The organism is Chryseobacterium viscerum, assembly GCF_002899945.2.
In the GTDB taxonomy this organism is placed as follows: domain Bacteria; phylum Bacteroidota; class Bacteroidia; order Flavobacteriales; family Weeksellaceae; genus Chryseobacterium; species Chryseobacterium viscerum.
The window spans coordinates 114,298-171,968 of the sequence record NZ_PPEG02000005.1 but is presented as its reverse complement, the minus strand read 5'-3'; the positions used below and the strand labels follow the sequence as shown (position 1 = coordinate 171,968).

The window sequence follows — 57,671 nt, the reverse complement described above, 5'->3', positions numbered from 1 at the left end:
AGCCTCAACACCTAATGATGGTAGCTTTGAAATACAGATGCCTGCTGCACTACAGGGAAACATTAAGCTGAGAATTTCTGCGGTCGGAAATATATTTTATGCAGTTTCTCCTACTCTTGCTGTCGGAACTGCTCCTACTTCTTTAAATAATCCGCCAACGGGACTTGCTGCGTTTGAAAATGATATCTTAAAAACATCAGCAACTGTTTCATGGAATCATCTACCTGGAGCAACCTATTCTGTGAATTACAGAAAAGTGGGAACAACAAACTGGTCCAATGCTGTAAGCCCAATTAATTCAGTATTCCTGAATAATCTTGAGGATGAAACTCCTTATGAAGTTCGTGTTGCATCAGTGATTAATAATGTTGCCGGAGAATTCTCTCCTGCTTATAATTTTAAAACTAAAGGATTACGCACAGGATATGACTATTGTGTGATGACAACGGGAGGAAATACGCTCAATTCTGAAAATTTCAGCGGAATTTTGAGAGTAACTTTGGCTAATGTGGATTTAGCAGGTAACAATACTACTGTTCAGCATGCTTACAAAGACTATTCGGAAGATCCTACAAAGCTGATTCAGCTTACTCAGGGTGCCCAGTATAATCTGAACTATATTGTTTATGCCAACCGCGCAGGAGGAGCATATCAGGATTGGGTGCAGGTGTGGATTGACTACAACAGAAACGGAGTATTTGAAAATTCAGAAAGAATAGGTATTAACGGAGTAATTCCTGGTGCTAACGAAAGACATCAAGGCAGCTTTGCCTTTGCTGTTCCGGCTGCTGCCTATAATGGTGATAAAACTTTAAGAATGAGAATAGCCAGTGGTTTTTTCAATTCTTCAGCTGATGCTTGTGCAAGTCCTTTCGTAAATGTGAATGGAGGTGGTGTTTACTCGAGTGGTTCAGTATGGGATTTCTCTGTAAAGATCAATGCTGCACTTGGTGTTAAGGAATCTGTTCAGTCATCTTCTGATCTTGAAATCTATCCAAATCCTGCAGATACATTTGTAGAAGTAAAAAACCTGAAAGGCAAAGCTGATTACAAAATCTACAGTGCAGACGGAAGACTTGTTCAGGAAGGAAAACTGGACGGCCAGAGAATCAATGTTGCTTCATTGATTAAAGGAATGTATGTGATCACTGTAAGGGATGATAAGAATACTTACAATACGAAATTAATCAAGAAATAGTTAATACTGTAGGTTATTCATGATGCCTGCAGGTACTTTTTCTCAACATTTTTTAAAATAATACAGCCCAATCAATAACTCATAGTAAATCAAAAAAAATTTCTAACAAAGTAAATACATTTTCATTTAAAAATTTTTAATCTTGTACCTGCAGTATAGATTGGGTTTCCTGCAGGTGCTTTTATTAAAATAACAATTAAAAAAATACTATATGATAAAAAAACTACTTTTTCTGATATGTACTGGTTTTTCAGTCTTATCATTCTGTCAGTCCGATGAGGTCCTGTTTATCGGAAACAGTGTAACATATTTTAATGACATGCCGGAAATTTTCAAAAATATAGCGGCTTCAAAGGGGAAAAACCTGTCTGTAACAACACATACTCCCGGAGGAACCGGATTTGTGAATCATGTAAATGATCCTTCATTGTTTCAAAAGATAAGATCTAAAAACTATAAATATGTTATTATGCAGCCCGGCACTGGCGAATCTGCGGGTCATTCCTACCCTGTTTCAGTAACAGCTGAACGTGGCCGTAAAATCAGAGATTCTATTCGAAAATACAGTCCTTGTTCAAAAATATTTCTTTATGAAATTCCGTATGGAGTACCATCTGCGAATGAATACAACACGTATTTTGCTTTTCAGCAGAAAATTAAGGATTCCATTACAAAGATGTCTAATCTTATGCAGGTGGAAATGGTACCTGCCGGAGAATCTGCAAGACATTACTACAGTTCTTTTCAGGATCTGGCTCTTCACGGATCTTATAATGACATTCATCCGGGGCCTAAAGGAAGTTATCTTGTAGCGGCTTCAATGTATTCTGCGATTTTCCAGGATCATGTCTTTCCATCTCCTTTTTATAACGGACTGCCTCAAAACACTGCTGAAAATTTTCAGAATATTGCGGATCTTGTTTTTTTTAATAATCCTGCGCAATGGAACAGTAATTCATTTCATCTTCATTCGGATTTTATAGCTGGAATCAATGGAACAACTGTAAATTTTACCAATCATTCAGCAAATTATACTTCTATATCATGGAACTTTGGAGATGGCACCACCGATTCGACATTGAATCCGGTTCATCAATATACCTCTCCGGGAAACTATACGGTCTCACTTACTGTCAGCAAAAATTCCTGTGCAGAAACTTTCAGTAAAACAATTACTATTGGTTCTCTGGGAACTACGGATATTAATGTACAGCCTGAGCTTATATTTTACCCTAATCCTGTGAAAGATTTCTGTTACCTCAAAAGTAAAGAGAAAATGAAAGACATTATTGTTTATGATATGGCTCAAAGAAAGCTTTTCGACTGGAAAAACCTTCATGCTTATGATATAAAATTAGATTTTTCAACGTATGCTAAAGGCGCTTACATGATCAGTATTCTTTATGAAAACGATCTCAGGGAAAGCATTAAGATTATGGTTAAATAATTGCAAAAAGAGAACTCATCTGAGTTCTCTTTTTTATGGTATCATAATATGACCTGATTACAAAAGACTAGCCTGCAACAACTTCTTCTGCATATACCACACCTTCATAGCAGGCATTGTAAATCGCTTTCAACTCCTCCAAAACAGGCACTCTCGGGTTGAAACCTGTACAAGGGTCTGCTAAAGCATTGGCTGCGATATAATCAAGATTTTTATCCCAATCTTCCCTTGAGATTCCGAAATCTTTAATCGCTGATTGATTGTTGACTTCAGAACGTAAAGTCTCAATAGCCTGAGCCAATTCTTCGGTAGTTTCTTTGCCTATTACTCTTGCCAGATCAGGATAACGTTCTGTAGTCATAGCATTATAACGGATTACATTCGGAAGGAAAATCGCATTTGAAGCTCCATGAGGAATTCCATACAATGCTCCTACCTGATGAGAAAGAGAGTGAACAATACCCAGCCATGCATTGTTGAAGGCTAAACCAGCCATAAATGATGCATCATGCATATTCTGGCGAGCCTGGATATTATTGGGATTTTCTACTGCTTCTTTAAGGTTATCAAAAACAATCTCTAAACCACCTTTGGACAAAGCATCTGCGATATTGTTATCAATATTTGAAACATAAGCCTCTACACAATGTGTCAATGCATCAAGACCTGTATTGGAGGTTACATGGGCTGGCATTGAAGCACAAATTTCTCCATCAATAATAGCAATATCCGGTGTCAGTTCGTAAGAAACAACAGGATATTTTACTCCTTTCTCTCTATCAGTAATCACTGCTAATCCTGTAGTTTCAGTTCCTGTACCACTGGTAGAAGGAATGGCAATAAACTTAGCTTTATTTCTCAAAACCGGAACTGTGAAAGGTTTAATCAAAGCATCAAATTCTACCTCGGGATATTCGTAAAATACCCACATGATTTTTGCAGCATCAATTGCAGAACATCCCCCTAGCCCGATAATCCAATCAGGTTGAAAAGTATTCATTATTTCTGCACCTTTCAGGCATGTTGCCGATGAAGGGTCTTCCTCTACTCCTTCGAAAATCTGTGTTTCGATTCCTGCTTCATTAAGGTAAGCGATAGCTTTATCAAGGGTTCCGCTTTTTCTCATGGAACTTCCTCCTGTTACAATAACGGCTTTTTTCCCTTTGATATTTTTTAATTCATCAAGACTTCCCGCACCATGGAAGACTTCGCCTGCAATAAATAATTTGCTCATTTTTCTTATCTGATTTTAATGATACAAAATTAGACAAGCCTTCACAAACCCTGTTATACAAACGGGACTACACGTTATACATTTGCGCCAGTTCCTGCTGAAGTTCGGTGGGAGTTTCTTTGAGTTTTGCTTTTACAAATTTATTGAGGGCAGATGGGGAATTAAAACCAAGATCGAAAGCAATTTCCTTATGAGAAAGATCTGAAAACATCAGCTGGCGTTTAATTTCCGTTAAAATACGGTTATGTATAGCCTGAATAGCTGTCTCTCCACAATGCTTTTTGGTAATAGAGTTTAATTTTTTGGTGGTAATGGCCAATTTTTCTGCATAATACTGAACAGTTCGGTATTGTTTGTAATGCTCGTTCAACAGCTTTTTAAATTTTACATACATGGGTTGGTCTGCTGTTTTTTCATGCAAAACGGGATGCAGTCCGTGAATAGATTCAATAAGTCCCAAAAGAACAATTTTAATATAAAATCTGGCCTGTTCTTTCTTGATCAGTGTTGGCTGTTCGTAAATCTCTTTAATGATTGAAATGTTGTGTAAACTTTGTTCAAAGTCCTCATGTGAAAGCACCGTGCAATTGAGGTGTGTAGAAAGATTGACATTATAGGTACTCAGTTCATTTTTCAAAATATCAGAACAAAACAGTATTTCTTCAAACAGAATAATCTTCCCAATGAGATCTTCGCTGGAACCTGCAACAAAATGCACCTGTTCCGGAAATATCACAGAAATTTTTCCAGTTTTTATCCAATGAATTTTATCTTCAATACAAACCTGAAGTTTTCCCTGTTCTACAATAAAAATACAAAAATGGTCTTTTTTATGAGGTTTTGCATATTGATCCAAATGATCTTTATTCAAATCAAAAACCCGGAAAGACAGATTTTTATCTTCCTGTTTCTGAATATTCTTTTTAATCTCCAGTTTCTTCATAGCTCCTTTTACCATAGCAAATGTAGGATTAAAAAAAGTTATAATCCATTTATATCACAAATGAAAAGTATATCATTTCAGGATTTCAGTTTTAGATTATCTCAATGTAAGGTAGACTTCGAGGCATATATTATTAAAGAATAAGCCTTTGCCTCTGTGTTAAAAAAAATTATTTTTTTCAAATTTCATTCAATAAAAAAAGAAGCTCTCAAACAATATATTGAAAAAGAGCTCCTTATTAAGTTTTAATAATCTGCCTGTCCTATTTCAAGCTTACTTATTTTTCCTTCTTTATTAAAATGAAATTTAAAATACGCTTTAAAATCTCCATATTCATCACTGTGGAATGCTCCATATACAGAATTTCCATCATCCTCTACCTTATCTATGTTTACAAAGTTTTCAATAGTAATGGCATGGGTAGAAAATTCTTTCAGATTTCGCGGCTTCCCATCGTCCAGTAATAGGGCATCTTTAGCAAAAAAAGAAGTCCATTTTTTGATATCACTCGCTTGAAAAGCTTCAACAGCTTGTTTTACGGCCGTATTTTTAATTTTTGAAGTATCCATATTCTTTATTTTTCTGTGATGATGCTGATTTTGCTGTCCGCAAGCATGCAGGCTGCAGGTCATGATCAATATAAAGCTTAATGATTTAAAGATATTCATGGCATCATTTTATTGATTAGCACCTCCGTTCACCAGTAAATGCTGTCCATTCACAAACGAAGAAAGATCACTTGCAAAAAATTCCGCAATATTGGCGACATCTTCTACTTCTGCCAGTCTACCCATCGGGCAGCTATCAATTAATGATTTTCTTAATTCGGGATAGCTTCCTTCTTCCGCAAAGATTCCTGAATGATCTACAGCGAAAGGGATAATAGTATTCACCGTTACTCCACGGTGTCCTATTTCTTTTGACAGCACATCCACCAGATATCTCGGTGTCGTTTTACTGCCGCCATATACCGCCATGCCCTGAACGGGAAAAGCGGTAGTACTTGATGCCACATAGATAATACGTCCGTTATCTTCTATATTCAGAGCGGCCTGCTGCATCGTAAAATAAGCACCTTTGGTATTGATTGAAAACAATCTGTCAAACTGTTCTTCCGTGAACTCTGTTACAGGAGTTTCTACCATTTCAATACCCGCATTGGCAACGACAATGTCTATTTTCCCGAATGCTTTTCTGGCTTCATCAAAAAGATATCTGATCTCAGCTACTTTGCTTACATCTGCCTGTACAGAAATTACGTTCCCTCCCATCGCTTTGATGTTACTTTCCACCTCATCGGCAGAAGCTTTATCCCGTGAATAATTTAACACGATATCTGCACCCAAAGCGGCATAACGTTCTGCAATAGCTTTTCCTAAACCTCTTCCTGAGCCTGTAATAATGGCTACTTTATTTTGTAATGAATTCATTGTTTTTGATTTTTAAATTAAATAATAATGATATAAATAGTTGTTATTGAGCGGATGATTCCGGTAATTGTCTTTCATGGATCTTTTCAACGACCTTATTATTCAGCCAGGCAAATAAAAACCCTGAAATGATGGGGATCAGTAATTTTAATATAGGGAGTGGTTCCAGTGACGGATGAACTCCGAATAGAATAATTAACCCTAAAAACCATGCGGGTATGTTATTCAGCTTTTTAGTTCCTGCGAAGTAAGCTAATGATCCTATGTAAAAGAATACAGACAACGGAAATCCCAATGCTCCGATAAATTGTTCCAAAAATCCGGCGGTCACTTGTATCAGTATCGCCATCCCCATTCCCAGTACAATCTGTAAGAAGGCCCAAAGAGAGCTTTGCCACTTTTTACCGAAAATATAGAAACTTACCCAGGCTATGAACATCACCCAGGTGGGCCACTGCTGTGAAAAAGAAACGGTGACGGCAATGGCCCCGAAAAGACCGAATGCTGCGGCAATTGGTAAAGTTTTCATAATATATACGATTAATGATGTATTATGCCATAGCACCGTTCACTCCAATGGCTTGTCCACTGATCCATTTCGCATCATCCCCGGCAAGGAAAACTACGATTTTAGCAATATCAGTGGGCTCTCCCAAACGGTTAAATGCATTTAAGGAAGCCAGCCTGTCAATCACCTCCTGTGATTTACCGGTAGTAAAAAGTTCTGTATTGGTAGGTCCGGGAAGGATTGCATTGACGTTGATTCCTCTTCCCCCCACTTCTTTTGCAAATACGCGGGTCAATTGTTCTACAGCTGCTTTGGTTGCGACATAAGTTCCATAAGAAGGCATCATCAGTCTTGTCGTAGAAGATGAAAAGTTAATGATGCTTCCATTGTCGGCCAGCTTGGTAGCGGCCTCTCTTAAGGTATTGAATGTCCCTTTTACATTAATGTCGAATTGGCGTGAAAAGTCTTCATCAGTAGTATCTTTGATCAGCTTGGTAATCATAATACCGGCATTGTTTACGAGAACATCCAGTTTCCCATAATGGCTGATCGCCTGATCAAATAATTGTTGTACAGCCTCCGGATTGCTTACATCCGCCTGTAAGGCAATGGCCTCTCCTCCATTGGCTTTTATTGAGGCTACAACGTTTTCTGCAGAGTCTTTTCCGCCTGCATAGTTGACGATGATTTTTGCTCCTGCTGAAGCAAGTTGTTGTGCTACTTCAGCTCCGATTCCTCTTGACGCTCCGGTCACAAGGATCACTTTGTTGTTTAATGTGCTCATATTACTTTGTTGTATCAATGTTAATTTTGATAGGACAAAGTTGGCACATTACGCCCCCTGAGAACGTACAAGAATGATAGCAGGTGTTGCAAATATCTAAGATTGGTTGCCAAAATACTGTTTTCTGTATTCGGCAGGACTTATTGAAGTCTGTTTTTTGAAGTAATTGCTGAAATGAGGGGTTTCGAGAAAGCCTAAACGGGCTGCAATCTCTTTGATGCTGAGTTCCTCATTCTGAAGCATTACTTTGGCTTCAGTAGTCGCTTTGTCAGCAATCCATGAACTGATTGTTTTTCCTGTTTTACTGCTGATAACACTTGACAGATAATTGACATGCAAGGTCTGCAGATCAGCATAGTCCTGAACTCTTAGCTGAACATTGGTTTTTCCGTTGATCAGATCTCTGAAATGTTTTTCAACATTCAGTTTGAAAGTTTTAACGATCTGTGAACTGCGATTCCCTTCATAAATAGGATCATAATCCTGGAAAAAGTATTCTTTGATCTTTAACAGCAAGGCAATCACAAGAGCTCCGATAATCTTATTTTTATATAAAGAATGTCCTTTATACTCTTTGTGTATCAATGTATATAGTTCTTCTATCTGGCCGAATTGCTGCTGCGTCAAAACACGTGGAGATACAACTTCTGACAGAAGGAAAGAGAAATCCCGATAGACATCATCATGCACATATTCTTTCAAAAAGCTTTCTCCAAAAGTTATAAGGCACGTATGCTCCAGTTTTTCCCATTCGAAAATCCGGTAGTTTCCGGGGTTAGTAAAATATACGGTATCTGGGGTCACCTCAAACCGTTGGTCATCAATCGTATAATGTCCAAAAGCATTTTTTATAAACAAAAAGCTGAAGTAATTCGGACGGAAAGGTTCTGAACGGAAGGGTAAATCTTTAAACGTTTCTTCCAAATAATGAATGGTAAAGCCAGATTCCTTCTCCAGATAATCAATAGGAAGATCCAGCTGCTGATAGAGCTCGCGGAGTGTCCGAACATTCAGTTTATCGTTTGCCATTGCATTAATTTCAGGTAAATTTAAAAATTTAATTGAGGCTTCTTATCTTTTCTGTGCATATTCTTTTTCTTTTAAAATTATTTATCAGCCTGAAGCCTACTTCGCAGCTTTAAATCCTATTATGCTTGCCCTTAAAGATTAGGGAATCAATCATAAAAGAAAGCTTTTTAAGAAGGGTTTACAATAGATAATGTGGGTGAAATTCCTAAAATTTCTTCCTGCTGAGTGATATTCCATTAGGCTTAATCAAATCACTAAAATAAAATTAACTTATTGATTATATATAACTTACAACATCTACATTAAAAAAGTTGAAAAATATTTTGTTTTTATGACCAATCGGTCATATATTTGTACCCTAATTATGATTCATCATGGCAAAAGGGGAAGAAACCAGACAGTTCATTATAGAACAAGCCGCTCCAATTTTTAATACAAAAGGGATTGCAGCTACTTCTATGAGTGATATTATGGAGGCAACCAAATTGTCTAAAGGCAGTATGTATGTTCATTTTGAAAATAAGGAAGTTCTTGCCTGTGCAGCCGTTGAACATAACATGAAAATCTTAAGCGACAAGCTTCAAAGGACTTTGAGCGGACATAAAACTTCCAAAGAGCAATTATTGGCTTATATCGATTTCTTCAGTGATCCCAATCATCCACCGGTTGTTGGAGGGTGCCCTTTATTAAATTTTGGAACAGAGGCCGATGACACCAATCCTATCGTTAAAGAAAAAGTGAACCGTGCCATTAAACAAGGCCAGGATTTACTTTCTGGTATTATTGAAAAGGGAATTGCCAATAAAGAGTTCAAAGCAGACTGGAATCCGGCAGATTTTGCTACCGTTCTTTTTGCGATGCTTGAAGGAGGTCATTTAATGTCCAGAGTGTCTGGCAATAATGAGAGAATGGAGGTTGTTGGCAATAGTCTTAAAAAAATGATTGAAGAAAATAGCATGTAATTTTTTTTACCCTAAAAATGACCGATCGGTCATATGATAATAAAATTAAACTTTATAAAAAGTATACTCATAACAATTAATAAAAAACAAAACAATGTCAAAAACAGTTTTAATTACAGGAGCATCAAAAGGTTTTGGAAAAGCTTGGGCAGAAGCCTTTTTAGCAAAAGGTTACAACGTAGCAGCAACTGCCAGAAACGTAGAAACCCTTACTGATTTAAAAGATAAATATGGAGATTCTGTATTGGCTTTAACATTAGATGTCGACAAACGGGAAGAATCTTTAACTGTGGTTCAGAAAGTACATCAGCACTTTGGCAGCATTGATATCTTAATCAACAATGCAGGATATGCCTTAACAGGGGCTGTAGAGGAAACGAATGAGCAGGAAGCCAGAGCTCAGTTTGAAACCAATTTCTTTGGAACGCTATGGCTTACACAGGCTGTTCTTCCTATCATGAGAGATCAGAAAAGTGGTCATATCATTCAGGTTTCTTCCATTTTAGGATTGGCAACATTACCCACTATGGGACTTTATAATGCTTCTAAGTTCGCTCTTGAAGGATTAAGTGAAACTTTAGCTACGGAAGTGAAAGAATTTGGAATTCACGTGACTTTGGTAGAACCTAACGGCTATGCCTCCAATATCTGGCATACAGGAATTAACACCCAAAGTAATCCGGCATATGATGGCGTTAAAAAAGCCTTTGCAGAATCTGAAACCTCTTTTGGAAGTGTAGATGCTACAGCACCGGCCCTTATAAAATTGGTAGAAACGGAAAACCCACCATTGCGTTTATTGCTTGGAAAAGTAGCTCTTCCATTTGTAAAGCACAATTATGAACAGCGATTAAAACTTTGGGAAGAATGGAATGATGTATCTGTAGAAGCTCACGGATAGTCTTTCAAAGAAATACGATCATAAAATAAGCTCCGTTTTTGTATAAAACGGAGCTTATTTTATCTTTTTTTAAGAAGTTTTTTATTTTCTCAATTCACAGATCTCTTTTACCAATTTCGGATACATCTTCTGGAGATCGGCCCCTTCTTTTGGCTCTCTGTTCATCTGGCGGTCCATACTGTCATAATGATTATCAGGATACCGCTCATCCACCGCATCTCTTATTTCTGACTCATCATCGTTATCATGATTTTCGGAGTAAGCTTCATCTGAGACATACAGAAGTCCCTCCCCCCAGCAATCACCGATATTAAAGCTGTATTTTCCACTTACAAATGACTGGATATCTTTTGTAATGTCTTCAAAAAATTCTTTTCCTTTAAGGAGCAGCCAGCAGCGGAAATAAATAAATCCGTCATCAGAAAGGAAGCCATCAAAGACATAGGTTCCGTTTTCTGACTTGAAATCACCTTCAAGGATAAAGGAAAGTTCAGCAATTTCGGCGGTATACAGTTCGTTCAATTTTTCCTGAAGCGTCTTTTCAAAAAGTATAAGCCTTTCTTTTCCAAATTTAGCAAGATTGGCTGTTAGATTTTCCAGGTGTTCATCCATATCATATTCGCTCCAATGGGCTTTTTTATAGGTATTGGATTTTTCGATCGCTTCCCAGAAATAAATATCTGCTTTTTCATTTTCTGAAAGTTCTTTTTTCTGAGGAACCTCTTCGTTCTCCTGAATCTCGGTATATCCTTTTTTTATCTTTTGGCTGATGAGTTTTTCAGATTCCCGAATGCATTCTTTTTCGTCGGCAAATTCTTTACTGGTTTCACGTCCTTTGGTTCCGGTTTTCCCGAATGCTATTTTTTGTGTAGTTCCTGAATATTCAATATTCCAGAATTTATCAGAAAGTTCTTCCTGATTGATAAAATTTCGTTTCATAAAAGCTTATATAATGTGATAGGCAGCACAACGAAACTACAAAAAAAATGAGAAATGAACGGCTTTCCTTAGTATTTCTTTTTCACCTGATTCATCCTTATATCCCCTATCATTTTCCTGTTCACCATCTGGAATGTCTATTTCGATACGAAATATGACTACTTGAACAAATTACCTGTTTCCCAGGCACTTCTCAGAGCATAATTTTGTCTCATCAAAAAAGAAAAACAAATCTAAATCTAATACAACAAAAACAATGAAAACAACAATTTCCACCATCCTGTTAGCAGCCACTTTTACTCTAAGTACTCCTGCTATTTCCAAAGCGCAAAATAACAAGGAGACTTCCTTATCATCAAAATCTGATTCCAGTATCCGCGCTTTTCATATCAACATCCCGCAATCTCAGCTGGACGAACTGAAAAAACGAATCTCTGAAACCAGATTCCCGGATAAAGAAACCGTAAAAGATGCTTCCCAGGGAATTCAACTCGCACAGTTAAAAGAACTGATTACTTATTGGGGCAACGGATATGATTGGCGAAAAGTAGAAAATAAACTCAATGCTCTTCCCCAATTTGTAACAAAGATTGACGGTATTGATATTCAGTTTATCCATGTGCGTTCAAAAGAATCCAACGCCATGCCTGTCATCCTTACCCATGGCTGGCCAGGTTCTCCGCTAGAGTTCATCGATGCTATCGGTCCGCTGACTGATCCCATAAAGTATGGGGGAAAAGCAAGTGATGCATTTGATGTCATCATACCAGCTATTCCGGGGTATGGTTTTTCAGAAATCCCCACGGAATTGGGCTGGAATCCTGATCGCGTTGCCAAAGCCTGGGATGTGCTGATGAAAAGACTTGGCTACAAAAAATATGTTTCCGAAGGTGGTGACCACGGCTCTGTAATATCTGATGCATTGGCCAAACAGGCTCCTTCAGGTCTCCTGGGTATCCATCTTACTATGCCCGCCACTATTCCCTCCGATCTGGTAAAACCTATCAATGCCGGTGATCCAGCGCCAGCCGGACTTTCTGCTTCGGAACTGCAGGCTTATAACGCAATGAGTACTTTCTTTGGACGAAATGCAGCGTATGGAGGAATGATGGTAACACGCCCACAGACTACGGGTTATTTACTTTCTGATTCACCAGGTGCTTTAGCAGCATTTCTTTACGAAAAGATCGCGGAATGGAGTGAAAGCAACCTTCACCCTGAGAATGTAATAGGCCGTGATAAGATTCTGGATGATATTACCCTGTATTGGCTTACCAATACCGGTGCATCTTCTTCACGTTTCTATTGGGAAAATAATAAGAACAACTTCAGCTCTGAAGCACAAAAAACAAAAGATATAAAGGTTCCTGTAGCCATTTCAGTATTTCCTCATGAGATCTACCAAGCTCCGGAAAGCTGGTCAAAAAGTGCCTATCCTACATTATACTATTATCATAAGGCATCAAAAGGAGGACACTTTGCTGCATGGGAACAGCCACTGGTCTTTACAGAAGAGCTTAGAGCAGCATTCAAAGATCTAAGAAAAAAGCTTTAACAGTCATATTGTTCAATCTAACTCAATAATAAAAATATGGAATCAAACAGAATTCAAGAAGTAGAAAATACAACCGTAATAAATATTAGCAAAGTAATATATTCTGGGAATGTTGTCGTAACCGGGGGAAGAAATGGGGAAGCAAAAAGCAATGATGGTAAACTCAACATAGAACTGACATCCCCCGGCACGAAAGGAACCGGTACCAATCCGGAACAGTTATTGGCAGCGGGATGGTCGGCATGTTTTATTGGAGCCATGCATTTAGGGGCATCTAAAACCGGCGTTGTTCTTCCTCCAGATCTGGCGGTCAACACTTCCATAGATCTGGCTACCAATGACGAAGGATTTTTCCTGCAGGCCCATTTACAGATCCATTTACCGGGGCTGCCAATGGATGAAGCCAGAAAGGTTGTGGAAACAGCCCATGCAACATGCCCCTATTCAAAAGCTACCCGTGGTAATATCAATGTAAAGATAGATGTTGTGTTGTAGTTAGTACCGGAAATAGTCTTAGATGATTTTCTGGTTAATAAGTCTTCCTTGCTTTGGCAGGGAAGATTTTTTTATGATAGGAAAGGATTTTTATAATGAATACTCTCTCTTGGCATTGTAAAATTTATTAATTAGTTTCTCCTATTTCCATAAATATTTTTAACCTAAACCTTTTAAGCCGACTATCAATAAAAAAGATAAAACTGAAATATTATAAAGTATAATTTCAACATTTAACGCTTACATTTTTTCAAAACCCAAAAACTGCATCAATCATTATACAAATTTTTCAATTTAACTTATATAAACCTTTAAAAACAAACACAATACATATTATAAATGAAATTAATAATATGACTTAAAGCTATTGGTAAAATCTATTTTGTCAATAGAGAATACATTAATTTTACAAAAGAAAATAAAACACAATATTGAATATATTTTAGAATAAATTTCCAATATACATATAACACATATTAAATAAAATTTAGAAAATTATTTTATTGACTAAAAACTTAAAAAACACTTTATTCTTATTTTCTATTTTCTTTAAAACTAATATTCCATTAAGCTTTTTTAAACTAAGCATTGAATAGCAAAACCTACTATTATTATAAAATAAGGTGTATGATTATACATCTATAGGTAAGAAAAACCTTAATCCCTCATTTTTTACCCTGGCTCAAAACTATTTTGAATCAGAAATTATGGAGACAAATTTTGTCTCTTAAACAAACACGCACATTAATGAAATCCCTACAACAACAGCTTAAATCCATTTTACCCTTTTATAAAGGGGTTTGGATGCTGTTGTTTGTTTTTTTAATGATTCCAACACTCAACGCTCAGAGTTTTTATTATAAAGAAGGTACCCAAATTACAGTACTTGAAAATGCAACATTATATATTACCGATTCAGGAGTAGTGCAGAAGAACAGGTTAAGGAATTTTGAAGGGAACACTGTAGCCAAAAAACAAGTTTTAAAGGGAGTGAAGGGGTTCTCATTTAATAACAAAAAAAACAAATTCCTTTCCAAAAAAATAAAAAAGGAAGCAATAATAAAGCCTTCCAAAGAAATTATAAAAATTGAGCGTAAAGCTGAAACCGTCCAATTTGTAACATCTACTCCAGACAATTTCTTTTCTATCTACCAAAAAGGAAATGCCATTTCAGCATCTGTTACCGTTCATAGCTCCCTGAAGTATTCAATTGAAAATAAAACGCTTAAAATTTCTCACGAATATCTCAATACTGATGATAATAAGATCATCAACAATAGTTTTGTCTTTTTTAAAGACTATTATTTATTCCAATATAAAACCCGCCCTCCACCTTCTGAATGCATTTAAAAGAAGAATGTATTAGTATTTAATTTTAAAAAAATCAAGGTGAAAAAACACAATATATTAATGAGTATATTCCTGATAGCGAATATATTCATGCTCACAAAAGCCCAAAGTCCGGGCGGAATTATCCCTCAACTATGGTATAAAGCCGATGCAGGAATAACTTCTTCTGCAGGAACTGTAACTCAATGGAACAATAGCGTTCCTTCAACAACTTATAATCTTGCCCAGCAAGGAGCAGCAGGTACTACGCCAGCTTACAACACAAGCCAGATTAATTTCAATCCGTCATTAAGATTTGATGGTACAAATGACCGCCTGGCAGCTCCTAATGTTCCGTTAACTGCAACAACTACTGCAGCTGCCCCTTATGAGACATCACAATACATTGTGTATAGAAAATTAGGGACTACTTTCCTACCCCTGTATTCCCACTCTAACGGTTTTGGTGGAACGTGGAATGTTGGAGGAAATTCTGACGGAGGTATGCTTATCACTAACCGAAGCATGATTACCTCCACTCCAACTACAAATGAAGTCCGTCTACAATCAATGGACGGAACCTCCAATTCAGCGAATGTATATCTTAACGGACAACTTAAGAATTTTACATTTGGAAATAACAATAGTACGGCTACTGCTAGTCCTAGCACACAAAATTTCTGGGTAGGCGCTCAGGGAACTAATAATTTTGCTAATGCTGATATTGCAGAAATTGTAGTTTATAATACAAATAAAGGAACGGAACGTCCTCAAATAGAAAGCTATCTTGCATTGAAATACGGAATTACAAAATCCGGTGATTATGTTGCTTCTAACGGAACAGTGTATTGGCATATACCTACAAATAGCGGTTATAACAACAATATCACAGGTATTGCACGGGATGATAATTCTGCACTGAATCAAAAGCAATCCATGAGCATCAATCCGGGACAGCAGATTTTAATTGGATTAACGGGTATGGCCAATACCAATACAGCCAACACCGGTACATTAATCAACCTGCAATCTCTTGTCATTGGAGATAACGGATTAGCAAAAGCACCAACAGTTCCAATCTCAAGCATTTCAGGAGTTAATTATCTTTTTAGCTCTGTCTGGAAGGTTCAGAACACAGGTTCTGTAGGAACAGTACGAGTGATGTGGCCACAAGGATTAAGTAATTTAAAATTGGTTCAGAATAACTTAGATCCTACTTTTGCAACCGGGAATACCGTGACCGATATGTCAGCCAACACGCAAACCATCAACGGAGTTGTATATAATTATGCTGATGTCTCGCTCACCAACGGACAGTTTTTTACTTTGGCAGCGCTTGTACAGGCTCCGGGAGGAGTTACCACTGGCCTGAAATATTGGTACGATGCAGGTGTTACGGCTACTTTAACCAATTGGACAGACAGAGCCAGTGGGTTTACCGTGAACCAAAGCGAGGCTGGAACTGTTTTACTAACCGGTGGTGATGCCAATAGTAATTACAACCCTTTTTATACCTTCAATGCTACAGATGCTATACATTTTACAGGGGTTGTAGATCAAACTGTTTTAGGCAGATTACATACTACTTTTGCGGTAGGGGCAAAATCCGGAAATACCAATGGTATCTATAACCATATTTTCAGATTCGCCAATATTCCTACAAATGGAGCCGCGCACAGTTTTGGTTTGGGTATTGATAATACATTTAGCCCGATAGGAGATTATGTAACCCTGCATTATGTGGATGCAGCTGTACCTAATGTACAGAATACTTCCGTTTCTCCGGTTTTAAATAAAATGATTTTACTTGGAGCACAGGCAAGCTCAATAGTGAGTGGTAATAATAAACAGGTAGGCTATAATGGAAATTTCACTACATTTTCAGGAGCTATCAGTGACGGGAGTCTTTATCCTAATCTTCAGATTGGTGGTGGTGTATATGGCTTCGCAGGAAGAACACCCGAAATTGCCTATTATAATGTGAGCTTATCTACTCAGGACAGAGATAAAGTAGATTCTTATTTTGCCATAAAGTATGGTATCACATTAGTACAGCCTCAAAACTATATTAATTCTGACGCTGCTGTGGTCTGGAACTCTTCTACGAATACAGCATTTAATAATAATATTTTTGGTATTGGAAGAGATATTTTTGGTACTCTGGATCAAAAAATTTCCCACAGTATTAATGACAACAGTATCCTTACTGCATCAACGGTGAATGATTTCACCTCACCCAACTCTACAGTCACCAGAACTTCATTGGCTGACAAAGGATTCATGATGTTTGGTGATAATAATATCAATACAGGTACAACTCCGGTGAGCTGCCCGGCTTTGGAAAGCGGCACTGAAAGAATCAACAAAACCTGGCTGGTACAGGAAACCGGCACTGCAGATGCTGCTTATTTTCAGGTTGATTTATCTTCTTACAATATCAACAGTGAAATCGCTTTATATGTTGCTGATGACAGCGGATTTACAACCAACACCGCTTTTATGCCTGCTGTAAGTGTAAGCGGAGGAAAAGCAGTATTCTATTACAATTTCAAAAACGGACAGTATTTTACTGTAGTGGGTAAAGTAGGTCCTATTGCCTGCCAGACCTGTAATGGAGGAAAGCAGACGTTGCAGAATGCTCAGGCATGGTTTAACGGGGGAACAACGGGAATGAATAATAATACGTTAAGCAACGTTCCCTTAACTGGAGCAACGCCTGCCAGCGGTGCATTATCTGCTGACATCAGCGTTACTTATCCGTCAGGTGTGGAATGGATCCCTACTTTTTTCCCTAGAATGTTTGGTACATGGACTCAGCTATCAAGATATGATGATCTGAATGGGGCTGCAGGTAAGGTATCTTATACCGTAAATCTAAAAGATATCAACGGAAGTAAAGCTGCTAAAACAAGCTTCCAGGTTGCGGGTATCACTAAACTTGCCGGACAAGCTGCTATGGTAAAAATAATTGGTTACTGCGGAACCACTCAGGTGACTCCAAAACTTAATTATGCCTACAATTCTACCCCTGAGCTTAACGCTTTACTGAGAAGATACACCATTGACAATTCAACGGGTACAGCGATCGGAACGGAACCATTTTTAGATTTTCTCGATTATGCAACGGTGAATGTGGATTTTGAAAAACCGGTTGAAAAAATTGTAATAGAATGGACCATCAACAGAGATCAGGTATTCAGCAAGGTAGATTTTCTTTATATCAGTGATATGTCATTTGTATGTGTCAACCCTATTGAACCCAATGCGGATAACGTAAATGTTATTGCATCTTATATTGAAAGCCAGCTGCCAACGTGTGAGGAGGCCACATTAAAGCTCAATATTAAAAATAACAATTGTATCTCTAAAGCTATTAACATCAGCAATGTTTTGCCATCAGGATTACAGTATGTGGCAGACAGCTATGTAGGACTTGGAACGGAAACACCTGCTTATTCGGGACAGAACTTCTCATTGAATAATCTTACAGTGCCTTCAGGAAACTCTTACCTTTATATCAAAGTAAAACCTTCCGGTGCCGGCACGTATGCTACTTATTTCAATTATACGGTAAACGGAGGAATCAACAATCCTACCCCTTACAGAAGTGATGATGACAGCGGTGCTTCAGGATACCAGGATACCAGCATTACTTTTACAGCAAGCACTGTCATTACAAAACCAACAGTAACAAAATCGGTCAACAGATGTTTTGGGACTTCTTCAACAGAGCTGGAATACACAGTTAATATCACTAATAATGATGCAAACCCTATTACCAGTGTTGAATTCATGGATAACCTTGATGCTGCTCAATCTTATGTAGCCGGATCTTTGGTTCAGAATAATTTTACAGCTAATGGAACAGCCAGCTTCACAGGAGGACTCCTTTATATCTCAGGAATGAGCATAGCACCTGGACAAACCGCGGTAGTTAAATTTAAGGTCAACACCAATAACTCTGCTACAATGGCTTATACAGATACTAACGGAAGCAAATACCTCAACAATCAGGCTACTGTTTCTGTAGATCCTCAGTCTCAGTGCGGGGCAGCCAATTCCGTAGGTTCCAACCTGTTAAAAATCCTTGCGTGTACTTCCTGTACGAAAGACCCGAATACCTCTCCTGCCGATACGATTACAAAAATTGGGATTACAATCCAGACCAAACAGAACGGATGGCCGGAAAACATTCCTAATGGCGCAGTTGCACTGGAATCAAAAACCAAAGGATTTGTGATCACACGTACTCAAAGCTCAGCTATTGTAAATCCGGTAGAAGGTATGCTGATTTATGATACAACAGACAAGTGTATGAAGCTTTACAATGGAACTTCCTGGCATTGTGTGGTAAGAAGCTGTAATGAATAATAATACAAAAACCAATCAAAATGAAAAAAATAATCATAATAACAGCCGTTCTTTTCAGTTTCTTTGTTATAAAGGCACAGGTTGGCATGGGCAAAGCTTCTGTAGATGGAGATGCTATACTTGATTTTCCTTTATCCAACACAGGAATTATCCTTCCTATCGTGGAAGCCCTTCCAACTGGTTCGGCAGCTTCCAACGGAACATTTCTTCTGGATAAAACTGATATTACAGTGAAAATGCGTGAAAATGATGTTTGGGTTCCTCTGTCTGATGCAGGAACCCTTACAGGAACAATGCCCAATGCTTCTGCAGAAGCCGGAGGCGGAGTCATTATAGGGGCAGCCAGTTCTCCTGCACAAGGAGTTCTTGTCCTGGAATCAACGAATAAAGCTTTGGTATTACCAAAAGTAAATAATCCCGTAGCCAATACAAAAAGTCCTGTAGCAGGTACTTTATGCTATGATACGGTAAGTAAAACCATTGCTGTATTTGACGGTTTAAAGTGGAGTTTTTGGAAATAAAGACATATTAACAGTAATATTTAACAGTAAGGTCGGCATTCAGGTGCCGGCCTTTTTTATATTTTAAATATCAATTTCTTAAAATGAATGAATTGAATGCTGGAAAACGATTATTGATGGGCCAGATTATCGTTTCTCTCGTTTTTGATAGTCGTTATATATTCAGAAGGAGTGATCCCCTCAATTTGTTTAAAAACCCTGTTAAAAGTCGACTGATTTGAAAACCCGGATTCTGTATAAATATACATCAGGGTAACTTTACTGATATCATTTTCATAAAGCAGCTTCTTTACATTATCAATTCTGCAGATATTCAGGTAGTGATTAAAGTTTGAAAAGCCATTTACCTTAATCGATTTAGAAATATACAAATTATTAGATTTCAAAATGTTAGATAATTCTGAAATCGTAAAATCTACATTTTTAAAGTACCCTTTTTCTTCTACAATCATTTTTACATCATTAAAAAGGGCCAAATATTTTTCTATATTTTCATTTTCAGACAAAATGGTTCTGTCTTTTTCAATAGGTTCTACCGATGAAATAAAGCCTGCATCTTCAAGTGGATTATCTTTTTCATTATTCAAGTTATTTTCCCGGGAAAGCTTTACCTGCTTGAAAATATGTTCTTCTATTTCGGCTTTTCTTATTTTCTCATTATAATAAATTAAAATACTAATCACAGCAAGATTCACCAATCCTACAAACGTATCCGAGATCACAATTATTTTAACATTTTCAAGCTTAAAGTAATTAAAATCATATAGTTTGGTCAAAATACTGACGGCAATGATGATGAGAAAGGTGTAGATAGAATAGATGTAGATGTATTTTTTTCCAAGAAAAATATGGGCTCCAAGGGGGACGGGTAAGAGCCACATCGCCGTAGCAGCAGAATATTTCCAAAAATCCAGCATGACAAAACCTGCAAAAATAGGAGCGTAAGTCATGTAAAGATGAACGAGAAGTTTTATGTTATACGCCTTACGAATGATCATAAAAGTATAAAACATAAGAATGGCATATACAAATGTACATATTCCGAAAAATGAATCATTAATAACAAAATAAAATACCAAAGAATATCCCAGCAGTATTCCAGACATCAAATACACATATTGGGAGATTAATTTCCTTTTTAGTGCATCTACAGATCCATCAATAAATTCTCTATCAGTTATCATCTTAATGTTTTTCAAAAAAAGCTTACACAAAATACTGAATATCAAAAACTTAAATTACACCAATGAAATTCAAAATTACATTGAAGTTCAAAATTTCTGATTGTTTATATTCTTTAATTTTGCTAAAGTAAGTTACAAATTTAACAATATATGATTACATTCAAAGTAATAGGAATTTTTAATTAATTTACAATTTCTTAATATATAATTCTTTATATAAGGAGAAATTGTATAAAATACACTGTTAATGCAATAGAAACACAACTATAACCGAAAAAAAAGCATGTAATGAAAAAGAAAGAAAATGAAATTGATTTTCAAATATACTTAAAAACACAAATTTTGATAAAAATATAAGAGCAGATGGCATTCTATTCAAAATAGACCAGAATATGTAATCTGTTAAACACGAATGATGATTTTTTTAGCATAGCGGCTATACAGACTGTTTTCCTAATTTCCCGATTTGATTTTCTACAAAACCCTTATTAATGTATTGATGATACATTAGTATGACTCTGTATAGCCCTTTCAATTCCTAATACAATGTAAACCCATGAATTTTAAAGATATAAATATAGGCTTTATGGTCCACAAGCGGGCTGTGGAATGTAAAATAGAAATGGCTCGACTTTGTAAGTTTTTCAATTGTCATGAAAATGATATTTTAAAGATGTATAACTCCAAAAGTCTTGATTCCGGAATTCTTTTAAAATGGAGCAAAATTCTGGAATATGATTTTTTCCGGTTTTATTCTCAGTATTTGATTCTATACTCTCCGGTATCAGCAGAAACGAAAATAAAAAGAGATAACGAAAGCTCTCAAATGCCTCAATTCCGTAAAAATATTTACACGAAAGAGGTGATCAACTTTATGCTGGAATTACTTGAAAAAGGAGAAAAAACGAAAAGTCAGATCATTACTGAATATAATATTCCCAAAACTACTTTGTACAAATGGATAGAGAAAAACAAAAAATAACTCAGCCCTACTATAAAAAGATCTATTCGGATATTCTTATCAGAAAATTTCCAGAGAAGATCGATGACTGCCAATCAATATTATCTAAAGGAGAGCTTAATGTTTTGGATATTATTCAGCTTAATCAAAGGATTTTTGGATGTCATGAGGTCTCTTCGGACAATCAAAAGCTTCGTTCCTATGACGACTACTCTATTGTAAAGATACTAGAATATCAGAAAAAGCATAACCTCAACAATACCCAGCTGTCTCTACATTTTAAGCTGAGCAGAAATACCATCACAAAATGGAAAAACAATTATGAGGTTTAAATTCTGAAATCTCATTTCACACTAAGGATAAAAAATATTTAAACACAAAATTAATGACTAAAATTATTTCAACAGTACTCTTAATCAGTGCTAGTATTTCTATGTGCGCGCAAAGCACTGGAAATGTTGGGATCAATACAGCTACTCCTGAAAAGGAACTGACAGTAAACGGAACCATGAAAACATCAGGGATGACCTTAAAAGATCCCATTGAAAAACTGGGAGCAGATGAAAATTATTCTTTTTTAATCAAATCTCCGGCTCCACAGAACAAAATTACTTCTTATAATGATTCTTTTGTGCCCACTACTCCTGCGCCAATTAACCTTATCCAGTATAAAATTACCTGTAACAGCGAAGACAAGGATTGGGTAGATGAATATGATACCAAAATTAATTCAACTAAGTTTTTGGTTGTCATTGCCTCTCATGGGTTTACACAGCCCGTATTTACCTCTTATTCAAACTGGATTACTCCTATCCCTGAAATTTTTGCTTACAGCTCCAATGGGACATGGAAGCTTAGGGCAGATTATGTAGGTTTCTCAACGGATGATGCTCTTCCCAATGGTGTCTGGACACTCAATTTACTGGTTTTTGACAGAGCATACACTAAGGAAATCACTTCTGCACAAACCGTGAACACTTCCGGAACAGGTGCTGCACTTGCCCCTTTAATCCAATAATTAAAATCGTATGAAAAAAATAACCACCCTTTTATTTGCAGTATCTACTTATTTCAGCCTCAACGCACAGGTTGGAATAAACACAAAAAACCCGCAAGGGACTCTTGATGTTACAGGAGGAACGCTGATAGAATCCTATGTAATTGATACTGTCAATTCATATGCAACAGGCAATTATTATCTTCTTACGCGTTCAAAGGACACCACACCAATAGGAAAGGTAAAACTTCTTGATATTTCGCTTCGAAATGTAGCTCCTGTTAATACCTATAATATCATTCTCAAAAATGTCAGCCAGACTGATGTTGTCAATTTGAACACTGGACTGGAAAAGGATAAATATATCGTTGCGGTCACTGGTGCGGTCTTTACAGATGCTATACCGGCTGTCAATACAACCACCAGTATCAAATCATTTGGTGCCTATTCTACAGAAGTAACTTCTGTAACAAGCGCCGGAAAAGTGTATAATGCCATTAACCTGAGTTTTAAGGGCGCAGGTACAACCTCAGCCCAGAACGGAAGCTGGTCATTGACTCTTTGTGTGTATGAAAAAGCATTAGTTAAAGACTGGGGAACGTATACCGGAACTGTAAACAACTCATTTACAGGAGTTTCAACAAATACCCCAATAGGACTTCAATAACCGATTATGAAAAGAAAAATTTACAGCATGATCATCTTCTTTTTAGGATTATTCATCAATGCTCAAAATACAAAAATAGGAATTAATACATCAACCCCTACGGAAACACTGGATGTAAACGGTTCAAGCTATACCCATTCTTTATACCTAAGGAATCCCGGTGAGCCAGACAAAACAGGAGGACATTTTCTTGCCACTTCCCAAAACACAATGGACCTCTATGATCCAACTCTTGAAAGCAGTGGCTTGTTCAATTATATCAAGCTTACCCTTTCAGGAGTTCCTTCAACAGGAGTCACAGATTATGATACCAAAATAGATGCTTCCAAATTTTTGGTTGTCGTTCATAACTATTCATTCCAGCTTAATAATGGCTCTACACAAGTTGCTCTTGATTACGGTGCCAACGGTATCAATGATAATAAGCAGGGCTCCCCTAATGTCAATACTTTTAGAAGCAACGGAACCTGGCATATCAAAGCCAACTTTATAAACAGTACATTACAGAAGTATTCAAACCCGGATGGCACTTATAATAATTTTAAAGTGAGTTTGTATTTAATGGCTTATAAATACCTGATTACAAAACAAAATATTAATGATGATACTAAAGATCTGGGAGGTACCACTGGTAATGCACAAACATTAAATAAACCTTCTGGTTTTTAACATAATTTCCCTTTTTTTTAATTTCATCCCAGGAATTTATCATTCCTAAAAAACTGACTGCCAGCCCTCTATTTAAGGTGAAATAAGGGCTGCAGGAGGTTTTTTTGAGTATTCATAACTTCAGTCAAAAATAGATTATGATGATGAGTTGAAAATAAAATATGTACACTAATTTCTGAATTCTTTCTTCTCACTTAAAGAAAAAGAGCTTACTTAGCATAACACCCTTATTACAGGGTGTTTTTCATTTTCTCTTCCATTGTTCGATAATTGGATACATCATATACCTTGACCTTTTCGTTTTCTATTTTAAACTCTTCACCCTTTGAAATATAATTGGATATTGTGAATGGATCTACGTGACATCTATTTAAATGCATCATTAATCTATTTAAAAATAAAGCTAAAACATCAACTGGAGAACTTCTGTAATCAACAATCTCATTTATCTTTATATGATCGTCAGCAACTAAATGTTTAAACTTTCCATCAATAATAGAACCGTGCATTCTATAGCCATCATTAAGAATTAAGAGATCATTACAAAAGAGATCAATAGGTTCTCCTACATTAGTTTTCATGAGATCTCCATTAATTGCAAAAATAAATGTAAATAAAGGATTCTTGTATTTCTGTCTTATGTCAAACATCAATACATCTCTCATGTCTGCATCAACTGCCGAAATACCATAAAAAGTATTTTCTACCAATTTTCTTTTCATTACATTTCTATAATGGAAAATATTTTCAGCAAATTTAGATGTATGTTCCTGTTTTAATGTTTTTTTTATTTCACCTATAGCTAAAACAGATTCTATTGGATAATAAACAGTGCCATTTCTTGATTCAAAAAACTTAGGAGTGTTTAATCTATCGAATATTATGATGTCATATTGGTTACTCACATTTCCCATTTCGTCAATAATCTGGCCTTGTTTAACCATATATCTTTCTGGAAGGAATAGGCTTAGTTTTGATCTAATCAACGTCTCAACTTCAGCGCCTGACTCATTTATATTCGATGCTTTATGAAGTAAATTAGATCTTTTGTCAGCATCAATTATTTCATCTACAATTATTTGTATTGCATCTCTAAAATTAAAGTTCTTCATAGGATAGTCTTTTCACAAATATAAAAAAATGCCCTCTGAAAAAGAAGGCTTGTGTATTATTGGGAAGCTACTATTTTTGCCGGGACCGGATTTTTCTTTCTTGATCTCCTCCTACCTCTTCTACATCTCCTTACAAGTCTTCCAGATTTCCAAAGCGTTTTTGCTTCAATTGCTTGTAAAATGAGGGGGAAAGACCTGTTATTTTTTTAAACTGATTAGAAAGGTGGGCAACACTGCTGTAGTTTAGTTTATAAGAGATTTCTGTAAGATTGAGCTCATCATATAGCAGTAATTCTTTTACCTTTTCTACTTTATTAATAATGATAAAATGTTGCAGGGTCATTCCTTTCACTTCAGAAAAGGTATTTGCCAGGTAGGTATAATCGTATCCTAGCTTTTCACTTATGTAATCTGAGAAATTTTCTTTTGGAAGTGCATCTGAATAGTGTATCATTTCTATGACAACATTTTTTATCTTTTCTATCAGGATACTTTTTTTATCATCTAATACCTCAAGTCCTGTTTTAAGCAGGTTTTCTTTCAGTATTTGTCTTTGTTTGGGGCTAATATCATCCAATAGAACTACAGTCCCCAGATCGACAACAGCATTTTTAATGCCCAGTCTTTCCAGTTCCTGATGGACAACCATTTTGCAGCGCAAGCTTACCATATATTTTATGTACAACTTCATTATCCTTACCAATTACTTCATTAACAGTAATTTACTCAAAGTTAGTCTATTAAATCCGGAATATCTATGATTTATATAACAAATTCAAAGACTATTACAACGCTTTCCTTTTTTAATGGTTGAAATTTACAGGGAACAAAAATATTTCATAATGTCAAAAGAAAAAGACGGAAAAAAGAAATCAGACAAAACTCCAGCTGTAAAATCCCTGAAAGAGAAACGAGAAGATAAGATGAACAAACGAAAAGACAGGGAAAACGAAGCCCGAAATACCGGTAACTAGATGGTAACTCTGAAAAAAGAAGGGATTATACTTAGAAAAACCGAATTAGCTTTTGAAAGTGAAGGTGTTTTAAATCCCGCAGTTATTCAGGAAAACGGAAAAATACATTTATTTTACAGGGCTGTTGCAAAGAATAATTTCTCCAGTATCGGATACTGTATATTGTCAGATTATAAGACGATAGAAACTCGTTTGAGCAATCCGGTTATCATTCCTGAGTTTGAATACGAGAAACATGGTGTTGAAGATCCAAGAATTGTAAAAATAGATCATTTATTTTATCTTACCTATACCTGTTACGACGGAATCAATGCATTGGGAGCACTCGCAATATCCAAGGATTTTACATCTTGGCAAAAACTGGGAATTATTGTTCCAAAGATTCCCTATAAAAAGTTTAAACTTTTAATAGAATCCCAAGCGGCAATAGCAGGAAAATACGAAAACGCCAATACATTCTCGCCTATTCAGGAAAAGAATAAGGATCTCTTCATATGGGATAAAAATGTGATCTTTTTCCCAAGAAGAATCAAAGGGAAGCTTTATTTTCTTCATCGCATAAGACCTGATATCCAAATTGCAGGTATAGAAAATATTGAAGATCTTAATCCTAGTTTCTGGAAAGATTATTTCCTTCATTTTGAAGATCATATCCTCTTATCACCTCAGCATGAGCATGAGATAAGCTATATCGGTGGAGGATGTCCTCCCATAGAAACTGAGCATGGATGGCTTTTGATCTATCATGGGGTACATAATACCATTGACGGATATGTTTACAATGCTTGTGCTGCTTTATTGGACCTTGATAACCCTGAAAAAGAAATCTCAAGACTTCCCTACCCTCTATTCAAACCCGAACAGCAATGGGAAAAGAAAGGAGAAGTCAATAATGTCTGCTTTCCGACCGGAGCTATCGTAGAAGGAGATACACTCCGTATTTATTACGGGGCCGCGGATGAAAGAATTGCTGTTGTTTCTTTAAATATCACAGAATTATTGAAAGAATTACTACAGTACAGCGTATAATAGATTGTACGGAATATCAGACTTTAAAATAGATATCAACATGAATAAAAATATAAACCCAAACGTGGAGGAAAAGACAAAAAGAAGATCTGTCCAAAGTAAAAAAAACACAATTAATTATAAACCAGAGATTATCTTCATAAGTACTTTTCCTCCTAAGGTGTGCGGTATTGCAACGTATTGTCAGGATTTGATAAAATCTCTTCAGATAAAATTCAGAGAATCGTTCAAAATAATCATCTGCCCAATGGAAACGGAGGATGAAAACTATCATTATGACGAAAATACTGAATATCGCCTGAATACATCCGATGCAATTTCTTATTTGGAACTGGCGGATAAAATCAATAAAAATGATAATATTCAACTGGTTATGCTGCAGCATGAATTTGGATTTTTCAACGAAACCAAAAACGGATTACCACTTTTTCTCCAAAATTTAGAAAAAGACATCATCGTTACTTTTCACACCATTCTGCCAAAACCAGATTACAAGTTAAAAGAAAAGGTACAAGACATAAGTCGTTTTTCTAAATATATTATTGTGATGACCGGTATTTCTGCAAATATCCTTTCAAATGATTATGATATTCCATCTGATAAAATTAAAGTGATACCGCATGGGACCCATTTATTACCATTTATCGACAAAGCTTCACTGAAAGCGAAATATGGATTTAAAGATAAAAAGATACTTTCAACATTTGGCTTATTGGGTTCCGGGAAAAATATTGAAACCTCTTTAGAAGCACTGCCTGAAATCATCACCCAAAACCCGGATGTGATGTTTCTGATTATCGGAAAAACGCATCCAAGCATCATTAAGCATGAAGGCGAAGAATATCGTGATTCTTTGCAGAAAACGATCAAGAGACTCCATTTAGAAAAACATACTCACTTTATCAACCAATATCTCCCTCTGGAAGAGTTGTTAGATTATCTTCAGCTTACCAATATCTATCTTTTCACTTCAAAAGACAGAAATCAGGCAGTAAGCGGCACTTTTTCCTATGCTATCAGTTGTGGATGTCCCATTGTTTCTACTCCAATTCCGCATGCTTTAGAAGTATTGAATGAAGACCTGGGAATTATTATTGATTTTGAAGCTCCGGAACAGCTGGCTGCTGCCGTGAATACTTTATTGAAAAATGAAGCTGTACAGGAAAGATTACGATCAAAAAGTTTAGAAAAAATGGCTCCGACAGCCTGGGAGAATTCTTCTATTTCACACGCTATGTTATTTCAGCAATACAGCAAAGATAAGATGGCCTTACATTATACATTCCCCATCATCAATCTTAGCCATATCAAAAATATGACAACAGATTTTGGAATGATCCAGTTTTCTAAGATCAACAAGCCTGATATAGATTCCGGGTATACTTTGGACGATAATGCCCGTGCTATGATTGCAGCCTGCAGACATTATAAGATGAGCAAAGATGAATCTGACCTTGAACTGATCTCAACGTACCTGAATGTCATCAAGTTTTGCCAGCAGACTGACGGAAGTTTCCTCAATTATATAAATCAACACAAGGAATTTACACCGCAGAATGAGGAGACCAATCTTGAAGACTCCAACGGAAGAGCTATCTGGGCACTTGGATATCTTCTTTCAATAAAGGAAATCTTACCTCAACAGTTTTCTGATGAAGCAGAGTCTGTGATTGAAAAAAGTCTTCCAGTGCTTGAGAAAATACATTCTACTCGAGCAATGGGCTTTATCATCAAGGGATTACATTATCAAAACTCTGAAAACAATATTCCATTATTGAAAAAGCTGGCCAATCGGTTGGTAAAAATGTATCAGCATGAAAAACACAGAGAGTGGCATTGGTTTGAAAGCTATCTGACCTATGGAAACAGTTTACTCCCTGAGGCTTTATTGTGTGCATGGATTACAACCAAAGACGAAGTGTATAAGCAAATTGCCCATGAATCTTTCCGGTTTCTTCTTTCTAAAATATTTATTAAGGGAGAGATCAAAGTAATTTCCAACAAAGGATGGCTTCAGAAAGAGATGGTTAAAGGTCCTGAATCAGTTGGCGGTGAGCAGCCTATTGATGTTGCCTATACCATACTGGCCTTATCTACATTCTATAGGGTTTTTAAAGATGAAGAATATTTACAGATGATGAGGAATGCTTTTAATTGGTTTTTAGGAAAGAATCATTTACATCAGATCATTTACAATCCTGTAACGGGCGGATGTTATGATGGTCTTGAAGAGAAAAATGTTAATCTCAATCAGGGAGCGGAATCCACAGTCAGCTATCTCATGGCAAGGCTTTGTTTTCCTAAATAACAACCTAATAATTTATGGTACTATTGTAATGAAAAGGTAGATTAAAAATATAGCGATCAGAACAATTCCCTGCATGATATTGGTTCTGCCTGTTGCCAGTGAAACGGTAATAATAAAAAGCGTCAGCCCCAAAAGTATCGTTGATTTAATATCTATTCCTAATGTCATTCGTATTCCAGTCATTACAGATATAATAGCAATGGCAGGAATGCTGAGTCCGATACTTGCCAAAGCAGAACCAAAAGCAAGGTTTAATGAGGTTTGGATCTCATCACTTTTTGCCGCTCTGAATGCTGCCATCCCTTCCGGAAGAAGAACAATACCAGCAATAATGATACCCACCAGAGACTTTGGAGCACCCGCTGAAATCACAATATGTTCAACATCTTTCGAAAGGAGCTTTGCCAATAAAACCACTATTCCCAGGCATAAGATTAACAATATACAACTGATATACAATTGCTTTCGGGAAATCATTTCGTGACTATTCTGTACCGATTGGTTTTCGGATAGCTTATTTTGTGGAGAAATGAAAAAGCTTCGGTGCCTAAGCGTCTGAATCATGGTAAAGCCGAGGTAAAGCCCTAAAGAAATCAAGGCTATAAAAAGAAGCTGAAACCAGGTATATTCGCCCCCCTGATGACTTATTGTATAATTGGGCAGGATCAGCACAAAAATAATAACAGAGGTAAGGGTAATGAGTGCAGTACTTACTCCCTGCAATGTAAAGCTCTGTTCTCTATATCTTAAAGAGCCTATCACAATACAACCTCCGATGATCCCTGTAAGGATGATCATCACTGCTGCAAAGACCGTATCTCTGGCAAGGGTGATCGTTTCTACACCTTTAGCTCCTAACATAATGGAAATAATCAACCCAACCTCTATTACCGTAATGGCAAATGCCAGAAGTAAAGTTCCGAAAGGCTCACCAAGACGATGGGCAATAACTTCAGAGTGATACACTGCTGCAAGAACACTTCCCATTAGAAATAAAGTAAGAATCACAGAATAATAAACGGAAGCAAAAACAGGGTTTCCAAAATAAAAAACCCACGCCAGAATGGGCACTAAGAATGTCCACATCCATAAATATTTTTTTGTATTCATATAATCAGTAATTATTTTTTATAAGGATGAACTGTAGCTTTTGAGAAAATCAACAGGTTTATATTTCTATTTTAAAAACAGGATATATGAACGGTCAGAAGTGCTTCAGAGATACTATATCAGAAATTTTAACTACTGAAAAAGAAGTAATAGGCAGGAACTTAAATCCTCCAAATTGGGAGTTCAACGTAATAATGTACTAAGGTACAAATTATCAATCACTTATTATCATTATAATAGGAACATTTTCTTCTTCTTACAGGGGGCACTCTGTTTCAGCAGCGATACACATCTGAAAAAATTGACAAAGGTGTGATATGTACAACATTAAAAAAGCAATCTGTAATACAATAGATTATAAAACAATCAACTTTGTAGAGTAGCAATTAAGTTACACTAAACTTCACATTATGGACACAAACCACAACAAAGGTGACAAATTTTTCAAAATTCCGGGAGACTGGAATGTGCAGTCAAAACATCTAAAAGAAAAATTTTCAACATTGACAGATTACGATCTGAAGCTTGAAGAAGGTAAAGAAAAGGAAATGCTTGAAAGAATTGGAAACAGACTAAGAAAAAACCGTGAAGAGGTTCTTACCATTTTAAAAGAAATTAATTTTTCATAAACTTTTTGCGAATGCAGTGAAAATCGATTAAAAAAAGGTTCTAACTGAAAATGGGATGGAAAGTCAGGCAGTTCCATCCCTTTTATTTACCATACAATGACACTTTACTCTTAAACAAACCGTGATGAATCATAAAGAAATTGAGAAATCCAAAGTATATGTTATCAGCCAGATTGTAGAATATATTTCAAATTCTATGGTCAGCAGAACGATACTGGGAAAATTAACAGGTACGATCAATATCCTGTCTTTTGATGATGAACAGGGTCTTCCAGAGAAAATATCTCCTTTTGATACTGCTATACAGATTATTGAAGGTAAGGCTGAGATCATCATAGATGGAGCCTCTTATTTTATGGAAGAAGGTGAATGTATTGTCATTCCGGCCCATCAACCTCATTCCATAAAAGGAAATAAACGCTTTAAAATGATAGTAACCATAATAAAAAGCGGCTATGAATAAAGTACACACTGTATCCATTTTAACAAAAAGGATATTTAAAAAAACGCTTGAAATTCAGAAAAAATTTCCTGAACTGTATGAGCTGCTAGATGAAACCCCATTATTCTTTTCTTTTACAGAGAAAGATATCACGGTCAAGGACTTAAGACAATATCTTATTTCCCTTAGTATGCAACAAAAATCTTTCGAAAAAAGGATAAAAAAAATAATTTTCTAATGAAAAAGCTCAATAAACATCCTAAACCCAAAAACAGATTTGGACTTAGAAGTAAAAAGAATACTTCGCGAAAGGCCTATTATTCTCAGTTTGTCTCCTTATTCTACATCAGAAATACCAATATCACTTTGGAAAGAGATGCAAAGGAAATTCTCCGAATGTTAAGAGAATTACAGAACCTCAATAACAAATCCAGATTGGTATTCAGTACGCATTGCGGTCTCAGCAAGCATAATCTGTGGCAGTCTGTACTCGTTGATCTTCATGACAACATACAATATATCAGGTTCCAGTTTGAATATATACTGGCGAATATTATACAAAAAAACAAAATCAATTCTCCTCTATTCTGGCAGCAAAACAAAATCTATATGAACGGCCTGGAAGGTAATCATGAAAAACTTATTCAGATGGCTAATCAACTTCTGCCAGAAGAAGAAAGGTTATCCTGGAAAGCGGCTATATGCAATTTTTACGATGAAATCTTATCTTTACTCGCTCCGCTTACAAGCATATGTAAACTTGAATCCGACTTTATTGAAAGATATAACCCTAAAATCTTCAACAAAATTACAGTGGATATCATTAAAGATATCCCGAAAGATTACACTTTAAAAGAAGCAAGGGAGTACGAACAGGAATATTTGAAAATATTGACAGATTATAGTCATGAATTCAGTAAAAAGAGTAACCTTTGGGAGAGTTTATTACATATACTTTCAGGAGGTATGTACCAGCTGCCGTCAGAGCGCGTCATGCTTAAAAGATGGATTAACGGAAAAATGAAAGAAAAATTTCCTAAATAATCCTTCGCTTCCATCCATAGCTATTAAATATTTGTACGATGAAAATAATACACCTCTTTCAGTTTAAAAATTCCATCTTCCATAAAATTCCGTTTTTTAAGGAAGAACATAGGTTGAAAAATGATCTGACAGAATTTGGTCTGATGAATATTGAAATAGTAACGGAGTATGTCGTTAAGATTCATGATGATTTTATTTTTGAAAAAACATCCAAAGATGATCTTTTACAGGCATGCAAAAAAGCTCAAAAAATAATAGAACATTATTTCGTCACCGGAATAAATGATTATGGCAATATTAGAAATCATTTATTCAGAGATTAAATAGTCATCCAGTTAACACATTTAGCAATGAAAACGAGTCATATTAGCCAGCAAAAGATTCTGGAGGGAGAGCAAATAAAAGGTGAAGACATTAGGGAAGGAATATTTATGCTTATACAACAGAATTTTCCGGATCTAAGCCAAGATGACTATATATCCATTACAGAGCTTAACCATTACAGAAGGCTGTATCTCACTTCTTTAATTGTTGAAGAAAAAGGAGAACTTGAAAGTATAGATCTTGATGTCATAAATGCGATCAAAAACAACTCTATCCTCTCGGAAAATATACAAGATGAAATAGAAGCCAAGATTAGTTTTTCTCAAAAACTAGCCGATAAGGTAGCTTCTTTTGGAGGAAGCTGGACATTTATCCTTGCTTTTTTTTCATTTATACTCGTCTGGATCGCAGCAAACATCTGGTTTTTAGCAGTAAGATCATTTGATCCCTATCCATTTATACTGCTTAATCTGATTCTTTCTTGTCTGGCGGCTATTCAGGCTCCCATTATAATGATGAGCCAAAACCGGCTGGAACAAAAAGACAGGATAAGAGCTGAACACGATTATAAGATTAATCTAAAAGCCGAACTGGAAATACAGCTTTTGAGTGAGAAAATAGACCATCTTCTTGTGAGTCAAAACAAAAAACTGCTTGAAATACAGGAAATACAAACTGATTATCTGGAAGATCTGACCCATATTCTTAAGACAAAATGAACCGTTTCTCATTCATTTAATTTTCTTAGATCAGTATTTGATTCAAAGCACCTTTAAAACATCCTAGAATGAACTCGGTGTAATACAGCTGAGCATCCAGGGCCTTAGATTTATCATCAAGATCTATCCGTTTGGAAAGTATGATCTCCCCTTTATAACTGAACGAACAGAACGAAAAAACATGAAATCCCGAATTCCTTGCAGATTTTGCATAGCCTGTAGATGATATTCCCCAGTCTGTTCCAAATGACGAAGCCACCTTTACAGCCATGATATCGGCCATGCGCTGGGTCTCAAAATCATTTTCCTGTTCCTCAATACAGTTGCTATCCAGAAATCTACGCTTTTCAGGTAATGTAAAGGTAGTTATGCCTCCTTTATAAAATAAGCTTGAATTGGGCATCTGCGAAAAAGCCAACTGCAGTAATCCTGAAGTTACACTTTCTGCTATAGATACGGTCTCTCCTATCGTAACGAGTGAAGTACTGATGTAGTCGAGTAAGTCTTGCTGGAATTTCATGATATAAATTATTTACTATTTATCTGTTTTACAAATCATTTTACGCTGCTGGTAATCTTAAATAACATCGTAATCATCCACTGTTGTAGCAAAATAATGCTCAATCATATCATGGGCATTTTTGCACATCATTATAATATCTTTTCTTGGAGTATCTTCAAAAATGAAATCTTCAGGAACATCGATAATAAATTCGGTGACCTTTTCAGTATTCATTAAATCATAAGTCATTAAATCATTCAGATTATCCAACCTGCATTCATCCTTAAAAAACGGAATTTTACGGGAAATGGAATTTTTAAACTGAAAAAGATGAATTGTTTTCATGCCTTGATTATGTATTATTAATGGGCACAAATCCCTGTACCTCTGGGGACAGTTTCACTGCCTGTTATTTCCCTTTATAGGGTGACATTCGGTTTTTATCGGGTAGCTATGGCATATCGATTACATCCCTGTGAGTGGCTTATAGATAAAGGAACAGAGGCCGTGGCCTCTTATCCCCTTATTAATTAAAATACTGAAAAACAGTTCTACTGTTTTTGATTTTAATAAGCTCATTATTTAATTGAATATAACTACGAATTTCACGTACTTTTCACGGTTTGTATTTATTCTATGAAGTATATCAGGGTATGCAATAATTGTCGTAAAAACTTTCTCTTAATATTCCTGATTGACTGAATACCAGTATACAAAGATGGGTGCTTTAGAATACAATATGCTACATATATTTATAATGTTCTTACATATATCACACCTTCCTTCCGTTGATAGACTAAATATATTTGATGATACTTTACATGTTTCGTTCTTTTTCAAATTCCCATACCCTGTGCCCAGCTACTGCTTTTATAAATTTTTCATCCCCGTTCTTATGAGCATTGGCAATCACCGCAGGATCATCGTGCTCCTTATTACCGATATTGCTGGCTTTATAAACTTCATCAGTTTCATCTCCAAAATAGATTGCTTTACAATGTCTGTAAGCTTCATTGATAAAATTTAACACTAACTGCTTATTTTCAGGGTTTAAAAGTTCTTTCACAGAATTCTCTCCAGGACAAATGTACAATGCGTCAAAACATACACTTCCCGTATTTGTCAATGTATGTTTAGGACTGATCGGATTTCCGTTTTTAGGCTTCACAGGAGCCAGACTTGGCGCAATAAAGTCCACCCGCGCATTAAGACTTTCCAATTTATTTTTTAGGGCATCTACAGGGCCTGCATCAAATCCATTAGCTAAAATAAATCCAATTACCCTACTTTGTATGGTATCTTTAACGGTGTTTTGCATGCTGAGAGCTTCCGATACATCTGGTTTGGGTTCATGGACTTTACTCTGTAAGGTGTCAGGGTTTACATCTGCCGGAATACTTTGATTAGGCTGATCCAATTTTTTCACTTTCACCCCCAGTTGAGCAGCTACTTTTTCAGCAAGATCCATATTGATATATCCCAGCTGTCCTATTACCCTTTCTCTGATTTCAGGAATAGTGACCTTGGAGAGTTCAAAAATCAACGCTTTCTGAATGTGCTTCTTTTCAGGCTCTGACTGGCTATTGTAAAATAATTTAGCCTGTGAATAATGATCTACAAAACTTTTACTTCTGGCTCTTATTTTAGTTCCGGAAATCCTTTCCTGGTGTGATGCAAAACCTCCCTCTTTCATCATGGCTTGGTAAGGACAACCTCCGCCAATAGAATTGGGTTCATAGCTTACCTTTCCCTTGACAATCTGCTGTCTCATATGACCGTCGCGCTGATTGTTATGAACGGTATTGACAGAGCGATTAATAGGAATCTCATGAAAATTAGGTGATCCTAATCTGGACAATTGCGTGTCTGTGTAGGAAAACAACCTACCCTGAAGTAAAGGGTCATTACTGAAATCAATACCCGGAACAAGATGTCCCGGATGAAAGGCAACCTGTTCCGTTTCTGCAAAGAAATTCTCAGGGTTTTTATTCAGGGTCATCGTTCCTATAATTTCTACAGGAACCAATTCCTCCGGAACAAGCTTGGTAGGGTCCAGCAGATCAAAGTCAAAATCATTTTCATCTTCCTCGGGAATAATCTGTACTCCGAAATCCCACTCAGGAAAGTTTCCGTTTTCAATGGCTTCCCAAAGGTCTCTTTTGTGAAAATCAGGATCAATACCCGATATTTTCTGTGCTTCCTCCCATGCTACGGAATGAATTCCAAGCTTAGGCTTAAAATGGAATTTCACAAAATGAACAGCTCCTTCATTATTAATAAATTTGAATGAGTGAACGCCAAAACCTTCCATCATCCTAAGACTCCGTGGAATAGCACGGTCACTCATTGTCCACATAATCATATGCATACTTTCGGGCATTAATGATATAAAATCCCAGAATGTATCGTGGGCAGAAGCTGCCTGTGGAATCTCGTTATCCGGCTCAGGCTTTACAGCATGAACCAGATCCGGAAACTTCATGGCATCCTGAATAAAAAATACAGGAATATTATTACCTACCAGATCATAATTTCCTTCATCGGTATAGAATTTAACGGCAAATCCTCTCACATCTCTTGCAAGATCTGTACTTCCCTTGCTTCCTGCAACGGTTGAGAATCTCACAAAAACAGGGGTTTCTTTTCCAATCTCTGTTAAAAATCCAGCCTTTGTATATTTTTCTATGCTTTTATGAAGCTTGAAAATACCATGAGCTCCTGATCCCCGTGCATGAACAATTCTCTCAGGAATTCTTTCATGGTCAAAATGGGTAATCTTTTCTCTGAGAATAAAGTCTTCCAGTAATGTGGGACCTCTTTCTTCTGATTTCAGAGAATCCTGATTATTATTAATTTTCAGGCCCTGATTGGTGGTCAGCTTCTCATCATCATTGGATGTACTTAATGACTCCAATTGATTAAGCTTTTCATTTTGATTTTTTTTGCTTTTCATATCAATACTTTTTGTTGTGGTAGAAATTAATGGATAATAGGAATGATCTGAATACCACTATCCTTGATATTCTAGATTTGTATCTTTTATTAAGAGATTCATTTCTATGAACCTTATTATTTATAGCGATCTGTTCTGGGTTGATCATCACTTTTCCGAGCTGATTTATTTTTACCGCCAGGAAATTTTCCTAATTTTTCGTAGAATTTATGTAGCTGGTCAAGTTCATCTTCGGTCAGATCTTCTATATCAACTAGCTGATTACTTGCACTCTCATGGCTTGCAATAAGTTCATTGAGTTTAATCTGAATAGCTTTTGAGTCTTTATTCTGTGCTTTCTGAATGAGAAATACCATAAGAAAGGTAATGATAGTAGTTCCAGTATTGATGACCATCTGCCAAACTTCTGAAAATTTAAATATAGGACCGGTAGCTGCCCAGACGGCCACCATCAAACTTGCTCCAACAAATGCACCTGCACTTCCTGTAAAACATACAGCCCAGTCCGAAAACTGGTCAAAAAGGTTCTTTTTCATAATTAAAGGGGGATTTTGTACAAAACAATATTTCAAAACTGAAACTGTAAAAAGAAATGCAATGTTGTCTGGTAATGATTTCTCTAATATATGTAAAACAAGGTTATTTCTTTATGAGCCAGATCATAATAATGAAAAAGCTCTAAGATGATGTACTCGTCAAAACGGTCTTAAAATTGTACATCTTAACTTTAATCACTAAATATATTATTATGGCAAACAAAACCACCACAAAAAAAACAAGCACGCGAAAATCAACAAAAACACCAGCTAAAAAAAATGCAGCCAAGGAACTGAAAGACTTATTTGAGGATTCACTAAAAGACATTTATTGGGCTGAAAAAGCTCTTGTGAAAGCATTACCTAAAATGCAAAAAAATGCTACAGATAAAAAGCTTAAGACTGCAATAGAAGGTCATTTAATGGAAACTGAAATTCATGTAAAAAGACTGGAGGAATGTTTTAAATCCCTCAAAAGAAAGCCGCAAGCCAAGAAATGTGATGCTATGCAAGGACTGCTGGATGAAGGCAAGAGCATCATGGAAGAAACAGAAGCAGGGTCTGTAAGGGATGCAGGTATTATAGCAGCAGCTCAGAAAGTAGAACATTATGAAATCGCCACTTATGGGACATTAGCAGCATATGCCAAAGTTTTAAAAGAGAATTTCTGTCTTAAAAATTTCCTGGCCACACTGGATGAAGAAAAAAAATGTGATGCTCTTTTAACAAAAGTTGCTGATACAAGACTTAATATGAAGGCTATATAAATAAAATCTCACATAAAACAGATCAATAACCGATCTGTTTTATGTGAGATTTTTAGTATTGTTTTATAGCTAAAAATATAATTGAAAATAGATGTTTAGTGAAGATCAAAAATTATCTTTCCCAATCCGTATTATCTTATGAAATTTTAAATAAAGATCCTCCATATAGAATGACAATAGGTCATATAGATTTGGCAATGATATTCTTACAACTCCCCTCAAATTATCTAAAGATCTTTTGCACAAACTGATAAAGGCATCTTCTCCAAGTCAGCCATTCGTGGTATGTTTGGGGAGATTTGTATTGAGAATACAGGTATCCATTTTGATTAAAATAAGTGATAATCGCTTGATTATACTCAAGAAATCTCGCGTCCTCTTTTTCACCAATTCCGATGAAGAAAAAAGGTTTTTGTTGTGATTTTAATAAATTACTGATAGGGAGTTCTTTAAAAGGCTGACTGTCTGTCCCTTCATAAATAACAGGACTGAAAGATCCGATTGCTGAAAATAGCTCCGGATTGTTTGCGCCGATCAACATTGCCTGATAACTCCCGCGAGAAAGGCCTGCAATTGCTCTTTTGCCATTAGTTTTATATTTTTTTTCAATGTAGGGAATCAATTCCTTCATGACGATCTTTTCAAGGTTTTTAGTTGAAAGAACAGTTCTTGGATAATTGTCCGGTGTTTTTTCTTCTTCCGGGTTCAGGGCAACCCCGTAATCCATCAAGACAATCATTTCTTTCGCCTTTTTTTCAGCAAAAAGATTGTCAAGAATGTTTTTGATATATCCTTGTTTTTCCCAACCTGTAATATCTTCACCAGTTCCGTGATAAAGGTATAAAACCGGAAATTTTTCAGTTCCGTAATTGGGAGGAAGATATACTTTGAAATTTCTTTTTCCTTTGGTTATTTCTGAATGTAAACTGTCATCAACAATTTTTCCGTGCTTTACATTTTTCCTGAAGAAAAAATCTTCACCTGAAGGAATTTCAATTCCGCTTGTAGGCTGACCATAACCAAAATAAAGTTCTGTATTGGGATCATTTGTGCGTTTGCCATCCACATTGAACCAATAATAATGAAATCCAATTTCCATTGGAGGAGTAGAGATATTCCAAAAGCCCTCTTCATCTTTAGCGGTAACTGATTTTAAATTTTGCATCCCATCTCCCCCCTCTAAAACAACAGATTTTGCATCCGGAAAATAAACTTTAAACTGAGCTTGCCTTTCTGCGTTAACTTTCGGAAATTCTTTCCCTTCCAATGTTGTTGAGGAAGTTTTATAATTCTGGGAAAACATCATGGCTGAACATAGTCCAAGAATGGAAGTTATTAACTTTAAATTTTGCATTTATTTCGTTTTAGAATCGTAGAAAGTTGTGTAATTTATGGATTTATACTTAAAAAAGAGAATAAATAGAGCTACTCATCTTAAAAATAAACTACCCCAAAAAGTATCTGACTTTCTGAGGTAGTTATTAATATTCCTTTTAGTATTCAATAAATTAAATACAATGATCATTTCCTAATCTCTCAATTTTCACCTATTACCAAATTAGAGAATAAATTTTGACCAATCAATAATCAAACTGAAGTACTTTTAATAATTCCGTTTGCTGCATAACTTCGTTTTTACTGTTGATCAGATTATAATTTGCCTGAAGCCAGTTATTTCTCACCACAAAAAACGTATACGCATCCATCAATCCTTCTTTGTATTTTTCTTCTGATTTTTGGAAAGATAGTTTCTGATTTTCAAAATTCGATTTCAGCAAAGTGTATTTTTCCTCAGAATTCTGGAATTGTGTTTTGATGGAATTGATACTTTGTGTAAGATTATTAATGACAATTTCTTTCTCGTAATTATAATGAATAACATTCAGTTTTGCAATTTCAACGTTGTTTTTCACTTGCAGTTTATTAAATATCGGAACCGAAAGTCCGAATGAAACCTGCTGACTCTTATTTCTTTTAAACTGATCTGAAAAAGGATCTGCAGATTCCCCCAAGACCTTACTGTAAAAACTCGACCAGTTATAAGAACCGTTAAGCGTAGGCAGATAGGCAGATCTTGCAATGCTGATATTCTTTTCGGCAGCATTTATTTCTGTGATCACTGTTTTATAAGCAGGGTTTTTCTCCAAAAGAGTTTTTAGAAATTCGGGATCATTAAAGTTAAAATCGGACAGATTTTCTTCAGTCATTTTAAAATCTAAAGAATCGTTTGTGATAGCCAGCGCATTCAATAAATTTATTTTAGAAAGATCCCGGGCATTCTTTGCAGAAACCCACTGTTCCTGTAAAGTTCCTAGGTTTGCTTTAATGTCGTATACATCGCTTTTTGGTCGGTTTCCAATTTCAACTTCTTTCTCGGTGCGCTTGATCTGATCTTCGATTCCTGAGATTTGGGTTTCCAGAACATCCAGCCAGCTTTTGCTGTTCTGATATTTGAAAAACATTTGGATAACATTCAGTTTTACTTCATTTTGAGCCTGTCTCATTTTGTAAGTTGAACTCTCTTTATTAATTTTTGATAAAGAAATATTGAGATAATTTCGCCAGTTCATCAGTTCCCAATTGGCTTGTGCATACACTTTGTCGTATTGCGTATTTATCGCTTCTCTTTGGTTGTTATTCTGATTGATCCCTAACCCGAAATTGTAATTATGATTAACTCCCGCTTCAGCTGACGGCAGCAACATTCCTTTTGCAGCAGAAATCTGATGCTCATTTTTCTGAATAGTAACGGTAGCCTGCTTTATCAACGGATGATTTGTGGCTGCATAATCCAGACATTGGTCGAGCGTCCAAACCTGCTGAGCCGGAAAAAGATTGATGATGAATATGAAGAATAATTTTCTCATAATAAATTGACTGACAGTTGATAATTAATAGTTGATAGAAAAGCTTATGATTTACAGCTTACTCGTATTTCAGATATTTTACAAGATTCACTTTTGTGGCCTGGTAAGCTTTGATGCTTACCACAGAAAACGTAAGTAAAAGCAAAATAACAAGACTGAAAATAAATGGCCAAACCGGCATATCTATTCTGTAAGCGAAGTCTTTCAGCCATTCATTAATCAAATAATAACTGATCGGGATGCTGATAACAACGGCAGTAAATGTAATCCAAAGAAACTGTTTCGTTAACCCAAGAATCAATATTCTGTCTGATGCTCCAAGTGTTTTTCTGATGGCAACATCCTTCAGTTTCTGTTCAATCATCAATGATGACAAAGCGAATAAACCTAACAATGCAACTATTAAAACCATTGCATTCAAGATGGTGAAAAGCGTCTGCTGTTTTTGATACTTTACGAATGTTTCAGTAAATTTCTTATCCAGAAAATAGTAATCGAAAGGATAGCCCGGCTCCACATTACTCTGCCAATAGGTCTTCAATCTTTTTACAGTACCATCAATATCATTTTGATCTATTTTCAACTGAATATTATAGACATTAAACCGCTTCCATTCCGTTTCTCTGTAATGGAAAAATATGATCGGTTCTACTTCCGTTCTTAAACTTCTGATGTTGAAATCCTTTACAACACCTACGATCTTATACTTTTTGTTATCAAATCCCGGTTTAATTTCATTCTTTAAAGCATCTTCATCTTTCCAGCCGAATTTTCTTACAAAAGCTTCATTAACCAACACATTATTTAACGTATCCGATGAAAGATTAGGATCCAGCCAGCGGCCTTTTTTTAGTTTAACATTAAGAAATTTCAGATAATTATAATCCATAGATCCATGCTGTCCCTGAATACTTTTATCCATAAAATCCACATTGGAACTGCTTGATCTGCCACTTCCCGGAATTGCTTCTCCGTAAGAAACATCTGTCACTCCCTGGATCTTTCTCATCTCTGTTTTAAGTCTTTCATATTTCAGCCAAGGTTTTGGATTGCTTTCATTAAAGTTGATCATGACGATCTGTTTTCCGCTGTACCCCAAATCTTTATTCATCATGTATTTTACCTGTTGATTAACGATCAATCCGCCAATAATAAAAAATGAAGAGATGACCAATTGTAAGGTCAGGATTCCATTTCTCAACCAAACGCCATGCTTGCTTCTTGCAAAATTTCCTTTTAAGGTTTCTATGGCTTTGAAGTTGGCCAGGTAGGTTGCCGGTATCAATCCTGAGATCAGCGTCACCATAATGACCATCACAAATGAATAAAAGTAAATATGCCAATCGTTCATCTTCATTTCTTTGTCGTAAAACTTGTTGAAGCTTGGTAAAAGAAGCTCCGTTAAAGCCAATGAAAGCAAATATGACGCGATGCAGATCACAAATGTCTCCATCAAAAACTGCAGAACAAGGTTGGATCTTGTACTTCCAATTGCTTTTCTAACCCCTATTTCTTTTGCTCTTTGAGAAGCTTGCGCCGTTTTTAGATTGATGAAATTAATAGCTGATAACACAACAATCAAAACGGAAAGTGTGAAAAGAATCATTAAAGTTTTAAAATCCGGATTTCCGAACCAAGATGTCTTTGTATGAAGTTTTATTTCATCCAATCGTGTCAATAAGCTATCCGTAGGTCCGTACAAATCAAGATATTGCTGAATAGTCATTCCTGCAGCATCTTTATCCAGACTTGCACGATATTCAAAAATATCCTTTATAAATTTTTGCTGTACAAACTTAGGATCTGTTCCTTTTTTCAACATAAAAAATGCTCCGTAATTGAAGTTCCCCCAATTTTTTTCATCACTTTTGATCTGTTCTACAGGATTAATGATAAATTCGGGCTTAATCTGGCTATTTTCTTTCGGTAGCTCATAAACTGCAGTCACTACATAATTTTTGTTATCAAATTTTACACTTTCTCCTGCAGCATTTATTTTCCCAAAGAGGTTTTTGGCAGCATCTGTGGAAAGCGCAATTACACTTTCGCCTTTCAAGGCATCTTTATAACTTCCGGCAACCAATTTGAAAGGAAAGAATTTGAAAAAACTTTCTGTACTCGTCATTCCATCTTTCTGGAAAACGGTTTTAACCTTTGTGGTCATCTTCACACCAATTCCGGAACCATTGAATAGAACGTAATCTTCAACACCCGGAATTACTTCTTTCGCACGTCTAGCCATCGGAATAGAAATATTATTTCCATAAGAATTTTCCGACTTATGATACGTTTGGAAATAGTAGATCTGGTCTTTCTTGGGATTCCATTTTTCGAAGGATTCTTCGTCATTCCAATGCATCAGGATGAGCATAAATCCGGTTAGCCCGATCGTCAATCCAAATAAATTGATGAGGGTTGAGAGCCAATTCTTTTTATAATTGACGAAGGCAATTTTGAGCCAATTGTTTATCATAATTGAGGTAATAAATGGTGATAAATTACAGAGAAACAGCGCTAAACCGCTCTCTGTAATTTTTGAAAAATAAGGATGAATGAATGTATTTTTTACAGAATTTTATTATCCAAAATTCTTAGCATCTGCTTTTTCGAAAACATCTTTTCTCTGGGAAGAATGCTCTTCTGAAAAAATCTCGCCATCTTTCATATTCACAATTTTCGAAGCATAACCGGCATCGTAAGAAGAGTGCGTTACCATTGCAATGGTAGAGCCTTCTCTATGCAGTTCTGCCAACAGATTCATGACTTCGTTTCCGTTAGAGCTGTCAAGATTTCCTGTGGGTTCATCGGCAAGAATCAGTTTTGGCTTCGTTACCAATGCTCTTGCAACGGCAGCTCTTTGTTGCTGACCTCCTGAAAGCTGTTGTGGATAGTGTTTTGCTCTGTGAGCGATGTTGATCTTGTCCATAATCTCCTCCACTTGTCTTTTTCTTTCAGAAGCCGAAACCCCGTTGTATATTAATGGAAGTTCAATATTTTCGTAGACTGTAAGTTCATCGATCAAATTAAAATTCTGAAAAATGAAACCAATATTTTTCTTTCTGATGTCAGATTTTTTTCTTTCATTTAAATTAATAGTTTCAGTTTCACCAAACTTATAAGAACCTGATGAAGCACTGTCCAGCAATCCCAAAATATTAAGAAAAGTTGATTTCCCACAACCTGAAGGTCCCATTATTGCTACAAATTCACCTTCTTTTATGCTTAAACTTACGTTATTTAAAGCATTGGTTTGAACATCTTCGGTTTTATAAACTTTTGAAATGTTTTGAATATTTATCATTTTATTAATTTTTTAAATGTTGTTTTTTTGATTTCTCGTGTTTGGTATTTTTTTATTCGTCAGGATTTTTTCAATGAAACCTTCCATTTTATTTTTGAATGTCAAGTATTTCATATTTTTTTATCTCAGCATAATCAGAGCTTATCACTTTTTCGCCTTGTTTCAATCCGGAAACAACTTCATAATAAAGAGGATTTTCTCTTCCCAGACTGATGTTTCGCTTTTCAGCTTTGTTACCTTTCAGAACAAAAATCCATTTTCCGTTGGTGTCTTTGTGAAAATTTCCTTTCGGTATCATCATACTTTGGGTATCAGCAGATAATTTTAATTTTACTCCGAAGGTCATTCCTATTTTCAGGTTTTCAGGTTTTACATCAATGAAAGTTAGTTCTACAGAAAACTGTCCTTCTTTCACTTCCGGAAGAATTTTTGTAATAATAACTTCAAACTGTTTTGCATTGCTTTCCAGACTTCCTTTAATTCCGTTTTGGAGTTTATTGATGTAATATTCATCCACTTTTGCAATGAGTTTGTACCCGCCCATTAAATCTACTTTTCCTATACTTTCGCCACTTGTAAGATTCTGCCCAAGCGTAATATTGAACGATGACAATCTTCCTGAAACAGGCGACATAATAAGGAAATTGTTTTTGTTGGAACGAAGAATATTTAAACTTTTCTCCATTTGATTAATAGAATTATTGATCGCTGAGAATTGAGAATTTCTGGAAGCTTTTTCACTGGAAGCCCCTTTTTCCACAATTCCTTTTCTCTGTTTCTGATAGTTTAAATTCTGAAGACTCATATCATAATCCGTTTTCTTTCCGATTTCCGCGTCATACAGCCTTTTCTGAAGATTGAAAGCTTGCAATGCCGTATTGTAATCGTTCTGAGCTTGAAGCAACTCCTTATCCTGATTGAATTCCTGGTTTTTAAGTTCCAAAAGCGTACTTCTCATCTGGCTGATCTGTTGCATAATTCCCGTCTCCTGATTCAGATAATTGAATTCTGTATTCGGATTGTAAACTCGTGCAAGTGGCTGGCCTTTGGTTACCATCTGTCCGTCTTCTGCAAAGATTTCTTTTACGGCACCGCCTTCCAAAACGTTGACTAATGATGAATTTAAAGACTGGGTCTGTGCGGTTACCATCAACATATCTTCAAATCTTCCTACTGTCACTTCATCCACTTGAATATCTTCTGACTTCACATTATACGTTTTTTTCTGATTCAGAAAATACCAACCAAAAACCGAAACTGTCAGCGCAGAAGCAACGATGATTAATATTAATTTTAATTTAGACTTCTTTTTTACTATTTTCGTATCCATATTTGAGATAACTAATTTACTTACAATATATTAGACAAATCAAATACCAGAGATTTATAATCTCGTAAGAGTCTGAAAACGTGAACAAAAATAATTTTATTCATTTCAGAACTGTTCATTATCGGACACTTTTTGTGCGAAAACGGACACGATAATTATAAATAATAAATTATAATTGATAAATAGTTATTAGTTAACTGATAAAATTGTCAGAGTGATCCTAATCAAAGCCTTAATTTACATTCAAAAATGCGAAAAAAAGAAGCTCATATTTTAATTGTTGATGATGACGAGGATATTTTATTTTCGGCAAGAGTCTGGCTCAAGAAATTTTTCACAGAGGTCAGCTGTCTCAGCCAGCCGAAGAATATTCTGAAGTTTTTGGCCGAACAGCAAATCGATGCCGTTCTTTTGGATATGAATTTCCGAAAAGGATTTGAAAACGGACGAGACGGACTGTATTGGATGCAGGAAATCAGAACTTTAGAACCTCAACTGCCTATCATTCTCATGACAGCATATGGTGAAGTAGAATTGGCTGTTGAAGCTCTTAAAAATGGGGCATCAGATTTTATTTTAAAACCCTGGAATAATGAAAAATTATATGCTTCCGTCAATCTGGCAGTTGATATTTCACGAAAGAATAAAAAACTGAATCAGTGGGAAAATGTAAGCATCAAAACCAATCAATATCAGTTGGATACAAAATCTGCAGCAATGCAGGCCGTGATGGATCAAATTACAAAAGTTGCGGCCACTGATGCTAATGTTCTGCTTTTAGGAGAAAATGGAACCGGAAAGTATGTTTTGGCGGAACATATTCACGAATTGTCAGAAAGAAAAAATCAACCTTTTGTACACATTGATTTGGGAAGTCTTTCGGAAAATCTTTTTGAAGCGGAATTATTCGGTTACAAAAAAGGAGCTTTTACCGATGCCAATCAAGATTACTCCGGAAAGATCGAAAATGCCCAAAACGGAACCGTATTTCTGGATGAAATAGGAAATCTTCCCTCCCACCTTCAGACCAAATTATTAAGTCTTATCCAAAATCGAAAATTATCAAGACTTGGTGAAAATAAAGAACGATTATTAGACATAAGATTTATTTTTGCGACTAACGAAAATCTCAAAAAAGCGGTGTCCGAAAACCGTTTTAGGAAAGATCTTTATTACAGAATCAACACTGTAGAACTGCAGATCCCTAATCTTAGAGATAGATTGGAAGATATTCCAACTCTGGGAAACTATTTCTTGGAAAAATACAAGCAAAAATATCATAAAACAGAGCTTTCCCTTAACGAAACATTACTTGAGGAATTGGTAAATTATTCATGGCCGGGAAATATCCGTGAATTGGATCATTGCATTGAAAGAAGCTTAATTCTTTCTAACGATAAAAACCTTAAATTACTAATGCCACAGGATGAAGAAACTGACAACCCGATAATCAACCTGAATATCGAGGAAATGGAAGAAATTCTCATCAAAAAAGCGTTGAAAAAGCACAGAGGAAATATTTCTCTCGCCGCCGAAGATCTGGGATTATCCAGAGCCGCACTTTACCGAAGAATGGAAAAATTTGAATTGTAAATGAAAAAACAGCAATTTATCTGGTTAGTTTTCATCTTGCTGGCAGTCGTTAGCGGGATTTTTGCATTTGATTTTTATTCACAAAATAAGTGGATTAATTTCGGTTTATTTACGATCATTGCTATTGCGTGTATTATTCTAGCCCAATTTTCAGCCTTATCATTTATTCAGAAAACTGAAAAAATATTGTTGGCAATTGAGAAAAAAGACTTTTCTCTTTTTCCAAAAACAGAGGAAAACAGTTTGTTTGACAATGCCGTAAAACTTTATTACCAAAGCAAAGAAGAACACCTTTCACACTCTTCCTATAAACTTCTGTATGAAGAAATTTTGAGTCAATTGGAAATTGGATTGATGATTCTTTCCGAAAAAAATAATAAATGGGAAGTGTTTTATGTAAATCCCGTTTTTTTGGAAATCCTACAAATTCCGAAATACAATTCATGGGAATTATATGAATCTAAAACGCCCAATTTTTACAAGATCATAGAACACGCGAATTACGAAAACTCACAGGAATTCTTTGATATTTCAATCAATGAGAATGTCAAACAGTCGTATTCTTTGAGAACAAAAAAAGTACAGAATGTTAAAAATCGTTTCTGTATCATCAGTCTGGAATCTGTTCAAAAAATTATCGAACAGAAAGAAAAGCACGCATGGAACAATCTGATGAAGGTAATTTCTCATGAACTTCTCAATACGCTGACGCCGGTCAACAGTTTAATTCAGAATTTGGAATACATTGCCAATCAAGATGTTATTGAAAAAGAAGATCAACAAGAAATGAAGGAAAGCTTAACGATCATTAGTTCAAAATCAAAACAATTACTGAATTTCGTAGACGATTACCGACAAGTTGCCGAATTACCAAAACCCGTTTTTAAAACCATTTCTTTAACTCAAATTGTAAAATCTGCACTTAATTTTCTAAAACCTGAATTTGAAAAAAACAATATTACGATCATCAATTCATTAGAAGATCAAACGATTTCAGCAGATCAAAAAATGATCGAAAGATGCTTAATAAATCTTTATATAAATGCCATCTATGCTGTTGCAGACAATTCTGAAAAGATCATCAAAACAGAGATTAAAATTCTTAATAAAAGAATCGTTCTAAGCGTTGAAGACAATGGAATCGGAGTTTCAAACGAAATTAAAGATAAAATTTTCCTTCCGTTTTTTACAACCAGGGCTAGCGGCTCCGGAATAGGTTTAACGCTCAGCAAAAGCATTATCGAAGCACACAAAGGGTATTTAAATTACAGACCCTTAGAAAAAGGAAGCTTATTTGAAATGTGGTTCCTGGAATAATAACTTGCCATTAAACATAAAAATGAATGCTGTGTAATGTTTGGTACTTATTTATATTGTGATAGTGATTACAGAATGAATTGGTAAATTATTTATTGCTATTATAAAGATCAATTGAAGTCTCTAAAATCATTTCAATTCAACATTTATCTTAACCAAAACTTTAAGCACATACAAAACAACCAACCCACTGTAAAACAGCAGGTTGATTATTTTATATTGTGACCTCAGCGGTGCATTTTCCGAACACTTTTGAAGAGGGTTCGAGTAAACTTGCGGGTCTTAATAGAGTATAACAATTTTAAAATGCGAACTTTATCCTAATTATTTTTCAAATCATCAACGATTCTAATATAGGGTTTGAAAGCTTTAAAATCTTGGATATAAAAAAGCGCTGAAAATTTTCAGCGCCTTCTTTTTTAATATTATAATAGTATTTTTTTATTTTTTAGAAAAAATACTTTTGAATAAATTAGAAAAAAAATAAGGAGTTCCAATACCCATTTTCTTAGTTGCTGGAATTAAGAATTTAACTAAAGGGACTAAAGCAACTAATGCAAAGATTAGTATATATATATTATATTGGCTAGATCCATTAATATTGCTATCTCCTAAAAAATAGAAAATAGATAATCCCAAAATAAAAAATGTAATGAATACTATTAAATTTCCTTTTTTCATAACTTATCGTTTATAATTATTATACTAATGCACAATATGCTGCAATACCTGCATACCAACCAGCTACTCCCCAAGGACCTGTAAAGCCAGAAACAACTGCTCCACTTACTCCTAGAGCAGAACCTGCGCTAGCTGAAAAACATTGACTCCACTTCTGACGTGCAACTGCAGCATCCACATTCGTATATGACTCTAAAAATACGATATCTACTCCAGTTTTAGTAGCATTAACAGCTAATTTAAGTCTGAACATTTTATTTCCATCTCCATCTAAATATAAAACATCTGAATAATCACCTTCTGCTACAGGTTGAACAATAAAATCAACAACACCATCATTCTGTGTTGAGTAATATATTTTACCTGCATTATCTACTCCGGTCAAAACACTTGTTTTCTTTTTATTACCACCAAAATCTAGCTGCTTAGTAAATTTAAAGTCATAATTAGGTGATTCACTTTTTATTGGTGCGATATCAGTAATATTTTTCAACTCGATATCATTTCCAATTTTTGTTCCTGCTGTGAACATATTTGCTTTCGCACTGCTTTCTATATTTTTGTCTTCTGGAGAATTGCTTAACATGTCATCATTCCCATTACAAGATAATAAAAAAAGAGCAGAAAGTACAAATAACGTTTTTTTCATGGTTAAATTAAATTTTTTTGTTAAAATTAATGAATAGAAATAACCAAATTTCCAATTACAATTAATAGTAAAATAAAGAAGATGTCTGTATTATAGATTAATTAGTTTTTTAGTCTTTTTGGTTAATTTTTTTCAACTTCGTTCTCATGTTTCTTTCTTTTTATTCATGAGAACGGGTCAAAGGTATAAAATATTAAATAGCATACAAGAGGGTTTCCCGCATTACAAAAAAATTACTCACCACTAGGTGGGAGAAATTTTAGTTGTAATCATAATAGTATTGAACCCTGTAACCATGCATGTTGTACTATCTTTACATTGGTGTTTAATTATAAAAATAGGTTAACATAGTAGTGAAAACGATTCACCATCTGAATATAACTTAAACAAATTGAGGAAGTTCCCGATTGCATCACCTAAAAGACAAATAATCGTTATTAAACAATTAATGCATCTTAAAAACAACTCGTTTAATCTACTTTTTTCACAATTTTGTGATTTAGCCATCGCAAAAAGCAATGACAGGAAGAAAAAATTAAAAAGTAAAGAATGAAATTTTAAGTTTTTTTTAATTTTTTTACCATCAATAATTGTATTTCAGGGTATAAAAAAGGGGTGTAAAGCATAAAAATGCTCCTAAAAAAAGAGCTTTATGACCGCAGAAGGGAAAGTTTCCGAACAACTTTTATTTAAAATTGATTAAAAATTGCTGGAATTGATTATTCATTTAATAGCAAACAATTATTTTTCATTAAGAATTTGTTGTAATATTAATGCTGTTGCTTTTGCATCGTCTAATGCCCTATGAAATGTAAAATCTTCTTTTATATTCATTTTTTCTAAAAGTCTTTCTAATGAAATTCCAGAGGTAGAGATGTTTTTTTTGGCCAGCCAATAGACACCCAATGCTCTGATGTCAAAACCTCCGCCAACAAAGTATTGATTATAATCAAATCCAAATTCCGTAAATTCTTTCCTCAAAAGAGGTAAGTCATAGTACAATCCCCAACCCGCTAAAGTTGATTTGTTTTTTTCTCCGTACCAATCTAAAAACAGGAGAATTGCTTCATCAAAATACTTTTCATTTTCAACCATTTCATTTGTAATGTTTGTAATGTCCGTAATTTCAGGTAGAATTGGAAAATGTTTCGGTTTTATTAAAATTGAGAATTCGCTTTTTATTTCAAAAGTTTTCCTGTCTAATTTTACAGCACCTATTTCTATTATATTAGTTTCACTTATTTTATTTTTTCCAAAAGTTTTGCAACTTCCTTCTAAATCATAAATGACTAAATCACTTGAAAATTTCATAATATAGTTTTTATGTATTTTATAATTTGATTATTAAGCTATTATAAGTATTTTCATCTTTTGTTTCATAGTATTTATTAACAACTCTTCAAAGGTATATTCTAACTACGCAATCTATTAGCATATATTAATACTCCAATACAGAGAATAGATGGAACTCTCTTAGGGTTCTCATCACCAGCGTATCACCTAAGAATGGACTTGAATGTCAGTAGCAGCCTAAGCGTACTAAGAAAGAGGAATCTGAAGTTCTTTAAAACAAATAGAAATATTCTAAATTTGGATTATGGAAACAAACGAATTACGCATAGGAAATTATATATTGGACAAAAAGGATGAAAACATAGAATATGTATATCATATTCATGATCTTGGAGACATAGTACTTATTAATGACCTTCGTCCAGATGCTTGTATACCTATTCCTTTAACTGAGAAATGGTTGCTAAAGTTTGGCTTTGAGTCTAGCATGGGGTTTGAAGGTCAAAAATATGATCCAAATGATGAATTTGCAAGCCAATTTGTATACACATTAGACAGTGGGATTTCTCATCTGGATTTTACTTGTAGACCATCAAAAGGCTGGATAATCAAATTAGGAGATTCTGATAATGAATTGGAAATTGAATTTGTGCATCAATTTCAGAATGCCTTCTTCGCACTTAAAGGAAAAGAATTAACTTTTAAGAAATAATAAAGCCCCAATTAAGGGGCTGTTTTTCTAAATGTTATAACCTGCTTTTTAACTACCATCGATAATACCATTTGCACCCGTTATTGTTACATTAGACATCAAGAAACCACCTGGTAACTGGAGGCCGTTTTTAGGATGAACATAAAAAGCTTTCCCATTAATAAATACTTTCCCTTTTATAAAATTAATGGTGTTCGGAGTTTCAAAAATCACTACTATAAAAGTCTCATATGCTCTCTCTCTTAAAGTTAGTTTTTGTCCAACAAATTCTATATCCCACATCCCAATATTCAACACTAACTCATTGTCTACTATTTTAAGAACTATGTTTCCTAATGGATCCTGTAGTTCAATATTTAAAAAACACATCTGATCTTCAAATCGTATTTTTATAGGTGATACGCCTTCAAATGTTATAGGAATTAAATAATTAAAATTATCATTTCTTTTCATTGTAAATCTCATTGAACCAAAAACCACATTTGCACTATCACCATAGTAATACAAACACTTAGATAAAGTTTTGCCTACTCTAATATTGTAGGGTGTTTTATTTGCTTCAATTACTAAGAAATTAGGTAGCCTTTTTGTTGTTTTCTCTTTATGATGCATGTCGCATAATAAGGTTATTTCGTTTGCTACGTGTCTTTTTACATTAGCCCATCCCAATATATGATCATATTCAAATATTGGATTTCCACAAATCACGCATCCAAATCCACACCTTTGCCGAACTTCTCTTTTTATACTAGGCTTTATTTTAGGCCTCTTTTGACTCATAAATTATTTAGCTTTCCACAAATATAACAAAAAGCCCTCTTAAAAAGAAGGCTTGTATATTATTGGGGAACTGCTGGTTTGGGCGATACCGGGTTCTCTTTCTTTATTTCCCCATGCATCTTATCCACGTCCTTTATTCCTGCTTTCTCCATGGTTGCTTTCTGGCTGAGCAATGCCTGCTTTCCATCTATTTCTGTAAAGCATACGATAGAATCTCCTTGTTTATAATAATCCATAAAAAAAGCCCCTAAAAAGGGGCAATTTGTGACCGCAGAAGGATTCGAACCCTCACTGTTGGAGCCGAAATCCAAAGTTCTATCCATTAAACTATGCAGCCTATTCCAGGTAGCAGATCATAGGGTTTAGGTAGCAGGGCGCTGAGCCTTCTTACTTCTATCCTACTTCTAGCTTTAGAAAGTAATTTTCACTCCTCCCAGAATCTGTGCACCCAGGACTTTATATCCTTTGTACGTCTGGTATTTTGAGCTCAGAAGATTATTTCCGAGTGCGAAAATACTGAAATTTTTGTGAATTTTATACTCTGCGGAAAGATTTAAATCAGCGTAACCACCAACTTTATCGTTTGTATTCTCCGTAGACTGGAAGATCACATTCGGAGCTCCCATCCCTTCGATTGCATAAGAGTTTGTAGTTCTGTCACTTGCAAAGATCCCTTTGAATCCTAACAATAGCTTCTTATCAAGCATTGTATATTTTGCCCCGATACTCGCATTGAATAAAGGAACGTTATAAATATTGTCATAATTCTTAAGATCGTATTTTGTAAATCTTAATTCTCCGTCTAAAATCAGGTTTTCTAACGGGAAATACTGTACACTTCCTTTGATATCGCTTACATTTCCGTCATCATAGACTGCAGAGAAGGTATTGGCAAAGTTGTATGCGGAACGGCTAACAGAATTATTATCAAAAAGACCGTTAGCCTTAAAGAACATAATATCTCTCATCTTTCCGTACCCTGCAGAGAAGTCATATTTCAGCGTTTCATCGATATCCCCTCTCAATCCTACATAAAAATGATATTTCGTCTCTGTAGGCTTTAAAAACTGGTCAGAAAGGATGAATGGATTCGCCTGCAGCATATCTCCATACGTATTCAGTTTCAGACCTCCGTCTACCCCACCATAGAATTTGAATTCTTTAGCAGCCGCAAACTGGAATTCTGCCTGAGGGAACCAATACGCTTTATTATTTTTTTGCTGTTCTAGCTGATCGTTAGAATTTTTAGCATTCAGGAAAGAGAATGAAGATCCTAACATCAAATAAGAGTCTCCTTTTCTGAACGTCACTTTTGGAGTCAGGTTCGTATTGAAGAAATTGGAAGAGTTTTTATCTCTGATTGCAAAATCAGTCTTCACAGCGTCCAATCCTACTCCAAGGTCAGCATTCAGGTTGATTCCTGATTTTCCTAACTCAACAGCATGCTTGGAGAAGTTAGCCAAAATGGAAACCTGGTTTTCCGAAGCATCAAAATGATCTTTCAGGAATGATGATTTTACCCTTACATCATTTAAGATTTCATTGGAGTAAAAATCATAGTACCCGTTTACTTTAAACTGATTCACCTTTTGCTTAAGATCAAGTTCACCGGTAGGCTGCATGGCATAAATCCCATAATAATTATAGTTGTCTAAGCCATATTCAGCATTGATATTGAATTTTCCTTTCTCTCCATAAGAGTTTAAGAAAGCTCCAATAGTCGCTGAAGTCTGCCCGGATTTCCAGTCATACTCTTTTTTAAGACCATTCGTAGAAAGTACATGAACATCCGCTCCTACTTCAAATTTATTTTCCAGGGTTTTGGATATGTTTCCATCCACTAAGACTTTCCCATAATTACCCATTCCAATCTGAAAGTAATTGTTTTGAGCGGTTCCGTCAAATTTCGGAGCAACATCCTCTCCCTGAATCGTTGAAGTTTTGAAGTCAGAAACGGCAGGAACATCCGTGATCGTATATTTCACGGGAGTCTGAGATTTCTCTTCCGGCGGATAATTTTTAATGGTTTCCACAGAAGTCTTCTTCTTCTCGATCTTCTTCACTTCCGGTTCTCTTTTTTTGTTAAGAACCAGTTTTTCCTCCTTGATCTGGGAAAACGCCACCGACGAAACCCCTAAAAATAATATGGATAATATTTGAATTTTCTTGTTCATATTTTCTTTATTTGAAAAAAATATATACCGGGTTTTTTATTTATTGGAAGCAATATAACTGCCTAATAAAGCTTTCCCTGACTGTTTTGAAAAAGTTCTCCCTAGTCTGAATATATTAAACAGCCAGAGGCTTTGATAAACTTGTAATTTGTATTGATAATTTTTCGTTGTACTGTTCTCAGCTACATCATAACTGTAAGCAATGTCGTACGGAAATCCCGAAGGCAGTAATCCGACTGTAAGCATACTTCCAATCATAGGATTTCCGCACGGAGGAGTACGCGTCAACATCGGATGCAGCGTTATTTTAGCTGCATGGGTACTGTCTTCTACGATTTCATAAATATCAGAATGTTTTAAAATCTCAAATTCTTTCTTAAGCTCTTTATTCACTACAAAAGCCTTTTGCTTTGGAAACTCAGCTTTCGCATGGTTATACTCTTTAGGAGATGCACTGTACGAAGGAATGCAGCTCCAAAGAGAAGCTGAAATTAAAAAAGAATAGATAGCAATTTTAAAAACCTTCATGTATTATTTCTTAATTTGTTTTTTAACTTCTTTAGCTTCTGCAACGATTTCAGGGAAATCCTTATAGTTGGCAATGATCTGGTCGCATGTATAACTTGCCTGGTAGTTATCCTTCAGGCCGATATAGTTTTTCGCCATCAATACCAAGGCTTTTGCTCCCCAGAACTCTTCTGATGCATAGTTATTAGCAAGCTTAAAGATTGTCTCATTAGAAGATTTGAACGCTTTTCCTTTATTCTGATAATATGCTTTCGCATACAATGCTTCTGCAGCTACTGAAGTGTTGGACGATTTTTCAAGAGAAACATAAGCAGACTGTGCGTCTTTATCTTTTCCTGAGTTCATCAAACTTCTTGCTTTGATGACTTTCGCCGTTTCAATTACTGCTGCTGAGTTTTTAGAATTAGCGATCACTGCATTGGCTAGTTTTTCAGCTTCAGAGAAGTTCTTTTCTTCAGCATACAGTTTCATCAACTCAACATTCGCATAATTTTTAACCCCAATATTCGAAGAGTTTTTAATGCCTTCAAGATACTTTTTCGCTTCCGCAGTATTCCCTTGTGCAATAAATATTTGAGCTAAACGAGTTTGTGCATCATCCTGGTAATCGTTCTGAATTCCAGATACTTCCTGAAGCACAAGTAAAGCTTTAGTTGAATTATTAGTCTGATAATAACTTTCTCCCAATTCATACTTCGCCTGGTACAATCCTTCCCCTGTTGGGTTTTGGGTCAGGTACTTTTCGTAGTAAGAAATAGCGTTCTTATAATCCTTCTTCGAGAAGTATTGTTTTCCGGTAGATAAGTTGATCTCATCAATTTCAGCAGCATCCACATTCACACCGATATTTCTAGCAAAAGCTTCATATCCGGAAACGTCTCCGTTTTTCGTGAAGATTGGTTTTGCTGCCTGAACGATCTTCTGAGCATACGCCGTATTTTTATACTGCTCACCCAAAGATTTCAGCTCAGAAAGCGCTTTGTCATTCTGGTTCTGATCGATATAGTTCTGTGCTCTGTAAATAGAAGCATTAGCGATCAGGTCTTTGTCTGATGATGATTTAATCACTTTTCCGAAATAATCATTCGAATTGGCAAAATCATCCTGAGCAGCATAGGCTGTTCCTATTTCATATTGAGCATCATCATAATATTCGGAATCCGGATATTTTGATAAAAGGTTTTTAAGGTTAGTGATCTTCGCCTGTGTATCTCCTTTAAATCCTAAAGCCATTGCTTTTTGATAGACAGTATAATCCGTTGCATCTTCATTTTTATCATAGATAGCAATGGCTTCATTCAGGTCATTATTTGCATAATGGATATCTGCCAAACGAAGTTCTGCATCATTTTTAAATTCAGGTTTCGGATTGGTAAGATACTGTTTGAAGTAGGTGGCTGCCTGATCAAATTTTTTGGATTTAAAGTAAGCATACCCTAAATCATAAGGTAGCTGTTGTTTTTCAGGGAAGCTTTCAGTAAGAAGCTTTTCGTATCGAACAATGGCAGACGGATAATTTCCTTTCTGGTAATATACCTGAGCCAGCCAATATAAAGCTCTGCTGTTGAATTCTTTATTGATATTGAAACCAAGGCTTCTTAAGAAATATTTCTCAGCCTCATCATAATTTCCTTTGTTGAATTCTTCTGTCCCTAATAAATAGGAAACTTCCTGATCCACCTTGTTGATGTCAGGAGTAGAACTCTGCAATTTGTCAATCGCGTTCAGCGTTTCTTTATAGTTTCCGGAGTACAGATATGATTTCACCAGTAGCGACCTCATTTCTGAAGCATTGGCTCCGTTCTGGTTGTCGTTGATATAACTTTGGATCACCGCAGAAGGACTTTCAAAAGGGTTACCGATATCGTAACTT

At 35.6% G+C, this 57,671-nt stretch carries 55 protein-coding genes and 1 tRNA gene (2 of these 56 only partly in view); 26 read left to right on the top strand and 30 right to left on the bottom strand.

What is annotated here, in order from left to right; translation table 11 throughout:
- Window positions 1–1,198 carry the 3' portion of a reprolysin-like metallopeptidase gene (locus C1634_RS12695; RefSeq protein WP_109738519.1) on the top strand. 1,805 nt of this gene lie to the left of the window's left edge, so 1,198 of the gene's 3,003 nt are visible here — the last part of the coding sequence; its start codon lies beyond the left edge, outside the window; the stop codon is at window positions 1,196–1,198.
- Window positions 1,199–1,409: 211 nt separating this feature from the next.
- Window positions 1,410–2,645 carry a PKD domain-containing protein gene (locus tag C1634_RS12690; protein ID WP_109738518.1) on the top strand — a complete coding sequence of 412 codons (1,236 nt, stop codon included), beginning with the start codon at window positions 1,410–1,412 and terminating at the stop codon, window positions 2,643–2,645.
- 67 nt (window positions 2,646–2,712) lie between these two features.
- On the opposite strand, the gene C1634_RS12685 is transcribed toward C1634_RS12690, so the two are convergent.
- From C1634_RS12685 to C1634_RS12655, 7 genes are all read right to left on the bottom strand, one after another.
- A complete protein-coding gene (locus tag C1634_RS12685) occupies window positions 2,713–3,879 on the bottom strand; it encodes an iron-containing alcohol dehydrogenase (protein ID WP_103235324.1) in 1,167 nt (388 codons plus the stop codon).
- Between the two features lie 67 nt (window positions 3,880–3,946).
- Window positions 3,947–4,822 (bottom strand): AraC family transcriptional regulator, encoded by an 876-nt coding sequence (locus C1634_RS12680; RefSeq protein ID WP_109738664.1) that lies wholly within the window; start codon window positions 4,820–4,822, stop codon window positions 3,947–3,949.
- Window positions 4,823–5,067: 245 nt separating this feature from the next.
- Window positions 5,068–5,490, bottom strand: a complete 423-nt coding sequence (locus C1634_RS12675) for a hypothetical protein (protein WP_109738517.1) — start codon at window positions 5,488–5,490, stop codon at window positions 5,068–5,070.
- Between the two features lie 9 nt (window positions 5,491–5,499).
- On the bottom strand, window positions 5,500–6,252 hold the full coding sequence (locus tag C1634_RS12670; protein WP_109738516.1) for an SDR family oxidoreductase: 753 nt from the start codon (window positions 6,250–6,252) through the stop codon (window positions 5,500–5,502).
- 43 nt (window positions 6,253–6,295) lie between these two features.
- The gene (locus C1634_RS12665; RefSeq protein ID WP_103235190.1) at window positions 6,296–6,781 is read right to left on the bottom strand and encodes a DUF1097 domain-containing protein; all 486 of its coding nucleotides are present in this window, start codon (window positions 6,779–6,781) and stop codon (window positions 6,296–6,298) included.
- Window positions 6,782–6,803: 22 nt separating this feature from the next.
- A complete protein-coding gene (locus C1634_RS12660) occupies window positions 6,804–7,544 on the bottom strand; it encodes an SDR family oxidoreductase (protein WP_103235191.1) in 741 nt (246 codons plus the stop codon).
- A 96-nt stretch (window positions 7,545–7,640) separates the two neighbouring features.
- Window positions 7,641–8,573 (bottom strand): helix-turn-helix domain-containing protein, encoded by a 933-nt coding sequence (locus C1634_RS12655; protein ID WP_109738515.1) that lies wholly within the window; start codon window positions 8,571–8,573, stop codon window positions 7,641–7,643.
- Window positions 8,574–8,947: 374 nt separating this feature from the next.
- Here C1634_RS12655 and C1634_RS12650 point away from each other — a divergent pair, with 374 nt between their 5' ends.
- Entirely contained in the window at window positions 8,948–9,535 is a 588-nt protein-coding gene (locus C1634_RS12650) for a TetR/AcrR family transcriptional regulator (protein ID WP_103235193.1), read from the top strand.
- Window positions 9,536–9,629: 94 nt separating this feature from the next.
- A complete protein-coding gene (locus tag C1634_RS12645; protein WP_109738514.1) occupies window positions 9,630–10,436 on the top strand; it encodes an SDR family NAD(P)-dependent oxidoreductase in 807 nt (268 codons plus the stop codon).
- Between the two features lie 81 nt (window positions 10,437–10,517).
- Here the strand turns inward: C1634_RS12645 and C1634_RS12640 are convergent, their stop codons facing one another.
- The gene (locus C1634_RS12640; protein ID WP_109738513.1) at window positions 10,518–11,375 is read right to left on the bottom strand and encodes a DUF4240 domain-containing protein; all 858 of its coding nucleotides are present in this window, start codon (window positions 11,373–11,375) and stop codon (window positions 10,518–10,520) included.
- Between the two features lie 256 nt (window positions 11,376–11,631).
- On the opposite strand from C1634_RS12640, the gene C1634_RS12635 reads away from it, so the two are divergent.
- The 5 genes from C1634_RS12635 (at window position 11,632) to C1634_RS12615 (ending at window position 19,646) form a co-directional block, all read left to right on the top strand.
- On the top strand, window positions 11,632–12,930 hold the full coding sequence (locus tag C1634_RS12635; protein WP_109738512.1) for an epoxide hydrolase family protein: 1,299 nt from the start codon (window positions 11,632–11,634) through the stop codon (window positions 12,928–12,930).
- A 36-nt stretch (window positions 12,931–12,966) separates the two neighbouring features.
- Complete coding sequence (locus tag C1634_RS12630) at window positions 12,967–13,425, top strand: organic hydroperoxide resistance protein (protein WP_109738511.1); 459 nt, start codon at window positions 12,967–12,969, stop codon at window positions 13,423–13,425.
- A 747-nt stretch (window positions 13,426–14,172) separates the two neighbouring features.
- On the top strand, window positions 14,173–14,775 hold the full coding sequence (locus C1634_RS12625) for a hypothetical protein (protein WP_103234993.1): 603 nt from the start codon (window positions 14,173–14,175) through the stop codon (window positions 14,773–14,775).
- Between the two features lie 60 nt (window positions 14,776–14,835).
- The gene (locus C1634_RS12620) at window positions 14,836–19,125 is read left to right on the top strand and encodes a DUF11 domain-containing protein (RefSeq protein WP_109738510.1); all 4,290 of its coding nucleotides are present in this window, start codon (window positions 14,836–14,838) and stop codon (window positions 19,123–19,125) included.
- A gap of 20 nt (window positions 19,126–19,145) precedes the next feature.
- Complete coding sequence (locus tag C1634_RS12615; protein ID WP_103234991.1) at window positions 19,146–19,646, top strand: hypothetical protein; 501 nt, start codon at window positions 19,146–19,148, stop codon at window positions 19,644–19,646.
- 110 nt (window positions 19,647–19,756) lie between these two features.
- Here the strand turns inward: C1634_RS12615 and C1634_RS12610 are convergent, their stop codons facing one another.
- Window positions 19,757–20,830: a helix-turn-helix domain-containing protein gene (locus tag C1634_RS12610; protein WP_109738509.1), complete on the bottom strand. Its 1,074-nt coding sequence runs from the start codon at window positions 20,828–20,830 to the stop codon at window positions 19,757–19,759.
- Between the two features lie 622 nt (window positions 20,831–21,452).
- Between C1634_RS12610 and C1634_RS12605 the strand changes: the two genes are divergently transcribed.
- From C1634_RS12605 to C1634_RS12585, 5 genes are read left to right on the top strand one after another with little or no spacing between them, the layout of a single operon-like run.
- Complete coding sequence (locus C1634_RS12605; protein ID WP_317047490.1) at window positions 21,453–21,812, top strand: helix-turn-helix domain-containing protein; 360 nt, start codon at window positions 21,453–21,455, stop codon at window positions 21,810–21,812.
- Window positions 21,788–22,123, top strand: a complete 336-nt coding sequence (locus C1634_RS12600) for a transposase (RefSeq protein WP_103234196.1) — start codon at window positions 21,788–21,790, stop codon at window positions 22,121–22,123. The genes C1634_RS12605 and C1634_RS12600 overlap by 25 nt, the downstream gene beginning before the upstream one ends.
- A 53-nt stretch (window positions 22,124–22,176) precedes the next feature.
- The gene (locus C1634_RS12595; protein ID WP_103234195.1) at window positions 22,177–22,809 is read left to right on the top strand and encodes a hypothetical protein; all 633 of its coding nucleotides are present in this window, start codon (window positions 22,177–22,179) and stop codon (window positions 22,807–22,809) included.
- A 10-nt stretch (window positions 22,810–22,819) separates the two neighbouring features.
- Window positions 22,820–23,455: a hypothetical protein gene (locus C1634_RS12590; protein ID WP_103234194.1), complete on the top strand. Its 636-nt coding sequence runs from the start codon at window positions 22,820–22,822 to the stop codon at window positions 23,453–23,455.
- 6 nt (window positions 23,456–23,461) lie between these two features.
- Window positions 23,462–24,124 carry a hypothetical protein gene (locus C1634_RS12585; RefSeq protein WP_103234193.1) on the top strand — a complete coding sequence of 221 codons (663 nt, stop codon included), beginning with the start codon at window positions 23,462–23,464 and terminating at the stop codon, window positions 24,122–24,124.
- A 230-nt stretch (window positions 24,125–24,354) separates the two neighbouring features.
- Here the strand turns inward: C1634_RS12585 and C1634_RS12580 are convergent, their stop codons facing one another.
- Together C1634_RS12580 and C1634_RS12575 are read right to left on the bottom strand one after the other, a co-directional pair.
- Window positions 24,355–25,236: a DUF6602 domain-containing protein gene (locus C1634_RS12580; RefSeq protein WP_103234192.1), complete on the bottom strand. Its 882-nt coding sequence runs from the start codon at window positions 25,234–25,236 to the stop codon at window positions 24,355–24,357.
- A gap of 130 nt (window positions 25,237–25,366) precedes the next feature.
- Window positions 25,367–25,927 carry a helix-turn-helix domain-containing protein gene (locus C1634_RS12575; protein WP_228410068.1) on the bottom strand — a complete coding sequence of 187 codons (561 nt, stop codon included), beginning with the start codon at window positions 25,925–25,927 and terminating at the stop codon, window positions 25,367–25,369.
- A gap of 151 nt (window positions 25,928–26,078) precedes the next feature.
- Between C1634_RS12575 and C1634_RS26420 the strand changes: the two genes are divergently transcribed.
- Genes C1634_RS26420 through C1634_RS12565 form a run of 3 tightly spaced genes read left to right on the top strand, consistent with a single transcriptional unit; the run spans window position 26,079 to window position 29,547 of the window.
- Entirely contained in the window at window positions 26,079–26,210 is a 132-nt protein-coding gene (locus C1634_RS26420; RefSeq protein WP_262509918.1) for a hypothetical protein, read from the top strand.
- Complete coding sequence (locus C1634_RS12570; RefSeq protein WP_103234191.1) at window positions 26,211–27,239, top strand: glycoside hydrolase family 130 protein; 1,029 nt, start codon at window positions 26,211–26,213, stop codon at window positions 27,237–27,239.
- A gap of 40 nt (window positions 27,240–27,279) precedes the next feature.
- Entirely contained in the window at window positions 27,280–29,547 is a 2,268-nt protein-coding gene (locus C1634_RS12565) for a glycosyltransferase (RefSeq protein WP_228410067.1), read from the top strand.
- Window positions 29,548–29,559: 12 nt separating this feature from the next.
- On the opposite strand, the gene C1634_RS12560 is transcribed toward C1634_RS12565, so the two are convergent.
- A complete protein-coding gene (locus C1634_RS12560) occupies window positions 29,560–30,657 on the bottom strand; it encodes a calcium:proton antiporter (RefSeq protein ID WP_103234190.1) in 1,098 nt (365 codons plus the stop codon).
- 410 nt (window positions 30,658–31,067) lie between these two features.
- Between C1634_RS12560 and C1634_RS12555 the strand changes: the two genes are divergently transcribed.
- The 5 genes from C1634_RS12555 to C1634_RS12530 all read left to right on the top strand — a co-directional run bounded on the left by C1634_RS12555 (window position 31,068) and on the right by C1634_RS12530 (window position 33,815).
- A complete protein-coding gene (locus C1634_RS12555; RefSeq protein WP_103234107.1) occupies window positions 31,068–31,286 on the top strand; it encodes a hypothetical protein in 219 nt (72 codons plus the stop codon).
- A 124-nt stretch (window positions 31,287–31,410) separates the two neighbouring features.
- Window positions 31,411–31,749 carry a cupin domain-containing protein gene (locus C1634_RS12550; protein ID WP_103234108.1) on the top strand — a complete coding sequence of 113 codons (339 nt, stop codon included), beginning with the start codon at window positions 31,411–31,413 and terminating at the stop codon, window positions 31,747–31,749.
- A 216-nt stretch (window positions 31,750–31,965) separates the two neighbouring features.
- Complete coding sequence (locus C1634_RS12540; protein ID WP_103234110.1) at window positions 31,966–32,772, top strand: hypothetical protein; 807 nt, start codon at window positions 31,966–31,968, stop codon at window positions 32,770–32,772.
- Window positions 32,773–32,810: 38 nt separating this feature from the next.
- Window positions 32,811–33,095, top strand: a complete 285-nt coding sequence (locus tag C1634_RS12535; protein WP_103234111.1) for a heme oxygenase — start codon at window positions 32,811–32,813, stop codon at window positions 33,093–33,095.
- A gap of 27 nt (window positions 33,096–33,122) precedes the next feature.
- The gene (locus tag C1634_RS12530; protein ID WP_103234112.1) at window positions 33,123–33,815 is read left to right on the top strand and encodes a DUF1003 domain-containing protein; all 693 of its coding nucleotides are present in this window, start codon (window positions 33,123–33,125) and stop codon (window positions 33,813–33,815) included.
- Between the two features lie 25 nt (window positions 33,816–33,840).
- Here C1634_RS12530 and C1634_RS12525 read toward each other — a convergent pair whose 3' ends face one another.
- The 4 genes from C1634_RS12525 to C1634_RS12510 all read right to left on the bottom strand — a co-directional run bounded on the left by C1634_RS12525 (window position 33,841) and on the right by C1634_RS12510 (window position 37,806).
- Entirely contained in the window at window positions 33,841–34,335 is a 495-nt protein-coding gene (locus C1634_RS12525; protein WP_103234113.1) for a CinA family protein, read from the bottom strand.
- A 57-nt stretch (window positions 34,336–34,392) separates the two neighbouring features.
- Window positions 34,393–34,662, bottom strand: coding sequence for a heme oxygenase (locus C1634_RS12520; RefSeq protein ID WP_103234114.1), 270 nt, complete (start codon window positions 34,660–34,662; stop codon window positions 34,393–34,395).
- A gap of 472 nt (window positions 34,663–35,134) precedes the next feature.
- Window positions 35,135–37,270 (bottom strand): catalase, encoded by a 2,136-nt coding sequence (locus C1634_RS12515; RefSeq protein ID WP_103234115.1) that lies wholly within the window; start codon window positions 37,268–37,270, stop codon window positions 35,135–35,137.
- A 116-nt stretch (window positions 37,271–37,386) separates the two neighbouring features.
- Window positions 37,387–37,806, bottom strand: coding sequence for a low affinity iron permease family protein (locus tag C1634_RS12510; protein WP_103234116.1), 420 nt, complete (start codon window positions 37,804–37,806; stop codon window positions 37,387–37,389).
- Between the two features lie 212 nt (window positions 37,807–38,018).
- Here C1634_RS12510 and C1634_RS12505 point away from each other — a divergent pair, with 212 nt between their 5' ends.
- Window positions 38,019–38,573, top strand: a complete 555-nt coding sequence (locus C1634_RS12505; RefSeq protein ID WP_103234117.1) for a YciE/YciF ferroxidase family protein — start codon at window positions 38,019–38,021, stop codon at window positions 38,571–38,573.
- Between the two features lie 223 nt (window positions 38,574–38,796).
- Here C1634_RS12505 and C1634_RS12500 read toward each other — a convergent pair whose 3' ends face one another.
- The 5 genes from C1634_RS12500 to C1634_RS12480 all read right to left on the bottom strand — a co-directional run bounded on the left by C1634_RS12500 (window position 38,797) and on the right by C1634_RS12480 (window position 46,071).
- The gene (locus C1634_RS12500) at window positions 38,797–39,927 is read right to left on the bottom strand and encodes an alpha/beta hydrolase-fold protein (protein ID WP_103234118.1); all 1,131 of its coding nucleotides are present in this window, start codon (window positions 39,925–39,927) and stop codon (window positions 38,797–38,799) included.
- A gap of 226 nt (window positions 39,928–40,153) precedes the next feature.
- On the bottom strand, window positions 40,154–41,440 hold the full coding sequence (locus C1634_RS12495) for a TolC family protein (protein ID WP_109738507.1): 1,287 nt from the start codon (window positions 41,438–41,440) through the stop codon (window positions 40,154–40,156).
- A 58-nt stretch (window positions 41,441–41,498) separates the two neighbouring features.
- On the bottom strand, window positions 41,499–43,913 hold the full coding sequence (locus C1634_RS12490; RefSeq protein WP_109738506.1) for an ABC transporter permease: 2,415 nt from the start codon (window positions 43,911–43,913) through the stop codon (window positions 41,499–41,501).
- Window positions 43,914–44,018: 105 nt separating this feature from the next.
- Window positions 44,019–44,741, bottom strand: a complete 723-nt coding sequence (locus C1634_RS12485) for an ABC transporter ATP-binding protein (protein WP_103234934.1) — start codon at window positions 44,739–44,741, stop codon at window positions 44,019–44,021.
- Window positions 44,742–44,829: 88 nt separating this feature from the next.
- Window positions 44,830–46,071: an efflux RND transporter periplasmic adaptor subunit gene (locus C1634_RS12480; RefSeq protein ID WP_109738505.1), complete on the bottom strand. Its 1,242-nt coding sequence runs from the start codon at window positions 46,069–46,071 to the stop codon at window positions 44,830–44,832.
- A gap of 249 nt (window positions 46,072–46,320) precedes the next feature.
- On the opposite strand from C1634_RS12480, the gene C1634_RS12475 reads away from it, so the two are divergent.
- Together C1634_RS12475 and C1634_RS12470 are read left to right on the top strand one after the other, a co-directional pair.
- Complete coding sequence (locus tag C1634_RS12475) at window positions 46,321–47,664, top strand: sigma-54-dependent transcriptional regulator (RefSeq protein WP_109738504.1); 1,344 nt, start codon at window positions 46,321–46,323, stop codon at window positions 47,662–47,664.
- Window positions 47,665–48,981, top strand: a complete 1,317-nt coding sequence (locus tag C1634_RS12470; protein ID WP_109738503.1) for a sensor histidine kinase — start codon at window positions 47,665–47,667, stop codon at window positions 48,979–48,981.
- Window positions 48,982–49,422: 441 nt separating this feature from the next.
- On the opposite strand, the gene C1634_RS12465 is transcribed toward C1634_RS12470, so the two are convergent.
- The 3 genes from C1634_RS12465 to C1634_RS12455 all read right to left on the bottom strand — a co-directional run bounded on the left by C1634_RS12465 (window position 49,423) and on the right by C1634_RS12455 (window position 51,622).
- A complete protein-coding gene (locus C1634_RS12465) occupies window positions 49,423–49,662 on the bottom strand; it encodes a hypothetical protein (protein WP_103232273.1) in 240 nt (79 codons plus the stop codon).
- A gap of 19 nt (window positions 49,663–49,681) precedes the next feature.
- Entirely contained in the window at window positions 49,682–50,311 is a 630-nt protein-coding gene (locus C1634_RS12460) for a hypothetical protein (RefSeq protein ID WP_123921439.1), read from the bottom strand.
- Between the two features lie 741 nt (window positions 50,312–51,052).
- Window positions 51,053–51,622 (bottom strand): 3'-5' exonuclease, encoded by a 570-nt coding sequence (locus C1634_RS12455; protein ID WP_103232271.1) that lies wholly within the window; start codon window positions 51,620–51,622, stop codon window positions 51,053–51,055.
- Between the two features lie 286 nt (window positions 51,623–51,908).
- On the opposite strand from C1634_RS12455, the gene C1634_RS12450 reads away from it, so the two are divergent.
- Window positions 51,909–52,316, top strand: coding sequence for a hypothetical protein (locus C1634_RS12450; RefSeq protein WP_103232270.1), 408 nt, complete (start codon window positions 51,909–51,911; stop codon window positions 52,314–52,316).
- A 48-nt stretch (window positions 52,317–52,364) separates the two neighbouring features.
- Here the strand turns inward: C1634_RS12450 and C1634_RS12445 are convergent, their stop codons facing one another.
- The 6 genes from C1634_RS12445 to C1634_RS12425 all read right to left on the bottom strand — a co-directional run.
- Window positions 52,365–53,096, bottom strand: a complete 732-nt coding sequence (locus C1634_RS12445) for an HNH endonuclease signature motif containing protein (RefSeq protein ID WP_103232269.1) — start codon at window positions 53,094–53,096, stop codon at window positions 52,365–52,367.
- A 59-nt stretch (window positions 53,097–53,155) separates the two neighbouring features.
- Window positions 53,156–53,332, bottom strand: coding sequence for a hypothetical protein (locus C1634_RS26015; protein WP_165835322.1), 177 nt, complete (start codon window positions 53,330–53,332; stop codon window positions 53,156–53,158).
- Between the two features lie 29 nt (window positions 53,333–53,361).
- Window positions 53,362–53,433, bottom strand: a tRNA-Arg gene (locus C1634_RS12440).
- Window positions 53,434–53,506: 73 nt separating this feature from the next.
- Window positions 53,507–55,270: a TonB-dependent receptor gene (locus tag C1634_RS12435; RefSeq protein WP_109738502.1), complete on the bottom strand. Its 1,764-nt coding sequence runs from the start codon at window positions 55,268–55,270 to the stop codon at window positions 53,507–53,509.
- 36 nt (window positions 55,271–55,306) lie between these two features.
- Window positions 55,307–55,798 carry a hypothetical protein gene (locus C1634_RS12430; RefSeq protein WP_109738501.1) on the bottom strand — a complete coding sequence of 164 codons (492 nt, stop codon included), beginning with the start codon at window positions 55,796–55,798 and terminating at the stop codon, window positions 55,307–55,309.
- Between the two features lie 3 nt (window positions 55,799–55,801).
- Window positions 55,802–57,671: the 3' portion of a tetratricopeptide repeat protein gene (locus C1634_RS12425; protein ID WP_109738500.1), read on the bottom strand. The gene runs 1,094 nt beyond the window's last position; the window shows 1,870 of its 2,964 coding nt (coding positions 1,095–2,964); its start codon lies off the right edge, out of view; its stop codon occupies window positions 55,802–55,804.

What these genes read in the sequence shown, in the direction of transcription:
- C1634_RS12690 (WP_109738518.1), top strand. Translation starts at nt 1,410, where the DNA reads ATGATAAAAAAACTACTTTTTCTGATATGTACTGGTTTTTCAGTCTTA.
- C1634_RS12685 (WP_103235324.1), bottom strand. Translation starts at nt 3,879, where the DNA reads ATGAGCAAATTATTTATTGCAGGCGAAGTCTTCCATGGTGCGGGAAGT.
- C1634_RS12680 (WP_109738664.1), bottom strand. Translation starts at nt 4,822, where the DNA reads ATGAAGAAACTGGAGATTAAAAAGAATATTCAGAAACAGGAAGATAAA.
- C1634_RS12675 (WP_109738517.1), bottom strand. Translation starts at nt 5,490, where the DNA reads ATGAATATCTTTAAATCATTAAGCTTTATATTGATCATGACCTGCAGC.
- C1634_RS12670 (WP_109738516.1), bottom strand. Translation starts at nt 6,252, where the DNA reads ATGAATTCATTACAAAATAAAGTAGCCATTATTACAGGCTCAGGAAGA.
- C1634_RS12665 (WP_103235190.1), bottom strand. Translation starts at nt 6,781, where the DNA reads ATGAAAACTTTACCAATTGCCGCAGCATTCGGTCTTTTCGGGGCCATT.
- C1634_RS12660 (WP_103235191.1), bottom strand. Translation starts at nt 7,544, where the DNA reads ATGAGCACATTAAACAACAAAGTGATCCTTGTGACCGGAGCGTCAAGA.
- C1634_RS12655 (WP_109738515.1), bottom strand. Translation starts at nt 8,573, where the DNA reads ATGGCAAACGATAAACTGAATGTTCGGACACTCCGCGAGCTCTATCAG.
- C1634_RS12650 (WP_103235193.1), top strand. Translation starts at nt 8,948, where the DNA reads ATGGCAAAAGGGGAAGAAACCAGACAGTTCATTATAGAACAAGCCGCT.
- C1634_RS12645 (WP_109738514.1), top strand. Translation starts at nt 9,630, where the DNA reads ATGTCAAAAACAGTTTTAATTACAGGAGCATCAAAAGGTTTTGGAAAA.
- C1634_RS12640 (WP_109738513.1), bottom strand. Translation starts at nt 11,375, where the DNA reads ATGAAACGAAATTTTATCAATCAGGAAGAACTTTCTGATAAATTCTGG.
- C1634_RS12635 (WP_109738512.1), top strand. Translation starts at nt 11,632, where the DNA reads ATGAAAACAACAATTTCCACCATCCTGTTAGCAGCCACTTTTACTCTA.
- C1634_RS12630 (WP_109738511.1), top strand. Translation starts at nt 12,967, where the DNA reads ATGGAATCAAACAGAATTCAAGAAGTAGAAAATACAACCGTAATAAAT.
- C1634_RS12625 (WP_103234993.1), top strand. Translation starts at nt 14,173, where the DNA reads ATGAAATCCCTACAACAACAGCTTAAATCCATTTTACCCTTTTATAAA.
- C1634_RS12620 (WP_109738510.1), top strand. Translation starts at nt 14,836, where the DNA reads ATGAGTATATTCCTGATAGCGAATATATTCATGCTCACAAAAGCCCAA.
- C1634_RS12615 (WP_103234991.1), top strand. Translation starts at nt 19,146, where the DNA reads ATGAAAAAAATAATCATAATAACAGCCGTTCTTTTCAGTTTCTTTGTT.
- C1634_RS12610 (WP_109738509.1), bottom strand. Translation starts at nt 20,830, where the DNA reads ATGATAACTGATAGAGAATTTATTGATGGATCTGTAGATGCACTAAAA.
- C1634_RS12605 (WP_317047490.1), top strand. Translation starts at nt 21,453, where the DNA reads ATGGCTCGACTTTGTAAGTTTTTCAATTGTCATGAAAATGATATTTTA.
- C1634_RS12600 (WP_103234196.1), top strand. Translation starts at nt 21,788, where the DNA reads ATGGATAGAGAAAAACAAAAAATAACTCAGCCCTACTATAAAAAGATC.
- C1634_RS12595 (WP_103234195.1), top strand. Translation starts at nt 22,177, where the DNA reads ATGACTAAAATTATTTCAACAGTACTCTTAATCAGTGCTAGTATTTCT.
- C1634_RS12590 (WP_103234194.1), top strand. Translation starts at nt 22,820, where the DNA reads ATGAAAAAAATAACCACCCTTTTATTTGCAGTATCTACTTATTTCAGC.
- C1634_RS12585 (WP_103234193.1), top strand. Translation starts at nt 23,462, where the DNA reads ATGAAAAGAAAAATTTACAGCATGATCATCTTCTTTTTAGGATTATTC.
- C1634_RS12580 (WP_103234192.1), bottom strand. Translation starts at nt 25,236, where the DNA reads ATGAAGAACTTTAATTTTAGAGATGCAATACAAATAATTGTAGATGAA.
- C1634_RS12575 (WP_228410068.1), bottom strand. Translation starts at nt 25,927, where the DNA reads ATGAAGTTGTACATAAAATATATGGTAAGCTTGCGCTGCAAAATGGTT.
- C1634_RS26420 (WP_262509918.1), top strand. Translation starts at nt 26,079, where the DNA reads ATGTCAAAAGAAAAAGACGGAAAAAAGAAATCAGACAAAACTCCAGCT.
- C1634_RS12570 (WP_103234191.1), top strand. Translation starts at nt 26,211, where the DNA reads ATGGTAACTCTGAAAAAAGAAGGGATTATACTTAGAAAAACCGAATTA.
- C1634_RS12565 (WP_228410067.1), top strand. Translation starts at nt 27,280, where the DNA reads ATGAATAAAAATATAAACCCAAACGTGGAGGAAAAGACAAAAAGAAGA.
- C1634_RS12560 (WP_103234190.1), bottom strand. Translation starts at nt 30,657, where the DNA reads ATGAATACAAAAAAATATTTATGGATGTGGACATTCTTAGTGCCCATT.
- C1634_RS12555 (WP_103234107.1), top strand. Translation starts at nt 31,068, where the DNA reads ATGGACACAAACCACAACAAAGGTGACAAATTTTTCAAAATTCCGGGA.
- C1634_RS12550 (WP_103234108.1), top strand. Translation starts at nt 31,411, where the DNA reads ATGAATCATAAAGAAATTGAGAAATCCAAAGTATATGTTATCAGCCAG.
- C1634_RS12540 (WP_103234110.1), top strand. Translation starts at nt 31,966, where the DNA reads ATGAAAAAGCTCAATAAACATCCTAAACCCAAAAACAGATTTGGACTT.
- C1634_RS12535 (WP_103234111.1), top strand. Translation starts at nt 32,811, where the DNA reads ATGAAAATAATACACCTCTTTCAGTTTAAAAATTCCATCTTCCATAAA.
- C1634_RS12530 (WP_103234112.1), top strand. Translation starts at nt 33,123, where the DNA reads ATGAAAACGAGTCATATTAGCCAGCAAAAGATTCTGGAGGGAGAGCAA.
- C1634_RS12525 (WP_103234113.1), bottom strand. Translation starts at nt 34,335, where the DNA reads ATGAAATTCCAGCAAGACTTACTCGACTACATCAGTACTTCACTCGTT.
- C1634_RS12520 (WP_103234114.1), bottom strand. Translation starts at nt 34,662, where the DNA reads ATGAAAACAATTCATCTTTTTCAGTTTAAAAATTCCATTTCCCGTAAA.
- C1634_RS12515 (WP_103234115.1), bottom strand. Translation starts at nt 37,270, where the DNA reads ATGAAAAGCAAAAAAAATCAAAATGAAAAGCTTAATCAATTGGAGTCA.
- C1634_RS12510 (WP_103234116.1), bottom strand. Translation starts at nt 37,806, where the DNA reads ATGAAAAAGAACCTTTTTGACCAGTTTTCGGACTGGGCTGTATGTTTT.
- C1634_RS12505 (WP_103234117.1), top strand. Translation starts at nt 38,019, where the DNA reads ATGGCAAACAAAACCACCACAAAAAAAACAAGCACGCGAAAATCAACA.
- C1634_RS12500 (WP_103234118.1), bottom strand. Translation starts at nt 39,927, where the DNA reads ATGCAAAATTTAAAGTTAATAACTTCCATTCTTGGACTATGTTCAGCC.
- C1634_RS12495 (WP_109738507.1), bottom strand. Translation starts at nt 41,440, where the DNA reads ATGAGAAAATTATTCTTCATATTCATCATCAATCTTTTTCCGGCTCAG.
- C1634_RS12490 (WP_109738506.1), bottom strand. Translation starts at nt 43,913, where the DNA reads ATGATAAACAATTGGCTCAAAATTGCCTTCGTCAATTATAAAAAGAAT.
- C1634_RS12485 (WP_103234934.1), bottom strand. Translation starts at nt 44,741, where the DNA reads ATGATAAATATTCAAAACATTTCAAAAGTTTATAAAACCGAAGATGTT.
- C1634_RS12480 (WP_109738505.1), bottom strand. Translation starts at nt 46,071, where the DNA reads ATGGATACGAAAATAGTAAAAAAGAAGTCTAAATTAAAATTAATATTA.
- C1634_RS12475 (WP_109738504.1), top strand. Translation starts at nt 46,321, where the DNA reads ATGCGAAAAAAAGAAGCTCATATTTTAATTGTTGATGATGACGAGGAT.
- C1634_RS12470 (WP_109738503.1), top strand. Translation starts at nt 47,665, where the DNA reads ATGAAAAAACAGCAATTTATCTGGTTAGTTTTCATCTTGCTGGCAGTC.
- C1634_RS12465 (WP_103232273.1), bottom strand. Translation starts at nt 49,662, where the DNA reads ATGAAAAAAGGAAATTTAATAGTATTCATTACATTTTTTATTTTGGGA.
- C1634_RS12460 (WP_123921439.1), bottom strand. Translation starts at nt 50,311, where the DNA reads ATGAAAAAAACGTTATTTGTACTTTCTGCTCTTTTTTTATTATCTTGT.
- C1634_RS12455 (WP_103232271.1), bottom strand. Translation starts at nt 51,622, where the DNA reads ATGAAATTTTCAAGTGATTTAGTCATTTATGATTTAGAAGGAAGTTGC.
- C1634_RS12450 (WP_103232270.1), top strand. Translation starts at nt 51,909, where the DNA reads ATGGAAACAAACGAATTACGCATAGGAAATTATATATTGGACAAAAAG.
- C1634_RS12445 (WP_103232269.1), bottom strand. Translation starts at nt 53,096, where the DNA reads ATGAGTCAAAAGAGGCCTAAAATAAAGCCTAGTATAAAAAGAGAAGTT.
- C1634_RS26015 (WP_165835322.1), bottom strand. Translation starts at nt 53,332, where the DNA reads ATGGATTATTATAAACAAGGAGATTCTATCGTATGCTTTACAGAAATA.
- C1634_RS12435 (WP_109738502.1), bottom strand. Translation starts at nt 55,270, where the DNA reads ATGAACAAGAAAATTCAAATATTATCCATATTATTTTTAGGGGTTTCG.
- C1634_RS12430 (WP_109738501.1), bottom strand. Translation starts at nt 55,798, where the DNA reads ATGAAGGTTTTTAAAATTGCTATCTATTCTTTTTTAATTTCAGCTTCT.